This window comes from Rhodococcus sp. C-2 (assembly GCF_027854095.1).
GTDB lineage: Bacteria > Actinomycetota > Actinomycetes > Mycobacteriales > Mycobacteriaceae > Rhodococcus_F > Rhodococcus_F qingshengii.
The window spans coordinates 57,672-115,342 of sequence record NZ_JAQGFI010000007.1; the positions used below are offsets into that span (position 1 = coordinate 57,672).

Below are 57,671 nucleotides of genomic sequence, written 5' to 3' on the forward strand. Positions count from 1 at the left end.
GCCTTTCAATGCTTGTTGGACGGTCATCGTGTGAATGCCGTCCAACTCTTGGTCGGTGGGAAGTTTGCGGTGATCCAATAGCTGGATCCCCACTTGGAGCCCCTGCACGATCACCGCAATCAGTTCCCGACGTACTGCCTCCGTTTGGAGGGAAGTCAACGTCGGGTTGGCACGGGACAGGTGATCTACGAGATCGCTTGCCAGTGGGATGACGTCGTTGACCGCTGTGGAGGCGGGCTTGCCTCCCAACATGAGCGGTCCCGGGTTGTTCAGCAGCGCTGGGGACATGGGTGGCCTCCTCTAGACAGGTGCGTCGCCTGGCACAGGCACCCGGAGGCTCGGCGCGTTACGAAGCGGGGTACACGCTGAGGCCTTGTTCGGGGGCATACTCGCCGCTGAAATTTGCGGATCGAATTGCGCCAGGCGTTGTGATTTCTACCACATGAACGATCGTCCAACTGTGAAATGGACAAATGTGAAGATAAGTCCATATGCCCCACGCGCTGCGGACCTAAACAATCGTCCACTTACGGTGTTTTTCGACGTCAGAGCGGAAAACGGTTTCGGAGGACACCACGAGTTCCGTCTGGGATCATTGCCGCGCCTACGGTGCTCGTCGCGGGCGATTTGCTCGGAGCAAGCTCGAGGGCCCTGGGTCCTCGCGGACCCAGGGCCCTCGAGGCCTAGGTATTGATTCGACCAGTCCGATGTACGGGAACCGGTCCAGGGTGAAATCACCCTTTTTGTACTGCTGTCTGTGGTGCGGAAATCTCTAGATGACGCCCAGTGAAATCATGGCGTCGGCCACCTTCACGAAGCCGGCAATGTTCGCGCCGTGCACGTAGTCGCCGGGCTTTCCGTACTCGGCAGCGGTGTTGATGGTGCGCTTGTGGATGCCGCGCATGATTCCGGCGAGACGCTCGTCGGTGTACTCGAAGCTCCAGGAATCACGCGAAGCATTCTGCTGCATTTCGAGAGCGGAGGTTGCAACGCCACCGGCGTTGGCCGCCTTGCCGGGTGCGAAGGCTACGTTCGCGTCACGGAAGAGCTGGATGCCACCGGGGGTGGTGGGCATGTTCGCGCCTTCGGCAACGGCCTGAACGCCGTTGGCGATCAAGGTCTTTGCGGCATCTTCGTCGAGCTCGTTCTGAGTCGCGCAGGGGAGTGCGACGTCGCACGGCACGTCCCAGATGGAACCGTCGGCGATGAACTCGGCATGCGGAACTGCGTCGGCGTACTCGCTGATGCGGCCGCGGCGAACTTCCTTGATCTCCTTGAGGAGGTCGAGATCGATGCCCTTCTTGTCCACGATGTATCCCGAGGAATCCGAGCAGGCGATCGCGACGCCGCCGAGCTGGTGGATCTTCTGGATTGCGTAGATGGCGACATTGCCGGATCCGGAGATCACGACGTTCTTGCCTTCGAGGCCTTCACCCTTTGCCTTGAGCATTTCGGCGACGAAGTACGCGACGCCGTAGCCGGTGGCCTCGGTGCGAACCTGCGATCCGCCCCAGGTGATGCCCTTGCCGGTGAGGACGCCCGACTCGTACGTGTTGGTCAGCCGCTTGTACTGACCGAACAGGTAGCCGATCTCGCGACCGCCGACGCCGATGTCGCCGGCCGGAACGTCGGTGTATTCACCGATGTGACGCTGCAGTTCGGTCATGAAGGACTGACAGAAGCGCATGACCTCTGCGTCGGAGCGGCCCTTGGGATCGAAGTCCGAGCCACCCTTGCCGCCGCCGATGGGCAGGCCGGTGAGTGAGTTCTTGAAGATCTGCTCGAAGCCGAGGAACTTCACGATGCCCAGGTTGACGCTGGGGTGGAAGCGCAGGCCGCCCTTGTAGGGGCCGAGTGCACTGTTGTACTGCACGCGGAAGCCACGGTTGACGTGAACGTTGCCCTGGTCGTCGGTCCACGGCACGCGGAAGATGATCTGGCGTTCCGGCTCGCAGAGCCGCTCGATGAGTCCGGCGTCGGCGTAGCGGGGGTGGCGTTCGAGCACTACGTGAAGAGACTCGAAGACCTCTGCGGCGGCCTGATGGAACTCGGGCTCTCCTGCATTGCGAACCAAAACCTGATCGTAAATCTGCGCTACGCGGTCACGTACGGACACCGCTCACCTACCTCGTTGTGAGAACTCTTTTACATTTCCGTTACATACTAGGCGCCTTTATTGCTGTATCGGACAACTGTCCTGTGAAGGTGAAATCGGACACAGCTGTCACTTGTGTCAGTTGAACGGGCGATTTATAACAATTTGCTCAGCTTTCACTCTCTTAACACAGTCCAAATGGTTTGCTTCTGCGGTCGGGGATCACTGTGCCTGTGGTCCGAACGGGAGTCGAAATGATCAGAGGGGCTGCACGTGCGTAAAAAACACTCCATGTCGGCGATGTTGTCGATAGGCGTCGTCACGATTGCCGCGACGATTGCCGCAGCACCGTCTGCGTCGGCGATCGGCGGACCGTGTGGGTCGGGAGGAAGTGGTTCCGCCGGATCGATGACGGGTTCGCTCGGCTCGCTGACCGGATCACTTGGCAGTGGTTCCGCCGGTACCGGCTCCCTCGCCAACGCGTTGCCGTGGATTACCGGCGCCCCCAACGGTGCTCTGCCGGTGCTGACCGGCCGGACCAAGGCGATCGAAATGGTCACTGGCCCAGGCAGTCCCAACAACACCATCGAGCGGTTCAACGTGTCGGGTACCGACCTCGGAATCATGTGGGACAACGGTCTTTCGGGGCCGGATCACGACGTGCTGATGGCATTCGGCGACACGGTGGGCGACTGCGACACCCCGGGTGACGACTGGCGCAGCAACGTATTGTTCCGCAGCAACGACACCGCCATTGCCGACGGGATGAAGATCGACAGTTCTCCTTTGGACGGCCCCAATCATTCCAAGGAGATCATTCCGGGATTCGGCATTCCGGGTGAGTTCACCACCATCCCGACCGCTGGAATCTCTCACGGTGGTGTGCAGTACATCAGATTCATGTCCGTTCGGTCGTGGGACGAACCCGGAGCCTGGACCACCAACTACTCGGCTCTGGCTTTCTCCACGGACAACGGTGAGAACTGGGAACTCGATCCGGCGACAGTTCGCGCCAATACCGAAGGACTTGGCATTCCGGGGATTCCGGCAGTATCGCCGATCAATTCCAACTTCCAGCAGAGCGCCTTCCTCGACGGTCGGGACGGCTACATTTACGAATACGGAACTCCCTCAGGTCGTTTCGGTAAGGCGATCCTGGCGCGAGTGGCCGGCGCCGACATCAGAAATCTCGGTGCCTACGAATACTGGGACGGCTCCGGTTGGAGTCCGCGAGATACCGATGCCGTTCAGGTCATCAAGGCACCGGTCAGTGAACTCGCAGTGCAGTGGAACGACTACCTGAACAAGTTCGTTGCCATGTACACCAGTGCCGAGGGCAACCTGGTGATCCGTCAGGCCGACCAACCGCAAGGGCCGTGGAGTGGTACGCAGACCCTGTTGAGTGGAATCACGTTGCCCGCGTTGTACGGCGGATTCATGCACCCGTGGGCGAGCGGACAGTTCCTCGAATTCGTCGCCACCACGTGGGACCGTTACAACGTCATCTACATGCGGACCGATTTGAACGGACTCCAGATGGCGTCGTCGGATTCGCGCGATCGTCCTGACCCCGCGACCACCGGTGAGGCTCGCGTCCTCGAAGTCACGATGCCGGAAGACCGCTAGCCGAGCAAGATTCGACAACTATGGCCTGCAACTCGATCGAGTTGCAGGCCATAGTTCTGTGGGTAGTGATATTCGGGTGATGCTCAGAGAATGAAGAGCATTTCCTGATACGTCGGGAGTGGCCAGTGATCGTCGGCGACGATGGTTTCGAGGAAGTCGGCCGCTGCACGTACCTCTGCCATGGCGGGCAGGAGTGCGTCCTGTGCGTGCTTGGCCTGATCGAATGGCGACTCGCCGGCGTCGGTGTCGATTGCTGCGCGCAGGGCCGCGAGCGCTGTGCGCAGAGCCGCAACGGGCGCCGACACTTCTTCGAGCGGTGCTGAATCCGGTTCGAGGCCGGCAGACTTCAGTGCGACGAAGTTCTGCGCAACTTCCGTCTGGTGGCGCACTGCGGCCGGAAGGATCAGCGTCGTACCGATTTCGGCGGCCAGGCGTGCCTCGACGCCGATGCTCAGTGCGTACTGTTCGAGTCCGACCTCGTAGCGGCTGTGCATCTCCCGGTGGTTGAAGACCTTGTACTTCTCGAAGAGTTCCATCGAGGATTCGGTGATCAGTTCAGGAAGGGCGTCCAGCGTCGTGCGAAGGTTCGGCAGGCCGCGAGACTCGGCCTCGATCTGCCAGTTCTCCGAGTAACCGTCGCCGTTGAAGACAACCGCACCGTGGTTGGTGATGATCTCGGTGAGCAGATTCTGGACGGCGGTGTCGAAATCGGCGCCGTCGGCGACCGCGGCCTCAAGTTCGGTGGCCATGTAGTCCAAGGCCTCGGCCATGATCGTGTTGATGGTGACCATCGGGCCGTTGACTGTTTGCAGCGATCCTGGCGCGCGGAACTCGAAACGGTTGCCGGTGAAGGCAAATGGGCTCGTACGGTTGCGATCGCCCGGGTCGGTCGGTAGGACGGGAAGGGTATCGGCGCCGATCATCATGGTGCCCTTGTCCTTCGACGATGTCGCGGCGCCCTTGGCGATCTGCTCGAAGACGTCGGCCAGTTGATCGCCGAGGAAGATCGAAATGATGGCCGGGGGAGCCTCGTTGGCGCCGAGGCGGTGATCGTTGGTTGCCGATGCGACCGACGCGCGCAGGAGGCCCGCGTATTTGTGGACGGCCCGGATGACTGCGGCGCAGAATACGAGGAACTGGGCATTGTCATGCGGATTGTCGCCGGGGACAAGCAAACTGCCGAGTTCGGAGTTGCCCAGCGAGAAGTTGACGTGCTTGCCGGAGCCGTTGACACCGTCGAACGGCTTCTCGTGGAACAGACATTCCATGCCGTGCTTCTTGGCGATTGTCTTGAAAGTGGTCATCAGCAACTGCTGGTGGTCCGCGGCGATGTTGCCTCGCTCGAACATCGGCGCGATTTCGAACTGGCCGGGCGCAACCTCGTTGTGCCGCGTCTTGGCGGGGATACCGAGTTTGAAAAGTTCCCGCTCGGTGTCCATCATGAATCCGAGCACACGTTCCGGGATCGCCCCGAAGTAGTGGTCGTCGAACTCCTGGCCCTTGGGCGGCTTTGCGCCGAAGAGTGTTCGGCCGGCGTTGAGGAGGTCGGGGCGGGCGAGGAAGAAGTGTCGATCGATCAGGAAGTACTCCTGCTCGGGTCCGCAGAACGACACGATGTGCTCGGGATCGGTATGGCCGAACAACTTAAGGATTCGTTCGGCATGGAAACCCATCGCCTGTTGTGAACGCAGCAGGGGAGTCTTGTGGTCGAGCGCTTCGCCGGTCATCGAAACGAACACGGTCGGGATACACAGTGTGTTGCCGTTGGGGTTTTCGAGAACGTAGGCCGGGCTCGTGACATCCCAGCCGGTGTATCCGCGAGCCTCGAACGTGTTGCGCAGCCCGCCGTTCGGGAAACTCGAAGCGTCGGGTTCACCTTGGATCAAGGTCTTGCCGGCGAACTCCGCCAGTGCACTGCCGTCGCCGACCGGCTCGAGGAAGCTGTCGTGCTTCTCGGCGGTCAACCCGGTAAGCGGATAGAAGACGTGGGCGTAGTGGGTTGCGCCCTTCTCCAACGCCCAGTCCTTCATCGCGGATGCGACCGCGTCGGCGACCATGGGATCGAGCGGTTTGCCTTGCTCGATCGTCGCCATCACCGATTTGTAGACAAGCTTGGGCAGTCGCTTCTGCATGACCACCTTGTTGAAGACGTTGGCTCCGAACACCTCTCCGGGTGTCTCGTCGGTCGTGAAGCTGACCACCGGAGGTGTATAGGCCTCGACGTCCTTGATCGCTTGCAAGCGAACTGCATTTCCACTCATGTGCTTACCCCTCGCCCGGGCCCAGGGCTGCGCTGCTGATTGCGAGCCCGACTTCGGCAAACCCTACGAACCTCCGGTATCGGGGGTGTTTCGTAGATATTGCGCCTGTCCGCAAACTTCGAGTCACAACGGAAATGTCGATCTGTCGGAGGTCTACGGCAGAATTCGAGCGGAGGGGTCAACGCGGGTCAGACGAATCGGAGAGTCTTTGTGATCAGGGTTTTGGTGCCAACCACAGTGGAGCAGGGCGATCTCGCGGAAGTGCTTCGGTTGTACGACGAACTTGTCACCGAGACCCGAAAAGAGGTCGGCTGCATCAACTACGAGTTACTGCAGCGCACCGACAATCCCTGCGAGCTCGTGTTGGCGGAAGAATGGGAATCGCAGGAGCACCTCGACGCTCATACCCATACCGAGCACTTCGTCAGGTTGGTTGAGGCGCTGGCCAAGCTCGAGACGGCAGCGCCGGCGCAGATCTTCACGAAGGTTCTGTAGCGGCGGTGTCAGGTTTCAGTGCTCGCTCAGGCGTCGAACAACCATTCCGGAGAGCCCCGAGCGTCAACTAGGCGACCCGTTCCGACACACGCGGAAACTGGTTTGCATCGACACGCCAGAATCATCGTAGATCCGTCGAGTCCGATGTAGGACAGCACCTTCGGGCTCCAGCCGGGCTTTGTGCAGGTGTCGGCCGACCTGCACGGGCGCTCTATACGGTGACGTCGGAGTAGGGCATATGCTCTGACACCCAAGGAAATACGAATTCCATGAGTAGCAGCACCACCGCGACCACGAGAACGATCGCCAGCAGGGCCTTCACTGGTCGGGGGCCGGGGAGCGCTCCCCAGAGGTATCCGTACATTCATTGCTCCTGGAATGCCGCGGGAATGGTGCCCGAAGTCTTCGAGATTGTTTCGACGAGAACCGCGTGGACGATCAAGCGTTCGCTGTTCGAGTAGAGCGGATGGCACGTGGTCAGTGTCAACATACTTTCCAGCGTGGCGTCGGGCTCGGCCCAAGGGCTTCCGGGCAGCGGGTTGACGACCGCAACATCCCCGGGCACGGTGATGCGCCGCCCGAGGAGATGGACGTAGTCGCCTTCGGAAACACGATCGGCTTGCTCGGGATTCAAGCAGGCTTTCGCCGCAGCGCGACGTTCGGGCGAGGCCTGGTCGAGTGGGAGCAACCGGTACGTCATCCATTGGAACTCGGTCTCCACGACGACGGCATCGCATGCATCGAGTCGATCCAGGTGTTGGAAGACTGCGCCGGAACCATTGCGGTGCCCGGCGAGCGCGAAGTTTCCGGCTTCGCCGGGCATCTGCGAGTCCGGGTAGTGGCCGGGGCCGGCCCGCAGGTCCTCGTTGCGTGTGCCCTCGACGATTGCGTACGCGGCGCCGAGTGTGGGGAAATGCACGCGCGCGAATCCCTCGCCGAGCACAGGGATCAGCGGGGACACCGGCTGACCATCGATCGCTCCTGAGGCTTCGGGGACTTCGGCCCAGGATTCCTCCAGACTGTTGTTGAGCTCGTCCTGCAGCCGCCCTGAGACGATATTGGTCCAGAACGCCTCATAGATGACGAACAGCAGGATGACGACCCCGGCCGTGAGGAGCAGTTCGCCGATTACCTGGCCTGCGCCCGGCCGACGACGCCCTGGAACTTCGGTATCGCTCACGGACCGGGGTCTCCTCTTCACAGATCTACCGAGCTAGCTGATGGGTCGAATTGGTGCCGTATCGAACTAGCTGCCCGCGTTGATCGTGGCGCTTCCGGTACCGCCGAGGAGATCGTAAAGGAGTACGGACAGGCGACCGAGGCCGTCGATCGCGGCAGAACCAGTGGTCTCGATGCCTTCGATGACGATCGGGAACGGGAGGAATGACATGGTGTTTCTCCTTCGAGGGGTGGGCCGCGGCGGCGGCCGCGAGATAGATACGTCGTGACGGTGAAACAGGGCGGGTGCGACCAGGTGTATGTCGCACCCGCCCTGTTTCGGTATTTCTGGTTGGGAGTTACTCCTGGCCGGGTGCACGCTTGCGGTTACGCAGGGTGAGCCATGCGCCACCGCCGATCAGTGCCAGCGCTAGACCGGCGAGCCAGATGACGTTCGCGCCGGTTACCGGCAGGGACGATGACTGGTCCGGTTTGGCCTGAGCAGGATTTCCCGGAGCAGGTGTGCCCGGAGCACCGTTGTGTCCACCACCGTTATTGCCGGGAGCGTTGTTGCCGGGAGTCGACACGTCAGTGCCTGATCCTCCGGGTACTTCAGAGCCCGGCCATGTCGGGATTTCCCACGGCGGCAGCGGGATCGGGATCGGGATGATGATCAGCCCATTGCTGCTGGTTTTGTTCTCGAGTCCCAGGACCACCGACTTGTTTGCTTCGCCGGTGAGCTTGACGGAAGTTGCGGTCGGTTCGCCGTCGATCTTCGAGACATCCGCCTTGCCTTCCTTGACGCCCCAGATCACGTCACCCCACTTGACGTTGGTGACGTCGGTGTGAGCACCGGTTTCTGTGAAAGTGATGTCGGTGTTCAGCGGGAACTGGACCCGGCCGTCGATGACGGCTGCGTCGCACTGGGCGGTCGGAGTGACCGAAGCGCCCGGCTTGACATCGAGAACACAAGACCGCGCCTCATTGTCGATGTCCGTCCACGTAGCCGTGACCTGGAAGATCGTGGATCCGTCCTTGGCCACCTGGCTGCCCTTGGGGCCGGTCACGATCTTGTCGATATCCACCTCGGTGGTCGGGATCGGGCGGTTGTGGATCTCCACCACAGCCTTCTCACCGGCCACCGCCTTGACGGTGTCGCGGTAATCGGCGTCACCGGCATCCGCGGAGACGTAGTAGTACGGCCGCGCCCAGTCGATACCGGCCAGTGGCTTGGGGTCGACCTCGGAGAAGGTGATCACGGTGTTCCGCGGCACAACCTCGTCGGACGTCCAGCTCCAGTCGTTTGCGGCATCGAGGGTGATGGTCTGGCCCACTGCCGGGAAATCAGTTCCAGCGGGGAGTGCCGGATCGATCCCGTCGATACGGACCTCGAACGTCGCGCTGTCAGGCAGGTCGGCCTCGGGTGCGCGGACGGGCTTGCCGTCAGCGTCGAGGATGAACTTCGTGAATTCGACCGATCCGAATTTCCACAGCGCCTCGTTCGACAGCGTGATCAGCCGACCGTCGGTCGGGTCGTCGGAGACTATGCCCGTCGCGGTGCCGTCGAGGTTCGAGTGCAGCCACGATTCGCCTTCCGGGCTGGTGCCCCAGGAGATCGTGCCCCACTCGACTCCGTCGACATCGGGACGGCCGGTCTCGGTGAAGGTCACCTCGGTGCCGACAGGGAGGTCGACGCCGAGCGGTGTGGTCTGTCCCTGCTTGACGCTCAGCACCTGGGTGCGGTACTCCACACCGTCGCGCCAACGCGCCTCGACCGTGAACTCCACGTCGTCGCCGACGGCCTCGGCGGCCTCACCGCCGACCTGCTTTGCAATGCGCAGAGTGCCGTCGTTGACGTCGACGAAGTTCGACACCTCGATCTTGCGCAGATCCTTGCCGATGGTCACCACGGCTGCGTTGTCCGGACTGATCCTGACATTCCCGGAGTATGCGGGCACGCCATAGGCGAGACCGTCACCGTTTGCCGGAACCAGCTCTGTCAGTGTGACTTCGGTGCCGCCCGGCAGGTTCTCGCCGAACGGAACCGGGGTGCCGTCGGACGGAAGAGACAGCGTCTTGCTCTGCGGGTTGTCGTCCGTATCGAGCCAGGTGGCAATCACGTCGAAGCTCGCCGGTACGGCCTTGTCGGACGCCTTCGGGCCCGTGAGCTTTTTGCTCACTTCGAAGGTGCCTTGCGTGATCGTGGCCTCGTTGGTGACGGAGACCGTGTTCGCCGACGCGTCGGTGCCGATGGTGAGCGTCTTCGGGCTGATCACCGGCAGCGACCACGTCACGAGGTCGGTGTTCGTCGGTTGGACCTCGGTGAAGGTGACTTTCGCTCCGATGGGCAATTTGCCCAGGTCGTAGTGCTGACCGTCCTTCAGGGTGAATTGACGCAGCTCGTTGCCGGCGGCGTCGTCACCGAAGGCGATCTCTGCGTTGACGACGAAAGCCTCGAGCCCCGTGCGCGCTCCGTCACCGATGACGGATTTGGTGATCCTCGCCGATCCCAGGCTCGCTTTGTTGAGCAGTGTGACACCGACATTGCTCTTCGGCGTGATGGTCACCAGCGCCTCGGTGCGGTCCCCGTTGAGCGTCACGCCCTCTGACGGGCGGAACGTTCCTCGCTCGAAGTACACGCCGTCAACGGTGGGGAGGTTGATCTCGGACAGGCGGATCTGCCAGCCGGTTCCGCGGGGGTTGATCCCACTGACGGGTGTCCCATCAGCCTTCACCTTGATCTCGTAGGAGCTCACCGGGGCGTCGGTCGCTGGATCTTGCCCGGGGGCGAACTCCTCGACTTTCACAGTGAACTCGGTGTCTTGGGGGAATTTCTCGGAGAAGGGAGCGATCTCCTTCAGAAGCGAGAACGAGCCCCGTGACACACCTTGGCCGGTGCCGCCGCCGCCCCATTCCTGCTTGACGCTCTTCGACAGCGTCTGCTTGCCGGCATAGGTGAGGGTGTTGGAGTATTCCGTGTCGCGCTGGTCCAGTCCGCCGCTGCTGGTGCACAGGGTGTAGCTGACGAGGTACTTCGTCTGACGGCTGTAACCGTCCGCGTCCCGAGGGAGGGTGAGATCGAAACCGCCGTCGGCGCGCGCCACCGAGGTGGCGTCGGTTATATCGCGTTTCTTGTTGCCGTCGAAGAAGTCTTGCGCGACGACCTTGAGATTGAGGTTGCTCTTGAGATCGCCGCCGATTTCACACACCGTCATGTTCGGTGAGAACCTGTCGTTGATGACCGCCGGTTCCGTAAGGCCCTCGAGATCGTGTCCTGAGATTTCCACGGTCCAATTGAGGGTGGTGCCTGCCGGCTGCTCAACGCCGCCGATCGTCTGCGACGTGGTGTTGATCGCGCCGTTCTTGCCGCTCGTGAACCCAGGCCCCTCAGTCTTTCCCGTGATCGACGTCTTGTTGACGACCGCCGAGTTGGTGAGATGGTCCTCGGAGTCTGGCACCTCGGTGGTGGTCAGGCAGGTCCGGTACGTGAGGTAGTAATACTGTTCTTCGTTGAATGTGTCCGGGTTATCCACAGTGATCGCCGCGGTGAAGGTACTCGCGCCGGCTACTGCGCCGATGGGAGCAATGGTGAATCCTGCGGCAGGAGTGCGGTAGTTGGGTTCGTTCTCCCGCCCTGGGAGGTAGTCAGACTTCTCGATGACTACCTGCACGCCCGAGGCACAGACCGCATGGGGGCCGCCGAAGGTGTCGGTGATGTCGATCTTGTGGTTGTTGGCGGCAATGTCGGTGCCCGGGACCACAATCGTCCAGACGGCTTCCATATTGCGCTTGCCGCCGTCGAGGTAGCCGCCCTTCCAGGGCTCGGTCTGCGGCGCGTAGTCCTGTCCCACGCCATCCGAAGCGACCGTGGTGTCACCGATCGTCACGGAGTTGGTGTACTGAGTCCCCTTGAGATCCACCACGCCGCTGGTCGTGCATGAGGTGTACTCGATGCGGTAGAGCTTGTTGCCCTCGAAGGGCGCGCCGTTGTTGATGTTGATGGTGACCTGATCACCCGCGTCGGGTTGGGTGACGGTGACGCCGCCGGGGGTCTCTTTGAGATCGCCCGGGCGCCCGGACCACAGCTTCGCGTTGAGCAGGCTGCCCGCACACACCTTCATGTTGTCGGAGAGCTCGTCGCTCAGGGTCACCGAACCGGTGTTGCCTGTGTCCAACTTGGCCAGATCTGCGCCGGGGATGTCGATGGTCCACCGCACTGACTGCTTGTTGTCCTGGAGTTTGCCGGACTTCGTCGACTCGCCGATTACGCGGCCGTCGGTGATGCCGCCCGTGCCGGGCAGGTCGACCTGCGTGACCTTGTTGTTGATCGTGAAATCCACAGTCTCTGACGTGGTGTACTCGACTGCCTTCGTGTAGACGAAGAAATCGCCCTTCACCTCGTCCGGCCGATCCGCCACAGCGTCGGAGAGCACGCAGGTCATGAGATTGGTGGAAGCAGCCAGATCGCATGTGCCCCAAACCGTCCCATCGTCGCCCTCCAGCGCGATCGTCGGGTTGGACTGAAGCTTCAGCTCGCCAGGGAATTCAATGGTGAACTGGTCGCCCGGCTGCGGACTCGCGCTTGACGCGTCCCAAATGCCCTTCACCGTGACGGAGTCCCCGACCGTGATCTGCTGGTCGTTCTTTCCTTCGACCTGGACGTCGGTGATTTTCACATCGATGCCGGGATTGACTCCGCGTGCGGCCAGTCGCTGCGCCGCCACAGAAGTCGTCGACGAGGACGCCGTCGTGATCGGCGGTTTCGCAGAAGTGGGTGACTCCGACGTGGAAGTAGGCGGCGCCGTCGTTTTCAGTGGCGCCTCCGTCGTAGTTGCGGGCGGCTTCGTTGTGGTCGGAACTGTGGCGGTCGAGGTCCCGACGTCATCTGCCGAGGCAACCTGGACGAAAGAGAACGACGATACGACCAGCGCCAGGACCGCAACGATCATCCCCAAAGCTGCCCACCGAGACACCACCCCCTCCCCGGCACGGCGTGGGAAGACACGGTTACGCATGACGAACACCTTTCGTTCAGAACACATGATTTAGGCCCCGTTTCCGGGGCCGTCGAATAGGGAAACGGGACCTTTGAGCCGCTCTGGAGCCTGGTTGCGAGCGTTGGTGATTCTCAGGCGACCTATTGCGGAGCCGAACAGTTGGTAGTCGGACCTGGTTGGCGCCAGCGCAGACCGACGGCCGGCTCTGGGTAGGCCAGGAAATTCCAAGAAAAATCGACCGCCGGTATTACCTAACGCGACGACCTACGAGGTACTAAAGGCTGCGGCCGAGGATCTTTCCTGCGCGATTCATTGCAGTTCGAGCATGAGCACCATCCCGGATAGCAAAAGCAACAGTGCGATGGCTCCGAGGGGGAGTCTTCGTGCTACGTGCTTCGCTGCCGTGACGGTTTTCATGAAATTCCTTTCTCTGGCACAACGTAAAGAAATGTGCGCGGGGCCGTTCGCGAGAAGATGCAAATTCCGCGCAAACAACGCAGAAGGCGCAAACCGGGCGATGCGCAATCAGGAATCTAACACGAGCAAATCGCATAGCTGGACACACCATGGACGTGCGTCCATGCAAGAAAAACTGCGCTTACCTGGGTATATCTATCTTCCGTTGATTTCTTTCAAGTTAACTGGCTGGTTCATCACAATTCGATCTCGACCATCGTTTGCATGCCTGCCTTTGCCCTTGTCGACAATCGGTGAGCGGCCGAGCCGAGTCGGCGCTGCTGTACCGAATGAGCCTTTATGCAGTTCACTGCCCCTTATTTGCTGTCGGAACGACAAGGTGTGGAGCGAATTATCTGTGCGCACGCGCTCGACATAAATGCAAATCATTTTTCTGTGTATAGGAGGAGGGTGAATTAGGGGGTGAATTCAGTCGCGGGTCATCGAAACCCCTGTTCTGAAATGATCCAGAGATAGGGGTCACATTAGATTCGTTTTTCTTAGCAGATTGGATTCCGGCCTGAGTTAACTGTCGATAATGCTTCGGGGGCCGACATGGCATTTCGAGACAAAGAATCGCCCAGCTTTTCGTAGAAAGCCTTCGGTACGGTTACGTCAGTCCAGCTGATCACGCGTCGCAGCGACTGTGGGCGACGCTCTTGTGCGCACGGATGAGGCACTGCCTGGGATGTGTGTGGATCTCGGAAAATGCCACGTCGGAGGCTTCTTCGAAGATCGCGAGACCTCGCAAGTTCAGGTCGTTCTCGCGCGGCTCGGCACGATGAACTGGCTTACTTTTCAAGCGCTTTCGATCCCCGGAGTCAAACGGTGACGGTCGTTGAGTAGTTGCTGACGGTGGATGCGACCGGTTCGATCGGTGCGCAGTCGCCACATCCGAGCAACCGCACCGAGTGGCCGCGAGGTCCCGCAGACGGTACTTTTCGCAGCTCTCTGGACACTTCGCGAAATCGGACCTTCGAATCAAGTTCTCGCGCAACCATTCTGACGCAGCTTGTGTCAATGGCGCTACACCCACGGCTGCCCGCAAGGTTTGACCGCCCCGGTTGCTGTTACGCCTTGGGATCCGGAGCCCAGAGATTCTGTGACACTCGCGGGCCGCTCCGCACAGCGTGTTGCACGCGACTCAGCCGCCATTGGTGGACTCTTGCCTACCGACTCGTCGTCGCAGAACTTCGTCAGACGACCTTTGCCACAACGGAAGGGCTACAACGATTGGTCGGGCCCGGTCAACGACGCGGGACCGGTCGTCGGTTGGTGTGCGCCGGTGAACCGCTCGACGACGGATACAACGACGATCGCGAGTGCCAGGATTCCAACGGTCCGGGCGAGTGACTTCAGGGTCTTCGGAAGTGCCTTCTTCATGCGAGGCAGATTACTGCGGACGGCACGTAATTTGTGGGCTAGGTTTCGGTCCGTATCGGACTGCTCTGCCCAGTGGCCGCTCGTCCACGCAGTGTGACTATCCGTGAATCAAATCTTGTGGTGCCCCCGGCAGGATTCGAACCTGCGACCAAGAGATTAGAAGGCTCTTGCTCTATCCCCTGAGCTACGGAGGCGCGTGGAACATCATACTCGAGGGTTCGGGATGTGACGCGCGCCGCCCAACTCCGACGCGTTGTCGTAGTCGGTTCGCGAAGGTCCTACCCTTGAGGTATGGCTACACCCGACCTCGCGCCGACAGATTCCCCACCGGAGTCCACACAGCACAGCGGTGCACCCGCTTCTTCGACCGCGATATTCGTGGTCAGCGGACTCATCGCAGGGCTCACTGCAGCCATCGTGGTGGGATTCTCCGCGTCGCAGGCACTGACTCTTCTGGGTATTCCGGATCCAGGCCCGATCACCACGTACGGCCTGCCCGCGATGCGGGCACTGGGGGAGATCGCCGCGGTCATCGCGATCGGGTCACTGCTGCTGGCCGCGTTCTTCGTGCCGCCGCAGAAGTCGGGCGTCCTCGACGTCGACGGCTATCGGGCAGTCCGAACTGCATCGCACGCCGCGATCGTGTGGGCGATCTGTTCGTTCACGATGGTGCCTCTGACGCTCTCTGACACGTCGGGTCAGCCGTTTGCCGAAGCGATCAAACCGGCGAACCTGTGGTCGGGACTCGATCAGGTCGAGATCGCCGGCGCTTGGCGTTGGACTGCGATCATCGCGGTTGTTCTGGCGATCCTGGCCCGACTGACACTGCGCTGGTGGTGGACCCCGCTACTGCTGCTGGTCGGTCTTCTCGGACTGATGCCGCTCGCTCTCACCGGTCACTCGTCTTCGGGCGGGTCGCATGACATCGCTACCAATAGTCTGATCCTGCACCTCGTGGCGGCTTCGCTCTGGGCCGGCGGGTTGTTCGCGCTACTGGCACACGCGCGCCGCGGCGGCGATTACACCGACGTAGCAGCCCGACGCTTTTCGACGGTCGCATCCATCTGCTTCGTCGTCATGGGATTCAGCGGCGTCATCAACGCGATTGTCCGTCTGCCTCTCGACGACGTATTCACCACGACATATGGACGATTGATCGTCGCGAAAACAGTTGCACTGATCATCCTCGGGTTCTTCGGTTGGGCTCAGCGGAGTCGGGCGCTACCGGCGCTGGCGGAGAATCCGAAGAGTCGCTCTGCCCTGATTCGATTTGCCGGCGCTGAAGGCATCGTGATGGCGGCAACCATCGGTCTCGCGATCGGCCTCGGTCGTACCCCGCCGCCCCCGCCGCTGTCGATTCCCTCGATCCCCGAGGTCGAACTCGGTTACAACCTTCCGGACCCGCCGTCGTTCATGGCCTTCGTGACGGACTGGCGATTCGACCTCATGTTCGGCACCGCCGCGATCGCCGCGGCGATTCTGTACGGAATCGGTCTGCGCAAGCTGGCCAAGCGTGGGGATTCCTGGCCTGTCGGCCGAACCATCGCCTGGATGAGCGGTTGTGCGGTGCTCCTGATCGCCACGTCTTCGGGCGTCGGCAAGTACGCGCCGGCAGTCTTCAGCGTTCACATGGGTGCGCACATGGCGCTGTCGATGTTGGGCCCAGTCCTGCTGGTTCTGGGTGCGCCGATCACTTTGGCTCTGCGGGCCCTGGATCCGGCAGGCAAGGACGGCGTGCCCGGCATTCGCGAGTGGATTCTGACCGCTCTGCACAGCCCGTTCTCGCGATTCATCACCCACCCGATCGTGGCGGCAGTTCTCTTCGTCGGCGGTTTCTACGCGCTGTATCTCGGCGGAATCTACGGTGCGACGGTCGACTCGCACAGCGCTCACCTGCTGATGAACCTGCACTTCATCCTCAGCGGCTATCTCTTCTATTGGGTGGCGATCGGAATCGACCCGTCACCACGTCAATTGCAGCCAGTGACCAAGCTGGCAATGGTCTTCGGCTCACTTCCGTTCCACGCCTTCTTCGGCGTGGCATTGATGAGCACCACCGCCGTCATGGGCGGCGCGTACTTCCGTTCGCTCGGCCTCGGCTGGAACAACGACCTGATCGGCGATCAGCAGCTGGGCGGCAGCATCGCGTGGGCGACCGGCGAGATCCCGCTCATGGTGGTCATGCTCGCGCTACTGGTTCAGTGGTCGCGCAGCGATGGCAGGACAGCGCGCCGAACCGACCGTGCGGCCGAGCGCGACCACGACGCCGACCTCGCCGCGCACAACGCGATGTTCGCCGAATTGGCCAGGCGAGACCGCGAAGGGTGGAAACCCCGTGAGGCTGCTGACGCGGAGACTGCAAGCGAGGACTCTGCGGACGAGACACCCAGCGAGAAGAAATCCGACGAATCCTCCACTAGCACTTAGCTCCGACACTGCCCGGGCCGTTTGGCTCGGGCAGTGCTGTTTCTCCACAGCTGTTCCACCGATGCACAGGTGGAAATCGAAGATCCCGAGCCACGCGTTTGTCGTTCCACAATCGAAACTGCCGACGCAGTGATCGGCCCCGCGGCAGTTGGCGGGTTCTGGAGTTCGAAGGGGGATCGGACATGTACGAAACGCATGCAACGGTTGTCGGAACCGTCATCACCAATCCGGTGAAGCGGCAGACCACCAATGGCGAAGAGGTGCTGAGCTTTCGGATGGCGAGCAACACGCGTCGCAAAGACGCGGTGACCGGAGAGTGGACGGACGGAGCGACCCTCTATCTCACGGTCAGCTGCTGGCGGCGGTTGGTCACCGGCGTCGGCGCATCCATCATGAAGGGTGATCCGGTCATGGTGGCGGGGGAGTTGCGCACCAACGAGTACACGACCAAAGAGGGTGTGCCTCGTTCCGATCTCGAGCTACGGGCGACTGCGGTAGGCGCGGACCTTGCTCGTTGCATCTCGAAGATCGAGCGTCAGAGCAAGCCGACGTCGGCGGAGAATGTCGAGGACGCAGTCGACACCGTCGCTGCGTGAGGACTCAGACCGAAGGTTTCGGGCAGTCGCGGGGCCGCGAGTCGTGCCCCGCGTCCACTCGCTCGAGAAGTTCGGTGAGAGTTGCTCGCTCCGATTCGTCGAGGTCGTCGAACACATCCGAAGATTCGCGTCGTTGAGCTTTTGCGACGTCGGCAGCGAGGGTAGCGCCGGCGTCGGTGAGCTCGAGTAACACGGCTCGCCGATCGTTCGGATCGGGAGTGCGGCGCACCCATCCGGCCTCTTCGAGGGAATCTACGACGTCGGTCGCCGACCGCGGAACGATGCGCAATCGCTCGGCAAGAAACCCGAGTCGAACCGGCTCGCCCACTCGGGTCAGTACTCGCAGCGCTCGGCTTTGCGACGGCGAGAGACCGAATGGTTCCAGCGCTGCCACCTGACGTCGGCGGATGAGCCGTGCCACGGACATCACGACGTCGGTGAGTTCGCGCTCTCGGGAATGCATAGCGTCAGTCTAGCGTTGTTGGTGTCAGCCTCATAGTGAGGTAACCTCATCAATATGAAACTAGGGTGAGAAAGCCTCCAGGAGGTAGAACGTGAAACCAGATCACATGCGAAACATCGAACGATCCGCTGTCGAGATCACTCCGGCGGAATCCGTACCGGCAAAACGCGTACTCGGACTGTTCGCGCCGTATCGAACTCAGATCGCCATCGTCACCGCGGTCATCACACTCAGCGCGATCGTGGCGCTGGGCAGCCCGCTGCTCCTACGCGAAATGCTCGACAAGGCGATCCCGGACAAGAACCTCGGACTCGTGAGCGTTCTGGCCATCGGCATGATCGCCATTGCCGTGATCACGAGCTGTCTCGGCGTGGCACAGACCTGGATGTCCAACAGCATCGGCCAGAACCTGATGCACCAACTGCGCGTGCGGGTCTACTCGCATCTGCAGAATCAGTCGCTCGGATTCTTCGCTCGAACCCGAACCGGAGAAGTTCAGTCGCGTATTGCCAACGACATCGGCGGTATGCAGTCGGTGGTCACCAACACGGCAACATCCATCGCGCAGAATGCAACGACCGTGGCAGCCACCATTGTTGCTCTGTTCCTTCTGGATTGGCGGCTTGCCATCTTCTCGCTGGCGATCTTGCCGGTGTTCATCCGTATCGCACGCAAGATCGGTGACGAGCGCCGCAAGATCTCTGGTAAGCGGCAGAAGCTACTCAGTGATCTGTCGGTCCAGGTGGAGGAATCTCTCTCCGTCAGCGGCATTCTCCTCGGCAAGACGACCGGCGCGAAGTCGGCTCTGACGGATCGATTCACCGAGCGTTCAGCGGAAGTCGCAGACGTCGAACTCCGAGCCATGATGGCCGGCAAGTGGCGCATGGCGACCATGTCGATCACCTTCGCAGCCATGCCTGCACTGGTCTACTGGTTTGCCGGTTTCACTCTCGATCACGGCAACACCATCACCGTCGGCACCCTCGTCGCATTCACCACGCTGCAAACACAATTGTTCCGCCCCACCATGATGCTGCTCAACACGGGCGTCGAGGTGCAGAGCTCGATGGCACTGTTCAGTCGCGTGTTCGAGTACCTGGATCTGCCGATCGACATCGCGGATCCGGAAGAGTCGAAGAGCTTCGACCGCACCAAGATGTCCGGCGAACTTCGGTTCGACCACGTCGACTTCTCGTATCCAGGAACCGACAGCAAGACCCTCGACAACATCGACCTCACGGTCCCGGCCGGCGGAACCTTGGCGCTTGTCGGCTCCACGGGTTCGGGCAAGACCACTCTCGGATACTTGGCCGCACGTCTGTACGACCCGACTGCGGGATCGGTGAGAATCGACGACGTCGATCTGCGGGACCTCGATCTGGCGACGGTCTCCGACCTGGTAGGTGTGGTGTCGCAGGAGACGTATCTCTTCCACACGACGATTCGTGAGAACCTTCGGTTCGCGAAACCCGACGCCACGGACGCCGAGATCGAGCAGGCAGCGCGCATCGCGCAGATCCACGAGTTCATTTCCGGTCTCGACGACGGGTACGACACCATGGTCGGCGAGCGCGGCTACCGATTCTCCGGCGGTGAGAAACAGCGCATAGCGATCGCGCGCACAGTCCTGCGGAATCCGCCGATCCTCGTCCTCGACGAGGCGACGAGCGCCTTGGACAATCGCACTGAACGTGCGTTGCAGGACGCGCTCGACGAGCTGATGGTCGGACGCACCACTCTTGTTGTGGCGCACCGACTCTCCACGGTTCGAGATGCGGATCTCATCGCGGTCCTCGACCAGGGCGTGGTTGTGGAAAAGGGCACCCACGACGAACTGGTGAAGCAAGGCGGGCGGTACGCGCAGCTGCTTGCGGCTTCGGGTAGCGACGCGGTCGAACTGCCTGCGGAATTGCAGACTGTGTGACAGTGCATCCATCGCGTTGGCGAGTCACCGAGCACCGACCAGAGGTGGCATGGATGTTCGTCCAGGCCACCTCCGCGTGGTTGTACGTCGTGCCGACGGGAACGGGAACGACTCCGATCTATCGCGGGTCCTGTCGGCGGTCAGCTGCGTGGCGCGCCGCGATGTATCCGAAAACCATCGCCGGCCCGATGGTCGCGCCTGCCCCGGCGTAGTCGTTGCCCATGACCGCGGACGAGGTGTTGCCCGTCGCGTAGAGACCTGCAATCGGTTCACCGGAACAGTGCATGACCTGTGCATGTTTGTTGTAGACGAGCCCGCCTTTCGTTCCCAGATCGCCGGTTCGTAGTCGAATCGCGTAGTACGGACCTTCGTCGATCATGTCCATCGAGGGGACTGGCAATGTCGGGTCCCCGTAGTAGTTGTCGTACGCACTTTTTCCACGCTCGAAGTCTTCGTCTACACCGTTGTGCGCAAACCTGTTGTATCGATGCACAGTGAGAGCTAATTGTTTCTTCGGAAGTCCGAGGCGGCCGGCCAACTCGTCGAGCGTGTCGCCGGTGTAGAGGAGTTCGTTGTCGAACCAGGATTTCGGGAACTTCTGCCCCGGCATGATCGCTCCGATCTGATAGCGACTTTTGGCCTTCGCGTCGAAGATGAACCACGCTGGGTCGTGACCCCCGGCAATCTGGTTGTGGACGAATGTCACGTAGGGAGCGGATTCATTGGTGAACCGAACTCCGTTCTGGTTCACGATGATCGATCGGGGAACCGACCGTTCGGAGACCAATCCGTGCATGATCCCGTCAGGTCTCTTGAACGAGGGCATCCACCACGCGTCATCCATCAGGTCAACTGCGGCACCGATTTGTTGTCCCGCGCGGATGCCGTCTCCAGTGTTGTCGACCGAACCGAGGCTGTAGTTGGCGCTGGCGTTTTCCGGGAGATACTGCCGACGCATCTCGTCGCTCTGTTCGAAACCGCCGCAGGCGAGCAGTACGCCTTTGGAAGCTCGGATTCTGACAGTGCGGCCGTTGCGCTCGGCCACCACACCCACCACGCAATCATCGTCGTCCGTGATCAGCGATTCCATCGCAGTGTTCAGCCAAAGCGGAACGCCGGCTTGTTTGATCGCCAGGCGCAGACGGCCGACCAGGGCCTGCCCGAGTGTTTCCATGTGCCTTCTGGTCAGAACACTCTTCGCTGCACGCCACCCGGTTGCCAGCGCGGCACGTCGCCCTGCCCAGGTACGCATGACCATGTTCAGTTTCACGAACTCTTTGGATGTGATGTACAGACCGGCGGGAGTCGGAAGTGCGCCGGGGCGCAGACCGGACTCGTCGGTGCCGAGCATTTTCAGGTCGAAAGGAAGCGGTTCGATAGTACGTCCACGTGGGCGACCGCCCGGCTTCTCCGGGTGATAGTCCGAATAGCCCGTACACCATTGGAATCGCATGAGCGGGCTGGTCTTCTCGAGGAACTCGAACACGCGTGGACCTTCGTCGACGAACGCGTCGATGTTGTCCTCGGGAACTCCATCACCAACGACAGCTCGCATGTACGCCCGGACGTCGTCACGGCTGTCCGAGAGCCCTTCACGGATGAGAGTTGGATTGTTGGGCACCCAGATGTTGCCGCCCGACAGCGCGGTGGTGCCGCCATAAACGTCTGCTTTTTCGATGACGAGGGTGTTCAGACCATTGGCGGCGGCTGCCAACGCCGCGGTCAACCCACCGGCACCGCTGCCGACAACGAGGAAGTCCACTTCGTGATCGAAGGACACTTCCCTTGATTTTGACGCGCGAGGCATTTGCCTCTCCTATTCAATTGGTTGAGGTTTTCTCTTCACGGGCCGCAGCCCGAAGGGGTTGACCGAGGTCAACCATGCGCTCGAGTGGACGAAGGCTGATGATTCAGCAATACAACGGCTTTCGCGGGCCTCGAACACCGATCGCCGTCAGCGGTGCTTGCGCAACTCGTGGCGTGCGACGCTCCTGATATGCACTTCGTCTGGTCCGTCGGCGATACCGAGGATCCGGGCACTCGCCCACATTCTCGCGATCGGGAAGTCGTCGGTGACACCGCCACCCCCGTGGCACTGGATCGATCGATTCAGGACGTTGCGCGCCACACGAGGACCGATGACTTTGACTGCCGCGATCTCGATCTGAGCGCCCTTGGCTCCGACCTGGTCGATGAGCCATGCTGTCTTCAGCACCAGAAGGCGGGCCTGCTCGATTTCCATTCGCGATTCGGCGATCCAGGTCCGGACAACTCCCTGATCCGAGATCGGCCCGCCAAAAGCGTTACGAGACTGGGCACGTCGAACCATCAAGTCCAATCCGCGCTCCGCCATGCCGATACAGCGCATGGCGTGGTGAATTCTGCCTGGACCCAGGCGCGCCTGTGCGATGGCGAACCCGTCTCCTTCGGACGCAAGCATATTTGTTGCCGGTACTCGAACGTTATCGAACCGAATTTCACAGTGGCCGTGTTGGTCGTGGTATCCGAATATCGGTAAACTGCGCACGATTTCGACTCCAGCGGTGGCGACGGGCACCAAGATCATCGATTGCTGCTTGTGGGGCTCTGCCTCGGCATTCGTCTTCCCCATGACTACCAGAATTTCGCACCTTGGGTCTGCTGCACCGGTCGTCCACCATTTTCGACCGTTCACGATGTATTCGTCGCCGTCCCGAACAATCGACGTCGTGATGTTTCGGGCATCGGAGGACGCAACATCGGGTTCAGTCATGGAGAAGCCCGAACGCATTGTGCCGTCGAGCAGTGGTTGAAGCCATCGCTCCTTCTGCTCGCGGGTTCCCACCAGGTGCAGGATCTCCATGTTTCCGGTATCGGGCGCCGCGCAGTTGAGGGCTTCGGGGGCAATGTAGGGCGAGCGTCCCGTCACCTCGGCGATGTGGGCGTAGTCGAGGTGAGACAGTCGTGAGAGCGCCGGCATGAACAGATTCCACATGCCCTGGCGTCTCGCTTCCAACTTCAGCGACTCGACCACGGGTGGCAAGACGTGACTGCGAGGTCCTGCGGCCTCGAGTTGTTCGGAGTAGACCGACTCAGCTGGGTAGACGTGTTCGTCCATGAATGCTTCTAGACGCGCGATGATTTCGCGCGCGGCGGGGCTCGGAGCTAAGTCCATTGACGGCACCTTTTGTCGTGAATTGTCATTCGGGGTTGGTTGAGAGGATGACTTTGCCCAGCGCTCGTCGACTCATGACTTCCTCGAGTGCGGTAGGAGCATTGATCAGCGGGTGGATGCTGTTCACATGAGGAGACAGAGCGCCACCGTCGTACATGTCGAAGAGCGCTCGCATGTTGTCCGCGTTGCACTCCGGATTACGCTTCGCCCATGCGCCCCAGAGAACTCCATGTAGCGCCCCGCCAACGACGAGGAGGCGATTCATGCCGATCTTCGGAATCTGCCCCGAAGCGTAGCCAACCGTCAAATATCTTCCTGCGGTGGATAATGCGCGCACCGCTGTAGCGGCGTGATCTCCACCGACCGGGTCGTACACCACGTCTACACCGGACGGTGCGACCTGTGCGACTCGTTCGCGAAGGTTGCCCGTTGTGTAGTTGATCAACTCGTCTGCTCCATGTTGCTTACAGACCTCGAGTTTCGCTTCGGAGGACGCCGCCGCCACCACGCGTGCACCCAATGCTTTGCCGATCTCGATTGCGGTGAGCCCGACGCCCCCGGAGGCACCCAGGACGAGCAATGTCTCTCCTGGTTGGATCGCAGCTCGGTCGACGAGTGCGTGGTAGGACGTTCCGTAGGTAACCACGAATCCGGCAGCGTCGGAGAAACTCATGGAATCAGGGATGACAAAGACCTTGTCACTGGTGACCGCCACGAGTTCCGCGTATCCGCCCATGCCGCAGAAGGCCATGACTCGCATCCCCGGGGTGACCCCTTGGACGTCCGAGCCGACACTGTGCACTACACCCGCGACTTCCGACCCGGGAATGAAGGGGAGTGGGGGTTTAGTTTGATACGTTCCGGCGACGATCAACCCGTCGGGAAAATTGACACCCGCCGCCTTGACCGAGACGAGAACTTGGTTCGGTGTCGGCGTGGGATCGTCAATTTCTGTGAACTGCAGTTGATTCGGCAACCCCAGCTGGGTACATACGTGCGCCTTCACGGCCGCTCCGACGGTACGAGGGGCGTCCGCACGAAGGTTGCCCACGCCTTGACCGCCAATCCGCCGGTCTGCCGCGTGCAGGCGAGTTCGACGTCGATCTTGTCACCTTCGTCGTCCGCATAGGTTCGTTCGACAAGCGCTGAGCATGTCAGAGTGTCATCGGGCCAAACCTGTTCGAGGAACCGAACTCGTATCGCTCGGATGTTCTCTGCACCCAGCCAATCGGTGGCGAAGGTGGCCAGGAGCCCAGCTTGGAACATCCCGACCGAAAACGGACTCGGGTACCCCGCCGCCTCGGCGAAAACCTGGTCGTGATGAATCGGATTCATGTCTCCCGACGCACCTTGGTACCTGACGAAATCGGTGCGGGATACCGGACCGACAACCCACGGGGTCGGGACTGACACTGTGTTGATCAAGATTCCTCCACAGTCGGTCGAGCAGTTTCCACTCCGGTCATAGTTGCCCGAGCAATGAGATTTCCCTGTTCGTCTTCGAAATCCGTTGTCATCACGGCAAAAGTCATCTCGCCGCCCTTCCGTCCCTGCTTCGTGTAGATGTCGACGATCCGCGAAGTGCAGTTCAGACGAGTACCTGCGCGGGGAGGTGGACCGAAGAACTCGTACTTCTGTTCGGCATGGAGTCCGCGTTTGCCGTCGAGCTCTACCTTCCGCCACGGATCCGAGCCCTCTGTCTGCCAGAGGAGGGTCGTGGTGAGAAACGTCGGGGGCACTACCGGGAACTCGTCTTCGACATAGTTCCGATTGCTCGAATACGTGGCAACGGCGAACTCACGAATCTTGCCGCGCTCGATGTCCATACGGAACGGGGTGCCCGTGATACCTAGTGACTCTTTGTCGACCACAGCTTCTCCTTCAGACCCCATGGGTGGCTATGCATGTTGGCTACTTACCGAAACGACTTCGCCCGTCATGTACGACGAGTAGTCGCTTGCAAGAAAGACCATGACGTTTGCGACCTCCCACGGCTGTGCCGCACGACCGAAAGCCTCACTCTTGCTGAGCTGTTCGAGCAGTTCGTCGCTGGTCACCTTGGCAAGGTGAGGATGCATCGCGATGCTCGGTGCAACCGCGTTGACCCGGATTCCGTGCGGTGCCACGTCGAGGGCAGAGCATCGTGTGAGCGCCATGACGCCGGCTTTCGCTGCGGCGTAGTGCGACTGCCCTTCCTGCGCACGCCAGCCGATGACCGACGCGTTGTTGACGATCACCCCCGACCCTCGTGGAATCATGACTCTCAACACTGATCGTGTGGTGCGGAAAGTGCTCGTCAGGGTCACATCGAGTACCGAACACCACTGCTCGTCGGTCATACTTTGAATGCTCGCCGTCCCGCCGAGGCCTGCGTTGTTGATGAGGACGTCGATGGATCCATACTCGGCAACCACCCGATCGACCATTGCGTCGATCTGCTGATTGTCCGTGACATCGCAAGGAACAGTGAGTGGGCGGGTGCCGAACTCGGACTCGATGCGGTCGGCGGCCGCGATCAATCTGCGCTCATGCCGGTCACTGATCGCCAGTCGGGCGCCTTCGGCAGCAAAGCGTTGTGCCGCTGCGAATCCGATTCCAGTTCCCGCTGCTGCTGTCACCAGAACGGATTTGCCTTGAGCAAGGCCGTGTCCCGGACCAGCGATCGGCGCAGTCGTCTCAGACAATTTCACTCATCGCCTCTGTCAACTCTTCCACCGTCCATCGCGAGTCTCTGGCGATGGTCTTTCCGTACTGCCACCCGAGAAACTGGCGGACTTCGCCGCCTTTGGCGTAAAACACCTGACCAGTGGCGGGGCACTTCTCGGTGAGCAGATAGGCCACAACTGGCGAGACGTTGCCTGGATGATAGGTGTCGAATGCACTCGGATCGTCAGGTGCTGCAACAAGTTCCTTGATACCGGGAACGTTCTCGGTCATCCGTGTCCTGGCCACGGGCGTAATTGCGTTGACTCGCACACCGTATCGGGCGACCTCCTGTGCGAGGATCGTTGTCAACGCTGCGATCCCGGCCTTCGCGGCGCCGTAGTTGCTCTGACCGACGGCACCGAGCAGCCCGGAGGTGCTCGATACGTTCACGATCGACGCCGCGACGGTTTCGCCCGACTTCGAACGCTCGCGCCAGTAGTTGCCGAATACAGTGCAGGGCGCGAATGTAGCGCGTAGTTGTCCCGAGATCACGTCGTCCCAATCGGCCTCGGGCATGTTCAGAAACATTCGATCACGCAGGATGCCGGCATTGTTGACCAGGCCGTCGACCGAGCCGAATGCCTCGAGGGCCAGGTCCAGGAGTTCGCTCGCGCCGTCGATCGTCGTGACGTCCGCGACACTGGCAACTGCGATTCCTCCGGCGGCGACGATTTCGTCGACGACCGATGCCGCAATACTGATGTCGTTTCCGTGCCCGTCCGGTCCGGCGCCGGTGTCGTCGACAACCACTTTTGCGCCTTCGGCCGCAAGTAGCAGGGCGTGCTCCCGGCCCAAACCACGACCGGCACCGGTTACTATGATTACTCGATCTTTCAGCTGATTCATTTCAGTTCGTTGTTCCTTTCACGTTTTCAGTTGACAAGACTCGACTGTCCAATTCGGGTGCGGGTGTGAGTCGAGCAAGGACGGCCTCCGCGTCCTGCATGATGCGTTCGACGAGTTCTGCGCTACTGGGGATGTCGTCGATCAGTCCGACGACCTGCCCGGTCGCCATGACTCCGATATCCGTGCGGCCGTCGAGGAGTGCGGATCGGTACAGCATCGGTGCGTTGGCGGCCATCACAACTTGCCGCCAGCCGAGTTCGTGGCTCTTCCGCATTTCCAGGCCTTCACGTATCAACTTCGACCAGGGTGTTCCCGAGAGACGTTGGAAAGCAACAGCATTGCGGGCAGCACGTAACATGCGCGTCGGTCCGTGGCTTGATTCGAGTTGATCGATCGTTCCTGCGCGCAGCACACGCTGAGGAACCCCGTCGATCTCGAGTGTGACCACGGTGTCGTTGACCGACTTCGAGAGATAGACATCTTTGACTGCCTGAGACACCGGTGAATCGCTGGTGAGCATGAAGCGAGTCCCCATCGCGATTCCGTCTGCACCGTAGGCGAGTGCTGAGACGAGACCTCGGCCGTCGAAATATCCGCCTGCCGCGATAACGGGGATGTCGACGGCGTCGACTACCTGTGGCAGAAGCAAACTCGTGGGGACTGCGCCTGTGTGTCCGCCGCCCTCGCCGCCTTGAACGACAACTGCGTCAACTCCCCACGCTGCAACTTTCTCGGCATGTCTGCGAGCTCCGATCGACGGCACGACAACAAGGCCTGCATCTTTGAGTCGGCCGATCAGCGCCTGGTTCGGTGCGAGCGCAAAGGAGGCGATCTTGACCCCCGATCGAATGAGAAGTTTGATTCTGCGATCGATGTCGTCCTGGTTGGCTCGCAAGTTCACGCCGAATGGTTGGTCGGTGCGGTCTTTGACGTAATCGATGGCGCTGACGAGTTCGTCGTAGGTCAGCATCGCCCCGGCGATGATTCCCAAACCGCCGGCTTTGGTTGTGGCCGCCGTAAGTCGGGCGTCCGAGACGTACCCCATGCCGGTCTGCACAATCGGATACTTCACACCGAAGAGTTCGCAGATACGGGTGTGCAGTGGCCCGGTACCTGAGTTCAGCACGGTCATGCCGGTACTTCCTTGTCACGTAGGTTCCGTGGATCGATGACGTTGCGAATCAGGTCGAGCTCCTCGCTTGTGGGGGTTCGAGTAGTGGGTACGGCTTTGGGCAGGTGGAGTTCGAACCCGGTTGCGGCTACTACTTCGTCGACGGTTACGCCGGGGTGAGTCGACACCAGACGCAACTGTCCGCTATCCGGCTCGAAGTCCAGAACTGCGAGATTTGTGACAACTCGTCGTAACTCGTGGTATCGGCTGGCCGACGGTCCGGCCTTGCGTGCATTGTCGTTTCCGACACCGGAAACCATGTCGACCTGTGAAGTGAGGACGCGTGCACTGTGTTTCGGCACCCAGTAACTTGTCGGGTGATGCACGGTATTGCTCGGCGCTCCGCGGACTCCCAAGAGTTGCACTGTCGGCCGCGAATGATCACCTATCGCGGAGATGTTGCAGTTCCCATAGGAATCGAGCTGCGTGGGAATCATCATGATGTGCCGTTTGCCATTCCAGACGAGATTGAAGATCTGGTTGAAGGGCAACCACGATTCGACCTCGCCTGCCGGAGTTCGGTCGACGGCCCACGTGCCGCGCACGGCTGACGCTTCTCCGTCGGACAACACGAGATCGGGTTCGAAAGTGTGACGCGCCAATCGCACACCGATTGCAGGTATCACGCCGAATGCGCTCGCGATCACTTCACCGTTGCCTCGGTACGCCTCGGCGCACGCGATCGCGCAGACCTCTGCCCGAGTGGCGTCACTCATGCCGGCACTCCTTCGAATTCCGCAGCGACGAGTCTCTGGTAGTCGGCCTCGGAGCCGGACAGATATCGGTCGACGAAGCGTTGCCAAGCTTCTGGATCTTTTGCTGCAGTGGCATATTCGAGTTGGAAAGCCTCGTCACGATCGTAGTCGGGTACGCAGGATGTGAAATGCGCACCACCTGGAGCGTGAACGACTCCCGATACAAGCAACCGGGGAATTCGAATCGTCGACGGATGTGCATCCGCGGTCAACTCCGCAGTGGGAACCACTTGTTCGCAAGAGACATAGACCGATTCGGCAGCTAGGCAGAACAGGTCGTCGAAGTACAGGTCCGGCCCGAGGTATTGGGCATTGCCATGCATGTCCGCGCGGTTCATATGTACCAGCGCGGCATCGAGGGGGAGCGCCGGCATCGCAACCAATGATTCGCCCGCATAAGGATCGACGATCGTCTGCAGTTCCGGATTCACCCGGAGGACGTCGGAACCGAGTCCCGCGCGAGTCGGCAGGTAGGGCATACGGATCCCGGCCGCGTACAGGCCCCATTGGAGCATGCCCTCGTCGTATTCGCTGACCTCGATACGACCAGCCTGTCGGGCTGCTCTGAAGTGAGGGTCCAGGGGTATCGAGTCCAGCGAGACGAAACCGAACACAACCTTTCGAACCTTTTCGGCTGCGCACAACAACCCCACATCAGCTCCGCCGTACGACACAACGGTCAGATCGGTCAGTTCTGACTTGAGGATCTCTCGGATGAGTGACATCGGCTTCCGGCGCGAACCCCACCCGCCGATTCCGATTGTCATTCCCGATCTCAGTCGACTTACGACATCTGCTTCCGACATTGTCTTGTCCGACACGCGTCCGTCCTCTCCTGGTATTTCACGAGCGCTCAAAGTCTCGTATCAAACGTTTGCTACGCGGTACGGAGCGACTGTAGCAAACGTTTGATTCGCGGTATAGAGTCAAAATTGCAACCTCGTCAGAGGTGACACGTGAAGACTCGTCAGGAGGACTTGAATGGAATGGTCGGATCGTCACGACTTGATACTCGAACAGGCTGCAGAACTGTTCGCCACCAAGGGGATCGCGGGCACCAAAGTTCGCGATATCGCTGATGCGGTGGGAATTCTGTCCGGAAGCCTTTATCACTACTTCCCATCGAAGGATGCAATCGCGAATACGATTGTCACACAATATCTTCAGGCGCTCACGAGCGCATACGGGTCGATCCTGGAATCTGCCGGTGACCCACGTACTCGCCTCGGTTCGCTGGTTCGAGCTTCGTTTCAGGTCAGTCAGGCGCACCCACACGCCTCCGAGATCTATCAGAACAACAGCACCTATCTCCGGAAACTTGACTCCTATCACGACATCCGTGAGGCCGCCCGTAGCACCAAGGACGCCTGGATCGCTGTTATCGAATCCGGAATGAGCGCAGGCGAGTTTCGATCCGACCTGCCGGCGGAGATTCTCTACGGACTGATTCGCGACGCTGTGTGGTTGTCGCTCCGATGGTTCAGCCCCACAGAGGAGTTCGGTCTTTCAGAGCTCGCCGATGCCGTCGTTTCGGTGTTTCTCGACGGCATCGATGCGCCGCTGAAATCAGCATCTGTCGGAAGTGGTCCCGCGCGAGAGGGTGTGAGGTCGTGAACCCGGCACCGCAGGGCGACAACGGTTTGTGTGAGCCCCTGGTGGCGGCGTGGTTCCGTGAGTATCTGCCCGATGCCACGCAAGGATTGCTCGAATTCGAACGGATCGCCGGTGGACGCTCGAACCTGACTTACTCGGTGAGCGACGAGGCAGGTTCTCGATGGGTGCTACGTCGACCCCCGCTCGGAATCAGGCATGCATCCGCCCATGATGTAATTCGCGAAGCTGACATTCTCGAGCGACTGCAGAACGTGCCGGTTCCGTCACCGATCGTTGTAGGCAAGTGCATTGACGAATCTGTGACTGGTGCTCCGTTCTTTGTCATGGACTTCATCGACGGCGCAGTCCTGCGTGATCCGGAGGTAGTACGCGCGAAAATCCCGTACGAAACGCGAGCCGGATTGGCCGCGGAACTGGTTCGCAATCTTGCCGCCCTGCACTCGGTCGACCCTCGTGAGATCGGATGGAATGCTCTGGCCGATCGGACGGACTACATCGATCGTCAGTTGAATCGGTGGTTGCGGAACTGGAAGGGTGATCGTGTGCGAGATAGCCTCGACCTCGAACGCACACATGCCAAGTTGTCTCGAAATATTCCCCCTCAGTGCAGTAGCAGCGTCGTGCACGGTGACTTTCGCCTTGACAACTGCATTGTCGGCGCCGACGGCGTGATCGCCGGAATACTGGATTGGGAACTGGCCACGGTGGGTGACCCCTTGGCAGACCTGGGCCAACTGTTGGTCTATTGGGCCGAACCCGATGACGATGTTTGTGCATTGGAGAATGCTCCGACTCGAATCGAAGGGTTCCCGTCGCGCGATGAGCTGTTGGACGTCTATATCTCTGCGGCCCAACAAGATGCGGACTTCAATATCGACTTCTACATTGCGTTCAACTGGTGGAAGATCGCATGCATTGTCGAGGGTGTGTACAGCCGCACGCTACGTGGCGCGATGGGCGAAATCGAGCGGTCGGCGGAATCGTTCGGCGCCCAGGCGGACAGGCTTGCGGCACAAGCGTGGCGAATGGCCCAACGGATTTGACGGAAATCTTCCGTGCGACTTTCTGGTCTAGTGGAATATGCCTCCGGGGCAACGTATTTCGCCCTTCTCTGTTCATGTTGCGGCGTTAACGTCCACCGTGATCCTTCTGTGAATGCTCCTGAGGTTTTTCTCTTCACACCCGATGTCAACATGGCACAATTTGTCACACTGAGATCGTTCGAACATCCGACGGTGACGGACGGCCTGGTGTCGCGGTGCTGTTGCAGCGGGCCGTAACCAGTAAGCCCGGTAGCGCTTTTCGGCTCCACGTGCCCCACATGCACCATAAATTGTGGGAATGACTTCAAGGAATTCGCATGCAAGCTTCCGCTCGTGCAGACGCTACGACCCCGGCGGGGTTCCTGGATCGACTGGCGTCGGTCATGGATGCTTTCGAAGTGTCCGGACAGCTCACTCTCAGTCAAGTTTCGCGAATTACCGGCTTGCCTCGTTCGTCGGTGCATCGCATGCTCGAGCAGCTCGTCGCCAAGAAGTGGCTCCGGCGGGATGGCACTGATTACTGCCTTGGAATCAGATTGATGGAGCTGGGAAGCCTTGCAATACAACAGGATCGATTGTATTCGGTCGCTTTGCCCTTCCTCCGCGAGTTGCATCGAGTGACCGGACTGGTAGTGCAGTTCGGAGTGCTGGACGCGCCGGATGTCGTTTACCTCGACAAGATCGGCGGAATGCTGTCCGGTGTAGTTCCTACTCGTGTCGGCGAACGTTCTTCGGCCGACAGGTCGGCTCTTGGACGTGCGCTCCTTGCGTTCGGAGGCTCCCCTGTGGGCGCTGAAGCGCCGATGACTCTAAGGCAGGAACTCAGTCGAATACGTGATACCGGCGTAGCGTACGGCGCGGGGCTGTTGAGTCCCGGCCTCAATTGCGTTGCTGCACCGGTTGGGCCGCAAGGAAACGCGATTGCTGCCGTTGCTGTTTCCGGTCCGTCCGCGATGCTCAAACTCGACTACCGAAGTGCGGTACCTGTCCGCCTTGTAGCGTCATCGATTTGGGGGGCGGTTGGCCAAACTGCGACACATTTCGATGTTCAACGCACCATGCGTGAACTGCGAGCGTTGCCGTCGGCGGGACCCAGGCGTATGCGTTCGTGAACGTCGATGATCCGTAGACTTGGTCCTGCGCTGCCGCCTCGAATCGCGTCAAATGGCGATGGGGGTGAGACGAGGCTGGCCTGGCGTCTCGATGTCCAGCCGGTGGCGGAACTGATCGAAGGCGAAGTGGACGGTTCATGGCTTCCGCAGCCGATGCCAGGGTTCTTCCTGTTCGACTCCGAAGCACGGTGGCGCACCGTGCGATACTGGCATGAGCATGGTTCAGTGTCTAACTCCCCGTCGCTCACCCAACGGCGGAAGGAGCAGGCAAAGTTGGAGATATCACGTTGTGCTGCAGAGCTTTTTGTCGTTCGCGGCGAGAATCCGGTGACTGCCGAGGGCATTGCACGCGCAGCTGGAATCGGACTTCGCACGTTCTATCGATGCTTCGGACGAAGGAAGATGCGGTGAGGCCGATACTCGCCAACGGGATCGACGAATGGCTCGGGTATATCGCGTCCAGTTCGCCGGGTACGCCTGTTGTTCAGGTGCTGGCATCCGCCGCCCGCGTCGCACTGAATTCACCTGCTGCAACACCCGATGCGATTGCGTTGATTCGCCGACTTCAAAGGATTGTTCCTGGCGATCCGGCGCTTCGGAACGCGTGGTGAGCTTGGTCAACGACACCGAGACTGCATTGGTGCTCGTACTGCGTGATTTGATGGGACCCGGCGCAGACCCACTGGAAGTGCGTTTGCTTGCAATTGCAGCGAACACGGCCCAGCGGATGGCCGTTGTCGCGTGGGTTGACGGCGACTCCCCGGCGTATGGCGACGGCTCGCCTGCGGAAGTTGCGATGAGGTGTATTCGCATTCTGACCGCGGGACTGGGGCACGTGTCGACCTGAACGCCACTGGCCTTGTCGCATTCGTATTGATCGGCGCTGAATGAACTGGCCGTTCTACTTCCGCATTTTTCTAGAACGTGTTCTACTTTATTGAAGGTTGGCGGGCTATCAATGGAGGCGGAAGATCATGGGTCAGGTTCTGGACAACATCTCACAGTTCGCCGACGAGATCCGCGCCGACGGGGTCGAGGGTGACAAGCTGATGCGCTTGACGGACGGCAGCGCGAAGCGTTTGCGCGACGCCGGCGTCATCCGGATGTTGCAGCCGAAGGAGTTCGGTGGCCTCGAGGCGCATCCGCGTGAATTCGCCGAGACGGCAATGGCTATCGGTGCGATGGATGGTGCCACGGGCTGGGTCAGCGGCATCGTCGGTGTGCATCCGTGGGAGCTTGCGTTCTTCGACCGCAAGGCTCAGGAAGAGGTGTGGGGAACCGATCCTGATACGTGGATGGCGTCGCCGTATGCGCCGATGGGTGTGGCGAGGCCGGTCGAGGGTGGGTACATCCTCAACGGTCGTTGGTCGTTCTCGTCCGGTACCGATCATTGTGACTGGATCATGATCGGTGCGATGGTCGGTGACGAGTCCGGTAAGCCGTTGATGCCGCCGAAGATTCTGCACGTGTTGTTGCCGCGTTCGGATTACGACATCGACCAGGACAGCTGGAATGTCGTGGGTCTGCGCGGTACGGGGTCGAAGGATCTGATCGTCAAGGATGCGTTCTTGCCGACGTACCGCACGATCGACGCCGGAAAGGTTTTCGACGGGACGGCGTGGAAGGAAGCGGCTCGTACGGAGACGTTGTACAAGTTCCCGTTCTCGTGCATTTTCCCGTTGGGGATCACTTCGTCGTTGATCGGTATCGCCGAGGGTGCGTTGGCGTGCAACATGGCGGCGCAGCGTGAGCGTGTGACGGTCAGTGGTGTTCCGATCAAGGAAGATCCGTACGTGCTGTTCGCGATCGGTGAGGCTGCGGCCGAGATCGCTGCTTCTCGGGCTGCGATCTTGGAGACGGTGGATCGTTTCTGGGACATGACGGAGAAGGGGCAGGAAGTTTCGTTCGAGCTTCGTGCGATCGGTCGGCGTACGCAGACTGCTGCTGCGTGGCGGGCGGTGCGTGCGGTGGACGAGATCTTTGCTCGTTCCGGTGGTGGGGCTTTGCAGTTGAGCACGCCGATGCAGCGGTTCTGGCGTGATGCTCATGCCGGTTTGGCGCACGCGATCCATGTACCCGGTTCCATTTTCCATGCGTCGACGCTCTCGCAGCTCGGTGGCGAGCCGAAGGGCATCCACAGGGCAATGATCTGAGCCGTCCTGGGGACACCCGGAGGTGTCCCCATCGCGGTTTTCGTGGGGGTCGATGAGCATGTCGGTGAATCTGGTCGATGACCTCGGACTGTCCGCAGAACCCGCATCGGAGTGACGGCCAACGCGCAATGTGGGTTATAGGGCAAACACCGATAGGCTGGCGGTCATGGCTGAGTTCATTTACACGATGAAGAAGGTGCGCAAGGCGCACGGTGACAAGGTCATCCTCGATGACGTCACGATGAGCTTTTACCCCGGCGCGAAGATCGGTGTCGTCGGACCGAACGGCGCTGGTAAATCCAGCATCCTCAAGATCATGGCCGGACTGGACCAGCCGGGCAACGGCGAGGCCTTCCTGGCTCCGGGCGCGACCGTCGGCATCCTCATGCAGGAGCCGGAGCTCGACGAGACCAAGACCGTTCGCGAGAACGTCGAGGACGGCCTCGGTGAGACGATGGTCCAGCTCAAGCGGTACAACGAGATCGCCGAGCTGATGGCCACGGATTACTCCGACGAGCTCATGGAAGAGATGGGCGAACTGCAGGAGAAGCTCGATCACGCAGATGCGTGGGAGATCGACTCGCAGCTCGAGCAGGCTATGGACGCCCTGCGCTGCCCCCCGCCGGAAGAGATGGTCACCCACCTCTCCGGTGGTGAGAAGCGACGCGTTGCACTCTGCAAGCTGCTGCTGAGCAAGCCCGATCTCCTGCTCCTCGATGAGCCCACCAACCACCTCGACGCCGAATCGGTTCTGTGGCTCGAGCAGCACCTCGCTGCTTACCCCGGCGCAATCCTCGCCGTGACCCACGATCGTTACTTCCTCGATCACGTCGCGCAGTGGATCTGTGAAGTCGACCGCGGACGCCTGTACCCGTACGAGGGCAACTACTCCACCTACCTGGAGCAGAAGGCTGCACGCCTCGAAGTTGCCGGCAAGAAGGATCAGAAGCTGCAGAAGCGCCTCAAGGACGAGCTCGCATGGGTTCGTTCCGGCGCCAAGGCCCGCCAGGCCAAGAACAAGGCTCGTCTCGATCGCTACGAGGAAATGGCGAACGAAGCAGAGAAGACGCGCAAGCTCGACTTCGACGAGATCCAGATCCCGGCACCGCCGCGCCTGGGTGACGTGGTCGTGGAGGTCTCGAACCTCGACAAGGGCTTCGACGGTCGCGTTCTGATCAAGGATCTCTCGTTCACGTTGCCGCGCAACGGAATTGTCGGCGTCATCGGCCCCAACGGCGTCGGTAAGACGACGCTGTTCAAGACCATCGTCGGTCTCGAGGAGCCTGACGCCGGTGAGGTCAAGATCGGTCAGACGGTCAAGCTGAGCTACGTCGACCAGAACCGTTCCGGAATCGACCCCAAGAAGACGGTCTGGGAGACCGTGTCCGACGGGCTCGATTTCATCGTCGTCGGCCAGACCGAGTTCCCCTCGCGCGCGTACATCAGCTCGTTCGGTTTCAAGGGCCACGATCAGCAGAAGCCGGCCGGCGTCCTCTCCGGTGGTGAGCGCAACCGCCTGAACCTGGCGATGACGCTCAAGCAGGGCGGCAACCTGATCCTGCTCGATGAGCCCACCAACGACCTCGACGTCGAAACCCTCGGCTCGCTGGAGAACGCTCTCGAAGAGTTCCCCGGCTGCGCCGTCGTGATCTCGCACGATCGCTGGTTCCTGGACCGGACCTGTACCCACATCCTCGCGTGGGAAGGTGGCTTCGGCGACAACGAGGCAGCTTGGTACTGGTACGAGGGCAACTTCGAGGGCTACGAGGCGAACAAGGTCGAGCGACTCGGCCCCGACGCCGCACGCCCGCACCGCGTGACTCACCGCAAGCTCACCAGGGACTGATCCGGTGTCCGACGTATACACAGCGCAGATCCAGGTCCGGTGGGGCGATTCCGACCGGTTGGGTCACGTCAACAACACGCGTTACGTCGAGTACATGCAGGAAGCGCGCATCCACTTCCTGGAAGCGAAACTGGCGCCGCTCGGCGGCCGGCCGGGATACCTCGTGGTTCGAAAGATGACCGTCGAGTTCCTCAAGCCGGTCACCGATCGGTCCGGTCCCTTGAACGTGGAGATCTTCACGACTCACGTCGGGACTTCCTCGTTCACGGTTCGGCACGTCATCCGTGACAACGCGGGTGTCGAATGCGCTTTCGGCGACGCGTTGATGGTCGGATTCGACACGGTGTCCGAAAAGTCCAGACCGCTGGCGGACAGCGAACGCGCGGTGCTCGAAGCATCGCTTGTTCAGATGACGACATCGTAGATTTCGTTTCTCAGTTCACCCTAGGTACTGGTTGCCGCGGCTAGTCTCGAGTCAGAGATTGGTCGCGGCGATCAGAACCCACAAGGATGTGAGCCAGGAATGACAGACCGTGTACGGCAGCAGGGCACAGGCCTCGACGAAGCGACGTTGTTGACGCGTCTTCGCGAGGCCTTTTTCACGCATATCGACGAGGGTGACAGCGACGACGTCATCAACGGTCGATCGGATCGAGTCCTGCTCGCGCATCTTGCGCTCGGGAGGCAGCGGACCCCGGGCACGGCCGTATGGCGTGTGTACCGCCCGTCAGGATCCGAGGGTCTCGGCGCTGCCGTCCAGATCGTCACCGACGACATGTCGTTGCTCGTCGAGTCCGTTACCGCGATGCTCAACCGACAAGGTGTGGGAATCAGTCAATTCGCCCATCCGATCCTGACGGTTGAACGCGATGACTCGGGCAATCTGATGTCCTTGGGCGACAGCGGTATCCAAGAATCCTGGATGCACGTCCAGTTGGACTCCGAAGTCGAGGATTCCGCTCTCGACGCGATCGAAGCACACCTCGGCAAGGTGCTCGCGGACGTCCGCCAGGTGGTTGGTGACACCCCGGACATGAAGGCATTGCAACTGCGCGTTGCCGACGAGTTGGAGAGTGCCGCAGAAACTGCCTCCGGGAGGATCACCCCCGAAGAATTCTCCGACACCGCCCGGCTGCTGCGGTGGATGGCGGACGGAAACTATGCCGTGCTCGGATACCGGCGATTCGAGGGAACGAAGGACGGTTCACGCACGGTCGCCGGCAGTGGACTCGGCGTGCTGCGCTCCGACGCGGTCACCGAAGGCCCGATGAGTTTGCCTCCAGTTGCAGATCTCCCGGATCGACCGCTTCTGGTCCTGACGCAGGGATCGTTCCCCGCCACGGTGCACCGCGCTGTCTACCCGTACTTCGTGGGTGTCTCGATCCTCGACGACGAGGGAAACATCGTGGGGGAGCACAGATTCCTGGGTGTGTTCACCGTGGTCGCACTCCACGAGAACGTCCTCGCGATTCCTCTGATCGAGCGCCGCGTCCGCGAAGTCATCGCGCGTGCCGGTGTCGACCTGCATTCGTACTCCGGTCAGGCGATGCTCGAGGTCATCCAGTCGTTCCCACGCACCGAGTTGTTCTCGAGCGACGCCGAGACCTTGTTCGAGACCGTCCACGCCGTGCACAGCATCGGGCTGCGTCGACAGGTGCGACTCTTTGTCCGCGAGGACACGTTCGGACGCTTCGTGTCCTGCTTGGTGTACCTACCCCGCGACCGGTACACGACGCGGGTGCGACTGGCGATGCAAAACCTGCTGTGGCGCGAATTCGGACCAGGCACAGTCGATTACACCGCCCGGGTTACCGAGAACGATCTTGCGCTGTTGCACGTGACGATCCGGCGCGATCCGGACAGTGAGCCGGTTCATCTGGATGTCTCCGAGGCCAACCGCGAGCGAGTTCAGGCTCTGTTGACCGAAGTCAGTCGTAGCTGGGACGACCGCATCAACGACCTTGTTCGTGAAAGTCCGGGTGTGGATCCGGAACTGGTGCAGCGGTATTCGCGGGTGCTTCCCGATGGATACAAGGAGGACTTCGAACCGTCACGCGCGTTGGCCGACATCGCCAGACTCGAGGCGTTGGCGCCAGGCGCGATCGACGTACTGCTCTATCGTGCTGTGGACTCCGCGCCCGGTGCCTGGCGCTTCACGCTCTTCGTCGGCGGCGACGGTATCTCGTTGAGCCAGGTGCTACCGGTGCTGCAGTCACTCGGCGTCGAAGTTCTCGACGAGCGGCCGCACGTCGTGCAGCGACTCGACGGCGTTCAGTGCTGGATCTACGATTTCGGATTGTCGGTACCGGCGGATCTTCGGGCGTCGGTCGAGATCGACCTCGATGCGCAGGTGCCGCTCGAGACCAGTACCGCCCCGCTGACCGAGGTCCAGAAGCGATTCACGGCTGCATTCGGTGCAGTCTGGTTCGGCCGGGCAGAAGCTGACCGATTCAACGAGTTGGTGCTGCGGGCCGGAATGTCCTGGCGGCAAGCCGTGGTGCTGCGTGCTTACGCAAAGTATCTGCGCCAGGCCACATTTCCGTACAGTCAGTTCCACATCGAAGGAATCGCGCTTACACACCCGCAGACCGCGTTTGCATTGGTGCAGTTGTTCGAGGCGATGTTCGACCCCGAGAAGCAGGACGACATTCGCGTCGCCGAATTGGACGAGCAGTTGCGTGCGTCCATCGACGAGGTACTCAGCTTGGATGCCGATCGCATTCTGCGTGGAATGTTCTCCTTGGTGAAGGCGACCTTGCGTACCAATTTCTACGTCGTCGACGCCGATGGCCGCTCTCGCGACTACCTGTCGGTCAAGCTCGATCCCTCACGGATCAGCGAGTTGCCCAAGCCGCGGCCGGCTTTCGAGATCTACGTGTACTCACCCGAGGTCGAAGGCGTCCACCTGCGATTCGGCGCAGTCGCGCGCGGCGGGCTCCGCTGGTCCGACCGGCGCGAGGATTTCCGCACCGAGGTGCTCGGCTTGGTGAAGGCTCAGGCCGTCAAGAACGCGGTGATCGTGCCGGTCGGCGCCAAGGGCGGCTTCGTCGTGAAGAATCCGCCTCTGCCGACGGGTGATCCGGCCGTTGATCGAATGGCGACGCTGGAAACCGGCAAGGCCTGCTACACCACGTTCATCTCCGGATTGCTCGACATCACCGACAACGTGCACGCGGCTACCGGCGAAGTTGTGACGCCGGATCGAGTGGTGCGCAAGGACGATCAGGATCGCTACCTGGTGGTCGCCGCGGACAAGGGCACGGCGACGTTTTCGGATCTCGCCAATTCGGTTGCCGCCAAGTACGACTTCTGGCTCGGCGACGCGTTTGCCTCCGGTGGCTCCGTGGGATACGACCACAAGGGCATGGGTATCACCGCTCGCGGCGCCTGGGAAAGCGTCAAGCGGCACTTCCGCGAACTCGGGGTCGACACGCAGACGCAGGATTTCACGACGGTAGGCGTCGGCGACATGAGCGGAGACGTGTTCGGCAACGGAATGCTCCTCAGTCGGCACATCCGTCTGGTGGGTGCGTTCGACCATCGACACATCTTCCTCGATCCGAACCCGGATGCAGCGAGCTCGTTCGTCGAACGTCAACGACTGTTCGAGTTGCCTCGGTCGTCGTGGGCCGACTACGACAAGAGCCTGATCAGTGAAGGTGGCGGCGTCTGGGACCGCACGGTCAAGTCGGTTCCGATCGCCGAAAGCGTCCGGATCGCACTGGGTCTGGCAGAGGGGGTCACGAAGCTCTCGCCGCCGGAATTGATGCAGGCGATTCTGTCGGCACCGGTGGACCTACTCTGGAACGGCGGAATCGGTACGTACGTCAAAGCGTCGACCGAGACCAATGCGCAGGTTGGCGACAAGAGTAACGACGCGGTGCGTGTCGACGGTCAAGACCTGCGGGTCAAGGTGATCGGGGAGGGCGGCAACCTCGGCGTGACAGCTCTGGGACGAATCGAGTTCAGCGCCAACGGCGGTCACATCAACACCGACGCCATCGACAACTCGGCCGGCGTCGACTGCTCCGATCACGAAGTGAACATCAAGATTCTTCTCGATTCGCTCGTGCGCTCGCAGTTGCTGCCGTCACCGGAACGGAATCCGTTGCTGGCGTCGATGACCGACGACGTGGCTGCGCTGGTGTTGGCGGACAACATCGCCCAGAATGCGCTGCTCGGAATCTCCCGCGTGACGGCGCCGCAGATGCTCGGTGTTCACCGCCGTCAGTTGACGGATCTGACCAAAGCACGTGGCCTTGACCGCAAGCTGGAGGCGTTGCCGACCGACAAGGAGATCGAGCGTCGACTCGAGGCCGGTGTGGGTCTGACGTCGCCGGAACTGGCGACGCTGACGGCGCACGTCAAGCTTTCACTCAAGGACGATTTACTTGCAACCGAGTTGCCGGACAACGATTTCTTCGCCCAGCAGATCCCGCAGTACTTCCCGACCGCTGTTCGCGATCGGTTCGAAACGGAGATCAAGGCCCACCCGTTGCGTCGGCAGATCGTTGCGACGATGCTCGTCAACGAAGTGATCGACAACGGCGGAATCACCTACGCCTACCGCTTGGCCGAGGAGACCGGAGCGAGCAGTACGGACTCGATTCGTGCCTACGCCGCTGTGCGGGAGGTCTTTGCGCTCGACGAGGTGTGGTCGCGAATCCGCTCGGCGGGCGTCAGTGCAGAGATCGAAAACGAGCTGATCGTGGAGTCGTGCCGCTTGCTCGACCGCGCGTCGCGGTGGTTCCTGGCCAATCGGCCCCAGCCGATCGCCGTCGGCGCCGAGGTAGCGCGTTACTCGGCGGCGTATCGGGCGACGGCACCTCTGGTTCCGGGGCTGCTTGCGGGCCATCAGCTCGACGATCTGCTGGTGCGCGCTCAATCGGTGATCGATCGCGGGGCTCCGGAAGCGTTGGCGCTGGACGTGTTCCGACTGCTCGACGTCTACTGCCTGCTCGACATCGCGGATATCGCCGACATCGCAGATCACGACATCACCGAAGTCGCGGAGCTGTACTACGCCTTGGACGCGCATCTGGGAATCGACTGGTTGCTGAGCGCGGTCTCGGGACTCGAGCGCGGCGATCGCTGGCACTCGCTCGCGAGGCTCGCGTTGCGAGACGACCTTTACAGTTCGCTTCGGCAGTTGACGATGGAGGTTCTGGCCGGCGGCGAGCCGGGGGAGTCGCCGCAGGAAAAGATCGACGAATGGGAATCGACCAACGCCTCTCGCCTGAGCCGGGCGAGGGCAGCTCTCGTCGAGATCTTCGAGTCTGGGACGCTTGACCTCGCGACGCTCTCGGTGGCGGCGCGTCAGGTTCGTAGCATGGTGCGCAGCATGGGCACCCGATCGGAGGTAGGACGTTGAGCGAAGGATTCCACGCCGAAGTTGTGGTTCGGTGGTCCGACATGGATGCCTTCCAGCACATCAACCACGCACGGATGGTGACGTTGCTCGAAGAGGCGCGGATTCCTTGGTTGTTCGAAGACTCGCGCCCGACGGTCACCCTGCGTGACGGGGCCGTGATTGCCGATCTCCACGTGCGGTATCGCGGCCAACTTCGGCACGACGATTCACCGCTCGACGTCTTCATGTGGGTGGAAAAGGTGCGCGCGGTGGACTTCACCATCGCGTACGAAGTTCGCCCGCGCGGCGCCGATCTCAGCGTTCCGCCGTCCATCGTGGCGTCGACTCAGATCGCGGCCTTCGATATCGACACGCAGCGTCTGCGTCGCCTCAGTGGCCCTGAGCGCGAGTACCTGGAGAGCTGGCAACGTGCATGAACGTGTACTGACTGTGCCCGAGGAGGCCGAGCGAAAGAACTTGGCCGGCTTCATCGGTCATGCACTGCGCTTGGACGAGTCCGCGGTCATCCGAATGCGTCGACGCGGAGATGCTCACCTGAGCGTCTGGGCGTCAACGGGTTTCGACGCTCTCGCTACGCGCACTGTGGCGGGCACCATCAACCCTGACGACACCTCGGCTGCCGGCGATCAGTTGCTCTCGGCGGTGGAGCAGGCGACAAGTGAGCTGATCGATCCGGGGTTCGCCATGGATTCGGCGTGGCGTGGGGCGTTGCCGCCGATGGACGGCTTCGAGCACCTGGACGACGTACCCGCCCGGGTGCTGATCGAACTGGCGCAGCGGGGCAACGCCTTGGCACTGGAGCATGGAAGTAGTCACGGTCCGCCGGCGTCGTTGCTCGATCAGGACGTGCTCGAGGTCAGTGGTCCGTCCGGCACGGTCGGGATCTCGATGCGGGTTATTTTTGCCTTGACCGCAATGGGATTCGTTCCGCACGCCGGGTCCGAGGCGATGACCGCCGACATCGACCTCGAGCAGATCGACGCCTCGGAACTGGTTCGGGTGCGGGCGAGCAAATCCTGGGTGCGGCTCGATGCACGGTTCGGTTCGATCTACCGTCACCGCGGTGGTTCGATACCGCTGATGGTCGCACGATAGGAGTTCAGGTGGCGGGTGCGGTGTTCTCTCAGATCAGCCACGCCGCAGCGTTGACGGGTAGTTGACCGTCGACGAGTGGTGCGCTGCTCAACAGTAGCTGCCCGCTCGGCAGTGCGATCGGCACCTCCGTGGTGTTGAGAGCACAGATCAGACCACCGCGTCGACGGAAAGCGAGGCAGCCGGGGGGACTGCCGTACCAATCGATGTCGGCGCCGGAGAACTCCGGCCTGGCGCTACGAAGTTCGAGGGCGGCGCGATAAAGCGAGAGCATCGAGTCGACGTCCTCGATCTGCGCCTCCACCGTGAGTGTCGACCACTCGCGTGGCATCGGCAACCAGGTGCTCGCACCGGTGGTGAATCCGAACGGGGGTTCGCTTCCTTCCCACGGAAGGGGCACTCGGCAGCCGTCGCGTCCTCGCTCGGCATGTCCGGATCGTTCCCAGACCGGGTCCTGTAGTGCCTCGTCGGGCAGGTCGACGTTCGGCAGGCCGAGTTCGGCTCCGTTGTAGATGAAGCTCGCGCCCGGAAGCGCCAGTTCGACGAGGATCATCGCCCGTGCGCGTTGGGTTCCGATCTCACCCCCGCCGTAGCGCGTGACTTCACGTTCGACGTCGTGATTCGACAGCGTCCACGTGGGCACACCCCCGACCTCGGCGACGGCCGCAAGAGAGTTCTCCACGGCCTCCCGGACGGACTCGGCGGAGAATTCGGTTTCTGCAAGTCGGAAGTTGAATCCGAGATGCAGTTCGTCTGGCCGGATGTATTCGCCGAACTTCTGGTTGTCCTTCACCCAGATCTCGCCGACGGTCATCGCCTCCGGGAACTCGTCCATGACCTTGCGGATGCCGCGGTGGATTTCGTGAACTGCCGGGTTGTTGAACCGCGGGTCGTCGTCGGAATTGCGCATGAGCTCGTTGAGCTCCCAGTCGTGGTCCGGCAAACCGTCGGGCTTAGCCATTCCGTGGGCCACGTCGATGCGGAATCCGTCGATTCCGCGCTCGAGCCAGAAGCGCAGAGTCTTGGCGAGGTCGTCGAAGACCTCGGGGTTGTCCCAGTTCAGGTCGGGCTGTTCCTTGGCGAAGATGTGCAGGTACCACTGGCCGGGTGTTCCGTCGGCTTCGCTGACGCGGGTCCATGCCGGGCCGCCGAAGATGCTCGGCCAGTTGTTCGGCGGTTCGTTGCCGTTTTCACCTTTGCCGTCTCGGAAGATGTAGCGGGATCGCTCCGCAGAACCGGGCGCCGACGCCAGGGCTGCCTTGAACCACTCGTGCTGATCACTCGTGTGGTTCGGGACCAGGTCCATCGTGACCTTGATTCCGCGTTCGTGGGCTGACGTGATCAGTGAATCCATCGTCGCCAGATCGCCGAAGAGGGGATCGATGTCGCGAGGATCCGAGACGTCGTAGCCGTGGTCTGCCATCGGTGACTTCATCACCGGGCTCAACCAGATTGCATCGATGCCGAGCAGTTCGAGGTAGCCGAGTTTCTCCTCGACTCCGCCGAGGTCGCCGATACCGTCGCTGCCCGAATCGGCAAAAGAACGCGGATAGATCTGATAGAAGACCGCCTCGTTCCACCACGGGGCTTCGGGCCGGCTTACAGAGGACGAATCCGCGGGGGTGCTCACAGCAGTTCATAGTGCCAAACGTCTGGCACTCTCACGACTTGGACACGGCAAAAGCGTGACTCTTTACCTAGCCTTGGTGTACTTTGCATTCACGCGGTGACACCATGTGGCAACTTTGGTGTTACTGCCGGGGGAGAAGTATTCGGGAATTCAACCAAGGGGGCTTGGCCTTGACTTTGTCGGCAATCGAAGCGGTCAGTTTGGATCATGTACTGCTCGAAGATGATCCGATCAACCGCGACTGGATAATCTTCGGCACACCGGTTGCACGGTCGGCGCAATGGTCGGCGAGTAAAGACGGGACCACGACTACACACGTCTGGGATTGCACGAAGGGGCGCTTCCGCTGGTACTTCCACGCGGACGAAATCGTGCACATCATCGAAGGGTCGGTCACCGTTCAGGCCGACGGAATCGCCGAGCGAACCCTGAGTGTCGGCGATGCCGCACTCTTCCGTGCGGGCAGTTGGTCGGAGTGGGAGGTCGAAGAGTACGTGCGCAAGCATGCAATCTTGAGTTCGCCGCTGCATCCCACGGTGTCGTTCGGGGTACGAGCAGTCCGCCGGGTCGCGCGCGTGTTCAGGCCGAAGGCAAAGTAGACGGTCAGATAGCGGAGTTCACCATGGACGCGGCAGCCATCTCCATGTAGTCGATCAACTGCTTGCGGTGCACCGGGCTCAGAGTCTTCTCGTCGATGGACGCGATGGCGACGTGCATGCACCGCAGCCACGCATCACGCTCGATCGGGCCGATCACGAATGGATTGTGGCGCATCCGCAGACGCGGGTGTCCACGCTCCTCCGAGTACGTGTGCGGTCCGCCCCAGTACTGCTCGAGGAACATCCGCATCCGCCGCTCGGCCGGGCCGAGATCGGCCTCGGGGTAGAGCGGGCGCACAACCTCGTCCTTCGCGACCTCTTCGTAAAATCGCGCGGTGAGCTTGTGAAACGTCTCGGCTCCGCCGACGGCGTCGTAGAAGGTCTGCTGCACGTCGTGCTGTACGTCATTCATGGCAAGTTCCATTGTGCCTGACGGCCGTAGTGGTCGGTTTCCGGGTCGACGACGGTTGTATCGAGTCGGAGTGCGTACCCATTCACCGGAAATTCACCGGCCGTCCTGGAAATTTTGTTCGAAATGAGAGTGCGTAACGCGATCATCCGTGGTCAACTTGGGGGCAGTCTCCCGGAGGTCGTATGAAGAACCGACATGCTGCACGCAATCACCGACAACTCCAGCCCACTAGCGCGCGGAACAACCACGCGTTAGGGGCTGTTCTGGAAGTTGTTCCTGACGGGTTCGCGCACACTGCCGACCCACTCTTTTCCGACGAGCATTCTCACCTCGAGATGTTCCCTCCCGATCGCGTAGTCCCCGAGTGGGTGAAACGTCGGGTGCTACTGCTCAACGTCACGTACGAGCCGCTGACCGCCCTTCCTGCCAGGCGCGCGGTCGTACTGATGGCCTGCGGCAAGGCCGATACCGTCCACGAGGACGAACAGGGCCCGGTAGTCCATTCCGCGGACTGGTCGGTGCAGGTTCCCTCGGTCATTCGATTGCGCACCTACGTGCGCGTTCCGTATCGCGCCCGCATCCCCATGACTCGTGCCGCGCTGATGCATCGTGACCACTTCCGATGTGCGTACTGCGGAGCCAAAGCCGAAACCATCGACCACGTCGTTCCTCGCAGCCGAGGTGGCGGGCATTCGTGGGAGAACTGCGTCGCGTGCTGTGCCCCCTGCAATCACCGCAAGGCCGACAAGATGCTCAGCGAACTCGGATGGACCCTCCGTGCGGAATTGGTCCCGCCGTCCGGACCGCACTGGCGTCTGCTCGCGGCGACCAAGGAATTGCATCCGGCGTGGATGCCTTATCTCGGCGTGGGCGCAGCCTGAGCTATGTGTCGGCGTGGGCGCAGCCTGAGCTATGTGTCGGCGTGGGCGCAGCCTGAGCTATGTGTCGGCGTGGGCGCAGCCTGAATTGAGTTCTAGCGTCACCGAAACGAAATTGCCCGAGAATTTGTGGCCCTGACGCTTTCCTTCCTGGCGTTCTGGGCTACGTTATCTGGTGTGAGCATTCTCGAGGTAGTACTGATATACGTTGGGATTCCGGCCTTGATCACCGCGTTCTTCGCGGCTGCGTCCTTCCTCGGGAAGAAGACGCCGGGACCGGTTCCGCCGGCGTTCCATCTCGGTGAGTCGTGGGATCACGCTCCCGTGCTGTGGAGTGCTGTCGACGAGGTCACCGTTCGCGGTGGCCATCACGGCAGTGCACACGCAATCGAAGCCGGTTCGGCTGATCTGATCGGAGGGTCCGCAAGTGGCAAGTGGTGATCATTCGACCGCGCTCGCAGTAGCGCCCGAGGACCTGCCCGTCGGCAGCGTCGTCACGTCCAGTGGACGCGTATCCGGTGTGCATCGCATCGGCGAGCCGTTCACCGATGATCTTCCGTTCGAGACCATGGATTTGGTCGCGCTCGACGTCGCGATGACCGAAGCGACGCGGGCCACCAAGGTGCGGTTCAACGCGTACGTCGGTGATCTCGGTTCTGATCCGGCAGCGGGTGCCGACGCATTGTTCCCGACCACGCCCGAAGCCGAGCGTTCCGTCTTGATCGCCGTTTCGCCCAACCAGCGCACCGTCGAGGTTCGCAGCGGTCGGGCAATCGCCGATCGGGTCACCGATCGTGTTACCCAGCTCGGAGCAACGGCAGCTGTTGCATCCTTCAGTGAAGGCAACCTGATCGACGGACTGATCAGCGCTATCCGCGTTATGGCAGCCGCGATTTCAGCGCCCTGACTTGTAAGACACTGGCCGGTGCTCGCTTCGATTCGTGAGAATCGAAGCGAGCACCGGCCTTTCCCATGTCAGCTCGCGTCGAACTTTCGTGCTGCGAGTGAACGAACCACGCCGGCCTGACCTTCGACGACCAGGCGACGCAACGCGGGAGGGATGTCGCCTTCGAGGAACCGGTCTGCTGCCGCTACGGATTCGTCCGAGATCGACCACGACGGGTAGAGCCCGATGACGACGGTCTGTGCCACTTCGCTCGAGCGTCGTTCCCACACCGCCGCGATATCGGCGAAGTAGCGGGAGACGAAGGGCTCGAGCAATTCGTCCTGGCCTTCGCGAGCGAACCCGCCGATGATCGATCGCGCGGTGATGTTGGGCACGGAGTCGTCGCCGATGACCTTCGCCCAGACCTCTTCCTTGACAGCGGCCTGCGGACGTCCGGCCGCGGCCGCCGCGGCTTGACGAGCGCCCGCAGCGGTCGGGTCACGCTGAGCTTCGGCGTCGATGAACGGAGTTGTGGTTCCTTCGGCGTCGATCTCACCGGCGGCCGCGAGTGCCCCGACGATGCGCCAGCGCAGGTCCGTGTCGACGATCAGGCCGTCGAGCCCAACGGTGGAGGGATCGGCGTCGAGCAATTCGCGCAGTACCTCGGTGTGCCACGGGGAGAGTGCTGCGCCGGTGAGTGCGTTGACGAATGCCAGCTGGTGGTCGGACCCGGCCTCTGCCTCACGTGCGAGTTCGAGCAACCGATTGGCGAAGCTCGCCGCGCCTTCGGCCTCGGCCCAGGCCGGATCTGCGTAGGAGCCGATGGCGGTTTGGGCTTGGAGCAAGAGACGTTGCACCACACCGACTTCGGTCTCCGAACTGATGCCGCGCTCGACCAGCGCGACGAAGTCGCGTGCCTTCAGTTCGGCTTGACGGGTCATTTCCCACGCCGCCGACCAGACCAGGGTGCGGGGGAGTGAGTCGGTGATGTCGCCGACCCGCTCGATCGCCGTCGCCAACGATTCGGGATCGAGTCGCACGGAGCCGTAGGTGAGATCGTCGTCGTTGACCAACACGAGTGCACCGCGGGCGACGCCGACAAGTTCGGGGACATCCGTGCTTTCCGCGGCATCGAGGTCGAGTTCGACGCGATGGCTTCGCACCAACTTGCCGTCGACGTCGTCGTAGATTCCGATGGCGATCCGGTGGATTCGACGCTCCCCGGCGCCTGGTGCAGCACCGTCCTGCAGGACGGCGAAGCGGGTGAACTTTCCGTCTGCGTCGACATCGAAGTCGGGGCGCAGGATGTTCAAACCGGTGGTCTTGAGCCACTGCCGACCCCAGTCGGAAAGGTCACGGCCCGAGGACTTTTCGAGTGAGCCCAGCAGATCGTCGAAGGTTGCGTTTCCGAATGCGTGCTCACGGAAGTACTCACGCAGTCCGGCGAGGAACGGCTCGAGTCCGACGTATGCCACCAACTGCTTGAGGACGCTGGCGCCCTTCGCGTACGTGATGCCGTCGAAGTTCACCTCGACGGCGGCCAGGTCCGGAATGTCCGCGGCAATCGGGTGCGTCGACGGCAACTGGTCCTGGCGGTACGCCCACGACTTCTCGACGTTGGCGAACGTCGTCCAGGCGTTCGTGTACTCCGTGGCCTCGGTCTGGCACAGGACCGAAGCGAAGGTCGCGAACGACTCGTTGAGCCACAGGTCGTCCCACCACGCCATCGTGACGAGGTCGCCGAACCACATGTGCGCCATTTCGTGCAGGACCGTTTCGGCACGACGTTCGTACGAGTAGCGGGTCACCTTGGAGCGGAAGACGTAGTCCTCGAGGAATGTCACGGCGCCGGCATTCTCCATCGCGCCGGCATTGAATTCGGGGACGAAGAGCTGGTCGTACTTGCCGAAAGCATAGGGAACACCGAAGTTGCGGTGATAGAAGTCGAATCCCTGCTTGGTCTCGGTGAACAGTCGCTCCTCGTCCATGAACTCGGCCAGCGAAGCGCGGCAGAAGATTCCGAGCGGGATGTCGCCGTGCTCGTCGGAGTAGTTGTCGGTCCACTGCGCGTAGGGACCGGCGATGAGCGCCACCAGGTACGTGCTCATCTTCGGGGTGGTCCTGAAGACGTGCTTGCCGGGATCGGCGGCAAGGGTCTCGACGACCGCGGAGTTGGAGATGACCTTCCACGACGTGGGAGCGGTGACGCGGACGTCGAACGTGGCCTTGAGATCAGGCTGATCGAAGCACGCGAACATGCGCTTGGCGTCGGCCGTCTCGAACTGTGAATAGAGGTAGACGGAGTCATCGGTCGGGTCGACGAATCGGTGCAGTCCCTCGCCGGTGTGGGAGTAGATGCAATCGGCCTCGATGACCAACTCGTTGTCGGTAGCGAGATCAGGCAGGCTGATGCCCGTCGACTCGTCGTAGCCGGAGACGTCGAGCGCGGTGCCGTTGAGGACCGCGGAATGGACTCTGGCCGCGACGATGTCGATGAAGCTGCTTGCTCCGGCCGTGGCGGTGAACGTGACGGTGGTCTTCGAGGAGAACGTCTCCTCGCCTGGTGCGTCTTTGCCGTCGGTGAGATCGAGTTCGATCAGGTAGTTCTCGACGGTCAGGATTGCTGACCGTTGCGCTGCGGTTTCGCGTGTCAGGTTCGGTGCGACCACAAAGATCTCCTCGTAGATGGTGCGGATCTATTACGTCCATCCCATCACGAAGAGAACGACTTCACTCAAGCGGACACTTCTGCCAGCGGAATCTCCGGATCGGCCAACCGCTCCGGATCGACGGGACGCGAAGACGCGACCAATTCCTTGATGGCGTCACCGGCATCCCAGATGTTCACGTTCATGCCGGCGAGCACCTTGTTCGCGGAATCGAGCCAGAATGCCAGGAACTCGCGCTTGTCGACGTCGCCGCGAGTGACGACACGGGAGTAGCCGCCGTGCGGTGCGTGACCTACGTATTCCATTCCGAGGTCGTACTGATCGGTGAAGAAATACGGCATGCGTACGTACTCGGCGGGCCGTCCCAACATGGTCTCTGCGGCCGTCTCGGGTTGGTTGAGTGCGTTTGCCCAGTGCTCCACCCGAATTCGTGCATTCAGAATCGGATGCTGTGCGGCCGCGATGTCACCCACTGCGACCACGTCGGGGTCGCTGCTCTGCAGACCGGCGTCGACGAGAACCCCGTTCTCGACGTCGATACCCGCCTCCGATGCCAACTCGGTGTTCGGCAATGCGCCGACAGCGATCAACACGGCGTCGGCCGGAATCACGGTTCCATCGATCAAAGTGACGCCCGAGGCGTGACCGCCGTCGACAGAGATTGCGGTGACGTCCGTGCCGGTGCGTAAGTCCACCCCGTTCTGGCGGTGCAGTGCGGCGAAGACCTCACCCATTTCCGGGCCGAGGGTCGATTCGAGCGGAAGTCCGGCATGCTCGAGCACGGTGACGTCGACGTCGAAACCGCGAGCCGACGCGGCAATTTCGAGGCCGATCCAGCCGGCACCGATCACGACGAGCTTCTTGTCGGCGGCCAGGGTGCGCAGCAGCGCGGCGGACTGATCGACTGTTCGCACGTAGTGAACGCCCTCGGCGTCGGATCCCGGGATGTCGAGGCGCCGCGACCGCGAACCGGTGGCCAAGGCGAGCTTGTCGTAGCTGATCGTGGAACCGTCCGGAAGTGACACGGTGTGCGCAGCGGGGTCGATGGCCGTTGCCGTCGTTCCCGGGCGAAGATCGACGCGATGGTCGCGAAACCACTCGCCGTCGTGGACGGTGAATTCGGGGAGTGTCTTCTTGCCGGCGAAGAACTCTTTCGACAGCGGCGGACGCTCGTACGGGAGGTGGTCTTCTTCACTCAATACGGTGATCTCACCGTCGAAATCTCTGTCACGCAGGGCTTCTGCGATCTTTGCGCCCGCGAGCCCGCCGCCGACGATCACGAATCTCCGGTTGGTGCTCATTACTGAACCACTCCTTCGTACTCGTTTCTTTTCGACACTACTGCGATCGGGAGGTGGTTCGGGGGAAAGCGCGGGAAGGATTGCGGGTTCATGATTGTTGGCAGAACGGGAGTATGTCCCCGAACTGATATGACCTGACCGACATGAACTGATAGGGAGTTTCTTCGTGAGCGCAACCTCGAGCAAGACCACGGACACTGCTGACTTCTGGTTCGATCCGCTCTGCCCGTGGTGCTGGATCACCTCACGCTGGATTCTCGAGGCCCAGCAGGTACGCGACATCGAGGCCAAGTTCCACGTGATGAGCCTTGCGGTTCTCAACGAGGGCCGTGACCTTCCCGACGAGTACCGGGAGATGATGACCAAGGCCTGGGGCCCGGTCCGTGTCGCCATCGCTGCAGCGCAGCTGAAGGGCGACGATATCCTGCTGCCGCTGTACACGGCGATGGGGACGAAGATTCACAACGAGGGAAACAAGGACTTCGCCGACGTCATCAAGTCGTCCCTTGCCGAGGTCGGCCTGCCACCTGAACTGGCCGAGGCCGCCGACACCGACAAGTACGACGAGGCTCTGCGCGAGAGCCACCACAAGGGCATGGACGCCGTCGGACCCGACGTCGGAACCCCGACGATCCATGTCAACGGTGTGGCGTTCTTCGGCCCCGTGCTCTCACGCATCCCGCGCGGCGAGGACGCAGGCAAGGTGTGGGACGGCGCAGTCGCGCTGGCCGGCTACCCCCACTTCTTCGAGCTCAAGCGGACCCGCAACGAGGATCCTCAGTTCGACTGAGCGGCAGTGAGCGCCGGATTTCGGTAGAGCTGACCCGGCCGGAAGAACAGATGCCCTGAGTGCGTGCGGTTGCGAAGCGCAGCCGCACGCCAGGTCAGCACCGGATGCGACGACAAGATGTTGACGAACCACGGGAAGAACCCGGATTCGAGTGTCGCCCGATCGGCCAGTTCGTCGAACCCGACCAGACCCACCAGATACTTTCCCGCGCCTAGGACGCCCATCGCGCCCGGTGCACCCTGCGGACGCATGTGAAAGCCGAAGTTGTCCGCCGTGTACTCCATGGAACGCGACAGCGAAGACCCGATCACCGGAATGTAGTTCGACGCGAACTGTCCCCACTGGCGCCAGTACGACGCATGCCCGGCAGCGATGTGGCCGACCTCGTGGCCGATGATGAATGCGAGCGCATCGGGCTCGCGTGCCTGCCCACCGACTTCGAACAGGTCGCTGTAGACGACGACGAAACGGCGAAATCCGTGCCCCGACGCGAACGCGTTGATCCGTCCGTTCCCCAGCACGACGTAGGCATCCGGCGGAGTTTTCATGCCGAATCGTGCCGCAGCCTCGGCAACCAGCTGATACCCCTCCGGAAACTGTGAAGGCGTCATCTTGATTCCGTTGACCTGTTGCGATCCGTACAGCTGACCTCGCGCGAGGAACAGCAGGATCGGAGCCGCGAGCACCACGAGGATCCACGTCGACAGATCACCCGCAGCGATCAGAACGATCGCCACCACATAAGTGACGACCGTCGTCAGTACCGCGAGCACGAGTAGCGGGATTTCCCACGGGTGGCGAACGGCGTCACTGCCCGGTGACATACGAAGGGCGGGTGCAGCGGCCTGGCCGTTGACGGGGTACATGGGCACCACGATAGGTGTGCTCGCGCGGCGATGCGTGTTCCTGAAAGTGTGACGTCGACCCGGGTGCGCCCGGCTGGTCGGGCCTGAGAGAATTGTCGCCATGCGCGTATACCTGGGTGCCGACCATGCCGGATTCGAACGTAAGAACGAGATCATCGAACACCTGAAAGCGAACGGCCACGAGGCCATCGACTGTGGTGCTCACGAGTACGACGCCGTGGACGACTACCCGGCTTTCTGCATCGAAGCCGCAAAGCGCGTCGTCGCCGACGAGGGCAGCCTGGGAATCGTCCTGGGTGGCAGTGGCAACGGCGAGCAGATCGCAGCGAACAAAGTTCCCGGCGCACGGTGCGCCCTCGCTTGGAGCGTCGAAACGGCGAAGCTGGCACGTGAGCACAACAACGCTCAGCTGATCGGCATCGGCGGACGTATGCATTCCCTCGAGGAATCGCTTGCCATCGTCGACGCTTTCCTCGCCACCGCATGGTCGGGTGAAGAGCGCCACCAGCGTCGTATCGACATCCTGTCCGAGTACGAGAAGACCGGCGTCGCACCGGCTCTGCCGCAAGCCTGATCCGAAAGTTGTTCCGTGCCTGAAGGTCATACCCTGCACCGGCTGGCACGGTTGCATGCCCGCAAGTTCGTCGGTTCACCGGTCCGCGTCCTCAGTCCGCAAGGCAGATTCGCCGAGGACGCGCGCCTGGTGGACGGACACGTACTCACGTCCTCGGATGCCTGGGGAAAGCACCTCTGGCACACGTACGACAACGGTCTGACAGTTCACGTACACCTCGGGTTGTACGGAAAGTTCACCGACGCCGCCCTGCCGATGGAAGAACCGGTAGGTCAGGTCCGGATGCGTATGGTCGGTGCCGATTTCGGCACCGACCTTCGTGGTCCCACCGCCTGCGAAGTCCTGTTACCTCCTCAGGTCGCCGCGATCGAGGCCAGACTCGGGCCGGACCCACTGCGCCGCGACGCGGATCCAGAGAAGGCCTGGTTGCGAATCTCCAAGTCCAAGACGGCAATCGGCGCCCTGCTGATGGACCAGGCGGTCCTGGCGGGTGTCGGCAACGTCTATCGCGCCGAACTTCTCTTTCGTCACGGAATCAACCCTGAACGACCGGGGAATCTCGTCTCTCACGGCGAGTGGACCGCCATGTGGGCAGACCTAGTCGAATTGATGAAAGTCGGCGTCAGACGGGGGAAGATGCACGTCGTTCGCGCCGAGCACGACAACGGAGATCCGGCGTACGCGAAGGATCGTCCGCGTACCTATGTCTACAGAAGAGCAGGATCGCCGTGCCGCGTGTGCGGCACACCGATCCTGCATTCCGTCATGAAGGCACGAAACCTGTTCTGGTGCCCGGTCTGTCAGTCGGCTTAGAAGTCGAAGCCGCCGAAGTCCCCGCCGCCCCCGAAATCCATTCCGCCTCCGTCGCCACCAGACCAGTCGCTTCCGCCGTCAGCGGTGTAGTCCGTGTTGTCGATACTTCCTTGGTCGGCGCCGGGATCACCGGCGTCCATACCCTGATCTCCCGAGTCACCGGAGCCTGTGTCGGCGCCGGGATCGCCACCCTGGGCGAAAGCCTCTGCGCCGTAAGGAACCCCGGCCATGCCGGAGAACATGGTCGAGAACAGCATCATCGAACCCAGACCCCAGGCGCCGGCGACGAGTGCAGGCTTCCACCAGGGTTCGGAGTACCAGCCGGCCGGGACCGGGCGTCCGGCGACTCGGCCACCGGGGTAGTAGTTGGGTGTGTGCGACGACGGATTGGGTGATGCGGCGACCTTGCGGCCCTCGAATTCGACCTCACGGTCTTCGGTGACCGAACCGGCAGCCTTCTGTCCGTCGATGGAAGGAACTTCCGGTCCCGGATCCATGCCCATCGCCACCCGTGCCGCGCGGATGTAGTAAAGCCCTTCCAGTGCAGTCTGTTTCGCGAGACGTGCTTGGACCGGCGTTGCGGCCTGATCGATCTGCGAGCCTGCGGCGTTGTACCGTTCGGCCGCGTCGGCGAGGGCTTGGCGCGACGCGTCGTCACTGCCGGTCAGGTTGTAGACCTGACCGCCGAGGCGTTCGATCGACTGCCGGGCATCGGCTTTCGCATCGTCGAGTTGTGTTGCGCTGTGGCCGGAACCGCGTTGCTGGCTTTTCATGACCAGGAATACGACTACGGCCAGAACGACGAGTATGAGAAGAATCGTGGTCACGTGGCCTCCCGAGCAGAATCGATCCGGACAACTCCAGGATACGGACCGCAGGGGAGTGGTCTGAGTGGACAAAGTCGGAATACAAAAAATCCGCACCGGCTGGGCCGATGCGGATCTTTTGTGGAGTTTCCCTCCTGATGGAGGGGATGACGGGAATCGAACCCGCGTGATCAGTTTGGAAGACTGAGGCTCTACCATTGAGCTACATCCCCGTGCATACGACAACTCGGGATCGCCGTGTTCGTCGTCTGCGATACGAAACTGTACCCAATGCCCCACCGGATTTCATAATCGGGGGGTCGGAGAAGTTCGAGACCGTCGTTCACCTGGGGAATTGGCGAATTGCTCGGCGAGTTGGGGTGTCTCGGCCGCAGGCGCGACTTCTGATTCCGGCTCTGAATGGCAGTTGAGGCAAGGCTGTATGTGGCTGCCGTCGGATGACATACTGACGGGGTCGACAGCCGGGCCGTGTACAAATGGCGGTCGGGTTCGTGAGAGAGTAGTGAGCGCGATAGGGTTGTGCGCGGTCACCGATGGTGGCTGCCTTTGTGGCCCGCTGTCTTAGTGGCCTCGGATGGCCGTATCGTGTGTTTCATGTGATCGGAAACGGGATGTAGCGCAGCTTGGTAGCGCATCCGCTTTGGGAGCGGAGGGTCGCAGGTTCAAATCCTGTCATCCCGACAAGTACGTACATGGCACTTCACCTCCAGTAAGTCCGGGAGTGAAGTGCCGCGCCAGACAGCAGTACCGATTCAACACAAGTTGTGAGCAAGACCAGACGAAGGAGCGAAGTTTCGTGAAGAGCACCGTCGAGCAGCTCAGCCCGACGCGAGTCCGTATCAACGTTGAGGTGCCCTTCGCGGAACTCAAGTCTGATTTCGACAAGGCCTACAAGGCCCTCGCGCAGCAGATTCGTCTCCCCGGCTTCCGTCCCGGCAAGGCTCCGGCCCGCCTCCTCGAAGCGCGTGTCGGTCGCGGCGCTGTGCTCGAGCAGGTCGTCAACGACGCTCTGCCGTCGCGTTACTCCGAGGCTGTCACCAGCGCCGGCGTGAAGGCCATCGGCCAGCCCGAGATCGAGGTCACCAAGATCGAAGACGGCGAGCTCCTCGAGTTCACCGCCGAGGTCGACGTGCGCCCCGAGATCGAGCTCCCTGACTTCAGCTCCATCAACGTCGAGGTCGATCCGATCGAGATCACCGACGAAGCTATCGAAGAGCAGCTGCTTTCGCTGCGTCAGCGTTTCGGTACCCTCACCGGCGTCGACCGCGCAGTCGAGGACGGCGACTTCGTCTCCATCGATCTGTCGGCCACCGTCGACGGCGAGAACGTTGCCGAGGCAACCGCGAGCGGACTGTCGCACGAGGTCGGTTCGGGCCAGCTCATCGAGGGCCTCGACGAAGCCATCATCGGCCTCAAGGCGGGGGAGTCCAAGGACTTCACGTCGACGCTGGTCGCCGGCGAGTACGCAGGCAAGGAAGCTGTTGTCACCGTGACCGTGCAGACGGTCAAGGAGCGCGAGCTTCCGGCTGAGGACGACGAGTTCGCTCAGCTCGCCAGCGAGTTCGACACCCTGGAAGAACTGAAGGCTGACCTCCGTGAGCGCGTCGCACGCGTCCGCAAGGTCGAGCAGGCCGGTCAGATCCGCGACAAGGTTCTCGAGCAGCTGCTCGAGACCGTCGAGGTTCCGTTGCCGGAGGCTGTCGTCAAGGCTGAGGTCGACGCTGCTCTGCACGACGCCGTTCACGGTCTCGATCACGACGAAGAGGCACTGAACAAGCTCCTCGAAGAGCAGGGCAGCAGCCGCGAAGAGTTCGACAAGGATGCACAGGAAGCCGCTGAGCGCTCCGTCAAGACGCAGCTCTTGCTCGACTCGATTGCCGATGCGGGCAACGTCACCGTCGGTCAGGACGAGCTCACCGAGCGCATCCTGTTCCAGGCGCAGCGTTACGGCATGGCTCCTGAGCAGTTCATCCAGCAGATCCAGCAGGCCAACCAGCTCGGCGCCGTCTTCGCAGACGTCCGTCGTGGCAAGGCTCTCGCGTCCGTCGTCGAGTCGGCCGGTGTCAAGGACACCTCCGGCGCAGTTGTCGACACCGCAGAGCTGTTCGGCAGCAGTGAGGCCGAAACCGAAGCGGACGAGTCTGATTCCGCCGAGAGCGAAGACAAGTAAAAACGCAGGCGGACGGGTGTTTTCACCACGATCGACTGCACTGAGTTTTCCGCTTTGAGCGAAGTAGGGCGGCACCGGGACTCCGGTGCCGCCCTACTTCGTTACTGTCTGTGTCAGTAGAAGTGTTTCGCATAGACGATCCACCGCACAAGTAGATCCACATAGAAGGCAGGTACCGTGACTTCCAATCACCTGGAGACTTTGCAGAGTCCCGCCATGACTTCAGCGACCGCTGGGTTGAACCTCAGCGACTCGGTGTACGAGCGCTTGCTGCGAGAGCGCATCATTTTCCTCGGTACCCAGGTCGACGACGACATCGCCAACAAGCTGTGCGCACAGATCCTGCTGCTCTCGGCCGAGGACCCGACGCGAGACATCTCGCTCTACATCAACTCGCCCGGTGGATCCGTGACCGCAGGTATGGCGATCTTCGACACGATGCAGTTCGCCGAGTGCGACATCGCCACCTTCGGCATGGGCCTTGCGGCGTCGATGGGCCAGTTCCTGCTCTC

General features: G+C 61.5%; 50 protein-coding genes and 3 tRNA genes (2 of these 53 cut by a window edge). 26 read left to right on the top strand and 27 right to left on the bottom strand.

The features are described from left to right. Together PCS43_RS16395 and gdhA are read right to left on the bottom strand one after the other, a co-directional pair. Window positions 1–288: the start of a PucR family transcriptional regulator gene (locus PCS43_RS16395; protein WP_003945374.1), read on the bottom strand. The gene continues 972 nt to the left of window position 1, outside the view; 288 of the gene's 1,260 nt are visible here — the first part of the coding sequence; it begins with the start codon at window positions 286–288; its stop codon lies beyond the left edge, outside the window. A 484-nt stretch (window positions 289–772) separates the two neighbouring features. Next, on the bottom strand, window positions 773–2,116 hold the full coding sequence (gdhA, locus tag PCS43_RS16400) for an NADP-specific glutamate dehydrogenase (protein WP_003945368.1): 1,344 nt from the start codon (window positions 2,114–2,116) through the stop codon (window positions 773–775). A gap of 270 nt (window positions 2,117–2,386) precedes the next feature. Here gdhA and PCS43_RS16405 point away from each other — a divergent pair, with 270 nt between their 5' ends. Further along, on the top strand, window positions 2,387–3,721 hold the full coding sequence (locus tag PCS43_RS16405) for a DUF4185 domain-containing protein (protein WP_058227156.1): 1,335 nt from the start codon (window positions 2,387–2,389) through the stop codon (window positions 3,719–3,721). An 83-nt stretch (window positions 3,722–3,804) separates the two neighbouring features. On the opposite strand, the gene PCS43_RS16410 is transcribed toward PCS43_RS16405, so the two are convergent. Further along, window positions 3,805–5,982 carry a glutamine synthetase III family protein gene (locus PCS43_RS16410; RefSeq protein ID WP_003945365.1) on the bottom strand — a complete coding sequence of 726 codons (2,178 nt, stop codon included), beginning with the start codon at window positions 5,980–5,982 and terminating at the stop codon, window positions 3,805–3,807. A gap of 225 nt (window positions 5,983–6,207) precedes the next feature. Here PCS43_RS16410 and PCS43_RS16415 point away from each other — a divergent pair, with 225 nt between their 5' ends. Continuing rightward, on the top strand, window positions 6,208–6,477 hold the full coding sequence (locus PCS43_RS16415) for a putative quinol monooxygenase (RefSeq protein ID WP_231917368.1): 270 nt from the start codon (window positions 6,208–6,210) through the stop codon (window positions 6,475–6,477). Window positions 6,478–6,688: 211 nt separating this feature from the next. Here the strand turns inward: PCS43_RS16415 and PCS43_RS16420 are convergent, their stop codons facing one another. From PCS43_RS16420 to PCS43_RS16445, 6 genes are all read right to left on the bottom strand, one after another. Beyond that, entirely contained in the window at window positions 6,689–6,841 is a 153-nt protein-coding gene (locus PCS43_RS16420; protein WP_003945315.1) for a hypothetical protein, read from the bottom strand. After that, window positions 6,842–7,657, bottom strand: coding sequence for a class E sortase (locus PCS43_RS16425; protein ID WP_042923869.1), 816 nt, complete (start codon window positions 7,655–7,657; stop codon window positions 6,842–6,844). A gap of 66 nt (window positions 7,658–7,723) precedes the next feature. Continuing rightward, window positions 7,724–7,867, bottom strand: coding sequence for a hypothetical protein (locus tag PCS43_RS16430; protein ID WP_003945342.1), 144 nt, complete (start codon window positions 7,865–7,867; stop codon window positions 7,724–7,726). Between the two features lie 127 nt (window positions 7,868–7,994). Then, entirely contained in the window at window positions 7,995–12,584 is a 4,590-nt protein-coding gene (locus PCS43_RS16435; protein WP_209911629.1) for a DUF5979 domain-containing protein, read from the bottom strand. Between the two features lie 1,728 nt (window positions 12,585–14,312). After that, window positions 14,313–14,471 carry a hypothetical protein gene (locus tag PCS43_RS16440; protein ID WP_003945304.1) on the bottom strand — a complete coding sequence of 53 codons (159 nt, stop codon included), beginning with the start codon at window positions 14,469–14,471 and terminating at the stop codon, window positions 14,313–14,315. Window positions 14,472–14,589: 118 nt separating this feature from the next. After that, window positions 14,590–14,665: transfer RNA gene (locus PCS43_RS16445), tRNA-Arg, on the bottom strand. 97 nt (window positions 14,666–14,762) lie between these two features. On the opposite strand from PCS43_RS16445, the gene PCS43_RS16450 reads away from it, so the two are divergent. Together PCS43_RS16450 and ssb are read left to right on the top strand one after the other, a co-directional pair. Continuing rightward, window positions 14,763–16,898, top strand: coding sequence for a cytochrome c oxidase assembly protein (locus PCS43_RS16450; protein WP_073513287.1), 2,136 nt, complete (start codon window positions 14,763–14,765; stop codon window positions 16,896–16,898). A gap of 182 nt (window positions 16,899–17,080) precedes the next feature. Next, entirely contained in the window at window positions 17,081–17,494 is a 414-nt protein-coding gene (ssb, locus tag PCS43_RS16455) for a single-stranded DNA-binding protein (protein ID WP_007733347.1), read from the top strand. 4 nt (window positions 17,495–17,498) lie between these two features. Here the strand turns inward: ssb and PCS43_RS16460 are convergent, their stop codons facing one another. Then, on the bottom strand, window positions 17,499–17,957 hold the full coding sequence (locus tag PCS43_RS16460) for a MarR family winged helix-turn-helix transcriptional regulator (protein WP_003945320.1): 459 nt from the start codon (window positions 17,955–17,957) through the stop codon (window positions 17,499–17,501). A 106-nt stretch (window positions 17,958–18,063) separates the two neighbouring features. Between PCS43_RS16460 and PCS43_RS16465 the strand changes: the two genes are divergently transcribed. After that, entirely contained in the window at window positions 18,064–19,881 is a 1,818-nt protein-coding gene (locus tag PCS43_RS16465) for an ABC transporter ATP-binding protein (protein ID WP_209911626.1), read from the top strand. Window positions 19,882–19,999: 118 nt separating this feature from the next. Here the strand turns inward: PCS43_RS16465 and PCS43_RS16470 are convergent, their stop codons facing one another. From PCS43_RS16470 to PCS43_RS16515, 10 genes are all read right to left on the bottom strand, one after another. Continuing rightward, window positions 20,000–21,688: an FAD-dependent oxidoreductase gene (locus PCS43_RS16470; RefSeq protein WP_007733349.1), complete on the bottom strand. Its 1,689-nt coding sequence runs from the start codon at window positions 21,686–21,688 to the stop codon at window positions 20,000–20,002. A gap of 147 nt (window positions 21,689–21,835) precedes the next feature. Then, window positions 21,836–23,035, bottom strand: a complete 1,200-nt coding sequence (locus tag PCS43_RS16475) for an acyl-CoA dehydrogenase family protein (protein ID WP_007733351.1) — start codon at window positions 23,033–23,035, stop codon at window positions 21,836–21,838. A gap of 25 nt (window positions 23,036–23,060) precedes the next feature. Beyond that, window positions 23,061–24,041, bottom strand: coding sequence for an NADPH:quinone oxidoreductase family protein (locus PCS43_RS16480; RefSeq protein ID WP_039973333.1), 981 nt, complete (start codon window positions 24,039–24,041; stop codon window positions 23,061–23,063). Continuing rightward, a complete protein-coding gene (locus PCS43_RS16485) occupies window positions 24,038–24,460 on the bottom strand; it encodes a MaoC/PaaZ C-terminal domain-containing protein (RefSeq protein ID WP_007733354.1) in 423 nt (140 codons plus the stop codon). Before PCS43_RS16485 ends, PCS43_RS16480 begins: the two co-directional genes overlap by 4 nt. Then, window positions 24,457–24,906 carry an FAS1-like dehydratase domain-containing protein gene (locus PCS43_RS16490; RefSeq protein ID WP_003945322.1) on the bottom strand — a complete coding sequence of 150 codons (450 nt, stop codon included), beginning with the start codon at window positions 24,904–24,906 and terminating at the stop codon, window positions 24,457–24,459. Before PCS43_RS16490 ends, PCS43_RS16485 begins: the two co-directional genes overlap by 4 nt. Before the next feature lie 27 nt (window positions 24,907–24,933). Further along, window positions 24,934–25,719 (bottom strand): SDR family oxidoreductase, encoded by a 786-nt coding sequence (locus PCS43_RS16495; protein WP_076948677.1) that lies wholly within the window; start codon window positions 25,717–25,719, stop codon window positions 24,934–24,936. Further along, window positions 25,712–26,587 carry an SDR family NAD(P)-dependent oxidoreductase gene (locus PCS43_RS16500; RefSeq protein ID WP_007733359.1) on the bottom strand — a complete coding sequence of 292 codons (876 nt, stop codon included), beginning with the start codon at window positions 26,585–26,587 and terminating at the stop codon, window positions 25,712–25,714. Before PCS43_RS16500 ends, PCS43_RS16495 begins: the two co-directional genes overlap by 8 nt. Window position 26,588: 1 nt before the next feature. Then, window positions 26,589–27,719 carry an NAD(P)H-dependent flavin oxidoreductase gene (locus tag PCS43_RS16505; RefSeq protein WP_042446094.1) on the bottom strand — a complete coding sequence of 377 codons (1,131 nt, stop codon included), beginning with the start codon at window positions 27,717–27,719 and terminating at the stop codon, window positions 26,589–26,591. Then, window positions 27,716–28,474 (bottom strand): CoA-transferase subunit beta, encoded by a 759-nt coding sequence (locus PCS43_RS16510; protein ID WP_042446091.1) that lies wholly within the window; start codon window positions 28,472–28,474, stop codon window positions 27,716–27,718. The genes PCS43_RS16505 and PCS43_RS16510 overlap by 4 nt, the downstream gene beginning before the upstream one ends. Further along, window positions 28,471–29,334: a CoA transferase subunit A gene (locus tag PCS43_RS16515; protein WP_007733364.1), complete on the bottom strand. Its 864-nt coding sequence runs from the start codon at window positions 29,332–29,334 to the stop codon at window positions 28,471–28,473. Before PCS43_RS16515 ends, PCS43_RS16510 begins: the two co-directional genes overlap by 4 nt. A 160-nt stretch (window positions 29,335–29,494) precedes the next feature. Between PCS43_RS16515 and PCS43_RS16520 the strand changes: the two genes are divergently transcribed. The 11 genes from PCS43_RS16520 to PCS43_RS16575 all read left to right on the top strand — a co-directional run bounded on the left by PCS43_RS16520 (window position 29,495) and on the right by PCS43_RS16575 (window position 42,747). Continuing rightward, complete coding sequence (locus PCS43_RS16520; RefSeq protein ID WP_007733365.1) at window positions 29,495–30,127, top strand: TetR/AcrR family transcriptional regulator; 633 nt, start codon at window positions 29,495–29,497, stop codon at window positions 30,125–30,127. Further along, on the top strand, window positions 30,124–31,170 hold the full coding sequence (locus PCS43_RS16525; RefSeq protein WP_007733366.1) for a phosphotransferase family protein: 1,047 nt from the start codon (window positions 30,124–30,126) through the stop codon (window positions 31,168–31,170). The genes PCS43_RS16520 and PCS43_RS16525 overlap by 4 nt, the downstream gene beginning before the upstream one ends. Before the next feature lie 317 nt (window positions 31,171–31,487). Then, window positions 31,488–32,282 carry an IclR family transcriptional regulator gene (locus tag PCS43_RS16530; protein ID WP_007733367.1) on the top strand — a complete coding sequence of 265 codons (795 nt, stop codon included), beginning with the start codon at window positions 31,488–31,490 and terminating at the stop codon, window positions 32,280–32,282. A 407-nt stretch (window positions 32,283–32,689) separates the two neighbouring features. Then, window positions 32,690–32,893 (top strand): hypothetical protein, encoded by a 204-nt coding sequence (locus PCS43_RS16540; RefSeq protein WP_007733369.1) that lies wholly within the window; start codon window positions 32,690–32,692, stop codon window positions 32,891–32,893. After that, window positions 32,890–33,129, top strand: a complete 240-nt coding sequence (locus tag PCS43_RS16545) for a hypothetical protein (protein ID WP_007733370.1) — start codon at window positions 32,890–32,892, stop codon at window positions 33,127–33,129. Before PCS43_RS16540 ends, PCS43_RS16545 begins: the two co-directional genes overlap by 4 nt. A 127-nt stretch (window positions 33,130–33,256) precedes the next feature. Next, window positions 33,257–34,435, top strand: a complete 1,179-nt coding sequence (locus PCS43_RS16550; RefSeq protein ID WP_136471171.1) for an acyl-CoA dehydrogenase family protein — start codon at window positions 33,257–33,259, stop codon at window positions 34,433–34,435. Window positions 34,436–34,601: 166 nt separating this feature from the next. Beyond that, window positions 34,602–36,281, top strand: a complete 1,680-nt coding sequence (gene ettA / locus PCS43_RS16555) for an energy-dependent translational throttle protein EttA (RefSeq protein WP_007730925.1) — start codon at window positions 34,602–34,604, stop codon at window positions 36,279–36,281. A 4-nt stretch (window positions 36,282–36,285) separates the two neighbouring features. Then, window positions 36,286–36,705, top strand: coding sequence for an acyl-CoA thioesterase (locus PCS43_RS16560; RefSeq protein ID WP_050654618.1), 420 nt, complete (start codon window positions 36,286–36,288; stop codon window positions 36,703–36,705). Window positions 36,706–36,804: 99 nt separating this feature from the next. Then, window positions 36,805–41,652, top strand: coding sequence for an NAD-glutamate dehydrogenase (locus tag PCS43_RS16565; protein WP_073512175.1), 4,848 nt, complete (start codon window positions 36,805–36,807; stop codon window positions 41,650–41,652). Continuing rightward, on the top strand, window positions 41,649–42,068 hold the full coding sequence (locus PCS43_RS16570) for an acyl-CoA thioesterase (protein WP_003944573.1): 420 nt from the start codon (window positions 41,649–41,651) through the stop codon (window positions 42,066–42,068). Before PCS43_RS16565 ends, PCS43_RS16570 begins: the two co-directional genes overlap by 4 nt. After that, window positions 42,061–42,747, top strand: coding sequence for a hypothetical protein (locus tag PCS43_RS16575; protein WP_003944553.1), 687 nt, complete (start codon window positions 42,061–42,063; stop codon window positions 42,745–42,747). Before PCS43_RS16570 ends, PCS43_RS16575 begins: the two co-directional genes overlap by 8 nt. Window positions 42,748–42,775: 28 nt before the next feature. Here PCS43_RS16575 and PCS43_RS16580 read toward each other — a convergent pair whose 3' ends face one another. Further along, window positions 42,776–44,374, bottom strand: coding sequence for a glycoside hydrolase family 13 protein (locus PCS43_RS16580; RefSeq protein WP_161120681.1), 1,599 nt, complete (start codon window positions 44,372–44,374; stop codon window positions 42,776–42,778). 170 nt (window positions 44,375–44,544) lie between these two features. Here PCS43_RS16580 and PCS43_RS16585 point away from each other — a divergent pair, with 170 nt between their 5' ends. Then, window positions 44,545–44,973, top strand: a complete 429-nt coding sequence (locus tag PCS43_RS16585) for a cupin domain-containing protein (protein WP_030536649.1) — start codon at window positions 44,545–44,547, stop codon at window positions 44,971–44,973. Window positions 44,974–44,977: 4 nt separating this feature from the next. Here the strand turns inward: PCS43_RS16585 and PCS43_RS16590 are convergent, their stop codons facing one another. Further along, window positions 44,978–45,385, bottom strand: coding sequence for a globin (locus PCS43_RS16590; protein ID WP_003944464.1), 408 nt, complete (start codon window positions 45,383–45,385; stop codon window positions 44,978–44,980). Window positions 45,386–45,567: 182 nt separating this feature from the next. Between PCS43_RS16590 and PCS43_RS16595 the strand changes: the two genes are divergently transcribed. The 3 genes from PCS43_RS16595 to PCS43_RS16605 all read left to right on the top strand — a co-directional run bounded on the left by PCS43_RS16595 (window position 45,568) and on the right by PCS43_RS16605 (window position 47,170). Next, window positions 45,568–46,266, top strand: a complete 699-nt coding sequence (locus PCS43_RS16595; RefSeq protein WP_209909151.1) for an HNH endonuclease — start codon at window positions 45,568–45,570, stop codon at window positions 46,264–46,266. Between the two features lie 174 nt (window positions 46,267–46,440). Continuing rightward, window positions 46,441–46,704 carry an aa3-type cytochrome oxidase subunit CtaJ gene (gene ctaJ / locus PCS43_RS16600; RefSeq protein WP_007730943.1) on the top strand — a complete coding sequence of 88 codons (264 nt, stop codon included), beginning with the start codon at window positions 46,441–46,443 and terminating at the stop codon, window positions 46,702–46,704. After that, entirely contained in the window at window positions 46,691–47,170 is a 480-nt protein-coding gene (locus tag PCS43_RS16605; RefSeq protein WP_003944512.1) for a DUF5130 domain-containing protein, read from the top strand. The genes ctaJ and PCS43_RS16605 overlap by 14 nt, the downstream gene beginning before the upstream one ends. A gap of 68 nt (window positions 47,171–47,238) precedes the next feature. Here the strand turns inward: PCS43_RS16605 and pepN are convergent, their stop codons facing one another. Next, window positions 47,239–49,818 (bottom strand): aminopeptidase N, encoded by a 2,580-nt coding sequence (gene pepN / locus PCS43_RS16610; RefSeq protein WP_065352690.1) that lies wholly within the window; start codon window positions 49,816–49,818, stop codon window positions 47,239–47,241. A 65-nt stretch (window positions 49,819–49,883) separates the two neighbouring features. Further along, window positions 49,884–51,119, bottom strand: a complete 1,236-nt coding sequence (locus tag PCS43_RS16615; RefSeq protein ID WP_209909148.1) for an NAD(P)/FAD-dependent oxidoreductase — start codon at window positions 51,117–51,119, stop codon at window positions 49,884–49,886. A 166-nt stretch (window positions 51,120–51,285) separates the two neighbouring features. Between PCS43_RS16615 and PCS43_RS16620 the strand changes: the two genes are divergently transcribed. After that, on the top strand, window positions 51,286–51,909 hold the full coding sequence (locus PCS43_RS16620; RefSeq protein ID WP_007730951.1) for a DsbA family oxidoreductase: 624 nt from the start codon (window positions 51,286–51,288) through the stop codon (window positions 51,907–51,909). Here the strand turns inward: PCS43_RS16620 and PCS43_RS16625 are convergent. Continuing rightward, window positions 51,897–52,733, bottom strand: a complete 837-nt coding sequence (locus PCS43_RS16625) for a M48 family metallopeptidase (RefSeq protein WP_228232720.1) — start codon at window positions 52,731–52,733, stop codon at window positions 51,897–51,899. The two genes, PCS43_RS16620 and PCS43_RS16625, sit on opposite strands and share 13 nt — an antisense overlap. Window positions 52,734–52,875: 142 nt before the next feature. Here PCS43_RS16625 and PCS43_RS16630 point away from each other — a divergent pair, with 142 nt between their 5' ends. Both PCS43_RS16630 and PCS43_RS16635 read left to right on the top strand, forming a co-directional pair. Next, window positions 52,876–53,349: a ribose-5-phosphate isomerase gene (locus tag PCS43_RS16630; protein ID WP_003944571.1), complete on the top strand. Its 474-nt coding sequence runs from the start codon at window positions 52,876–52,878 to the stop codon at window positions 53,347–53,349. Window positions 53,350–53,364: 15 nt separating this feature from the next. Next, window positions 53,365–54,162, top strand: a complete 798-nt coding sequence (locus PCS43_RS16635) for an Fpg/Nei family DNA glycosylase (protein ID WP_003944531.1) — start codon at window positions 53,365–53,367, stop codon at window positions 54,160–54,162. Here PCS43_RS16635 and PCS43_RS16640 read toward each other — a convergent pair. Both PCS43_RS16640 and PCS43_RS16645 read right to left on the bottom strand, forming a co-directional pair. Continuing rightward, on the bottom strand, window positions 54,159–54,935 hold the full coding sequence (locus tag PCS43_RS16640) for a hypothetical protein (RefSeq protein WP_047270838.1): 777 nt from the start codon (window positions 54,933–54,935) through the stop codon (window positions 54,159–54,161). The two genes, PCS43_RS16635 and PCS43_RS16640, sit on opposite strands and share 4 nt — an antisense overlap. 192 nt (window positions 54,936–55,127) lie before the next feature. Continuing rightward, window positions 55,128–55,201 (bottom strand) — tRNA-Gly (locus tag PCS43_RS16645). Between the two features lie 395 nt (window positions 55,202–55,596). On the opposite strand from PCS43_RS16645, the gene PCS43_RS16650 reads away from it, so the two are divergent. The 3 genes from PCS43_RS16650 to PCS43_RS16660 all read left to right on the top strand — a co-directional run. Next, window positions 55,597–55,670 (top strand) — tRNA-Pro (locus PCS43_RS16650). Window positions 55,671–55,785: 115 nt separating this feature from the next. Beyond that, window positions 55,786–57,159 (top strand): trigger factor, encoded by a 1,374-nt coding sequence (gene tig / locus PCS43_RS16655; protein WP_007730958.1) that lies wholly within the window; start codon window positions 55,786–55,788, stop codon window positions 57,157–57,159. A 216-nt stretch (window positions 57,160–57,375) separates the two neighbouring features. Beyond that, on the top strand, window positions 57,376–57,671 hold the 5' portion of the coding sequence (locus PCS43_RS16660) for an ATP-dependent Clp protease proteolytic subunit (RefSeq protein ID WP_007730960.1). Its footprint extends 292 nt past the window's final position; the window shows 296 of its 588 coding nt (coding positions 1–296); it begins with the start codon at window positions 57,376–57,378; its stop codon lies off the right edge, out of view.

Excerpts from the sequence above, each read along its gene's own strand:
- PCS43_RS16405 (WP_058227156.1), top strand. The coding sequence starts at position 2,387 with ATGTCGGCGATGTTGTCGATAGGCGTCGTCACGATTGCCGCGACGATT.
- PCS43_RS16410 (WP_003945365.1), bottom strand. The coding sequence starts at position 5,982 with ATGAGTGGAAATGCAGTTCGCTTGCAAGCGATCAAGGACGTCGAGGCC.
- PCS43_RS16420 (WP_003945315.1), bottom strand. The coding sequence starts at position 6,841 with ATGTACGGATACCTCTGGGGAGCGCTCCCCGGCCCCCGACCAGTGAAG.
- PCS43_RS16430 (WP_003945342.1), bottom strand. The coding sequence starts at position 7,867 with ATGTCATTCCTCCCGTTCCCGATCGTCATCGAAGGCATCGAGACCACT.
- PCS43_RS16435 (WP_209911629.1), bottom strand. The coding sequence starts at position 12,584 with ATGATCGTTGCGGTCCTGGCGCTGGTCGTATCGTCGTTCTCTTTCGTC.
- PCS43_RS16440 (WP_003945304.1), bottom strand. The coding sequence starts at position 14,471 with ATGAAGAAGGCACTTCCGAAGACCCTGAAGTCACTCGCCCGGACCGTT.
- PCS43_RS16450 (WP_073513287.1), top strand. The coding sequence starts at position 14,763 with ATGGCTACACCCGACCTCGCGCCGACAGATTCCCCACCGGAGTCCACA.
- ssb (WP_007733347.1), top strand. The coding sequence starts at position 17,081 with ATGTACGAAACGCATGCAACGGTTGTCGGAACCGTCATCACCAATCCG.
- PCS43_RS16460 (WP_003945320.1), bottom strand. The coding sequence starts at position 17,957 with ATGCATTCCCGAGAGCGCGAACTCACCGACGTCGTGATGTCCGTGGCA.
- PCS43_RS16465 (WP_209911626.1), top strand. The coding sequence starts at position 18,064 with ATGCGAAACATCGAACGATCCGCTGTCGAGATCACTCCGGCGGAATCC.
- PCS43_RS16470 (WP_007733349.1), bottom strand. The coding sequence starts at position 21,688 with ATGCCTCGCGCGTCAAAATCAAGGGAAGTGTCCTTCGATCACGAAGTG.
- PCS43_RS16475 (WP_007733351.1), bottom strand. The coding sequence starts at position 23,035 with ATGGACTTAGCTCCGAGCCCCGCCGCGCGCGAAATCATCGCGCGTCTA.
- PCS43_RS16500 (WP_007733359.1), bottom strand. The coding sequence starts at position 26,587 with ATGAATCAGCTGAAAGATCGAGTAATCATAGTAACCGGTGCCGGTCGT.
- PCS43_RS16505 (WP_042446094.1), bottom strand. The coding sequence starts at position 27,719 with ATGACCGTGCTGAACTCAGGTACCGGGCCACTGCACACCCGTATCTGC.
- PCS43_RS16510 (WP_042446091.1), bottom strand. The coding sequence starts at position 28,474 with ATGAGTGACGCCACTCGGGCAGAGGTCTGCGCGATCGCGTGCGCCGAG.
- PCS43_RS16520 (WP_007733365.1), top strand. The coding sequence starts at position 29,495 with ATGGAATGGTCGGATCGTCACGACTTGATACTCGAACAGGCTGCAGAA.
- PCS43_RS16530 (WP_007733367.1), top strand. The coding sequence starts at position 31,488 with ATGCAAGCTTCCGCTCGTGCAGACGCTACGACCCCGGCGGGGTTCCTG.
- PCS43_RS16550 (WP_136471171.1), top strand. The coding sequence starts at position 33,257 with ATGGGTCAGGTTCTGGACAACATCTCACAGTTCGCCGACGAGATCCGC.
- ettA (WP_007730925.1), top strand. The coding sequence starts at position 34,602 with ATGGCTGAGTTCATTTACACGATGAAGAAGGTGCGCAAGGCGCACGGT.
- PCS43_RS16565 (WP_073512175.1), top strand. The coding sequence starts at position 36,805 with ATGACAGACCGTGTACGGCAGCAGGGCACAGGCCTCGACGAAGCGACG.
- PCS43_RS16590 (WP_003944464.1), bottom strand. The coding sequence starts at position 45,385 with ATGAATGACGTACAGCACGACGTGCAGCAGACCTTCTACGACGCCGTC.
- PCS43_RS16595 (WP_209909151.1), top strand. The coding sequence starts at position 45,568 with ATGAAGAACCGACATGCTGCACGCAATCACCGACAACTCCAGCCCACT.
- PCS43_RS16615 (WP_209909148.1), bottom strand. The coding sequence starts at position 51,119 with ATGAGCACCAACCGGAGATTCGTGATCGTCGGCGGCGGGCTCGCGGGC.
- PCS43_RS16625 (WP_228232720.1), bottom strand. The coding sequence starts at position 52,733 with ATGTCACCGGGCAGTGACGCCGTTCGCCACCCGTGGGAAATCCCGCTA.
- PCS43_RS16630 (WP_003944571.1), top strand. The coding sequence starts at position 52,876 with ATGCGCGTATACCTGGGTGCCGACCATGCCGGATTCGAACGTAAGAAC.
- PCS43_RS16640 (WP_047270838.1), bottom strand. The coding sequence starts at position 54,935 with ATGAAAAGCCAGCAACGCGGTTCCGGCCACAGCGCAACACAACTCGAC.